The organism is Reticulibacter mediterranei (assembly GCF_016587455.1).
Window position 1 is genome coordinate 572733 of record NZ_BNJK01000001.1, and the last position, 57671, is coordinate 630403.

The 57671-nt window shown below is 52.6% G+C and carries 51 protein-coding genes (1 of these 51 only partly in view); 25 read left to right on the plus strand and 26 right to left on the minus strand.

What is annotated here, in order from left to right:
- Window positions 1–67, plus strand: the 3' portion of a protein-coding gene (locus K3T83_RS02765; RefSeq protein WP_220201453.1) for a hypothetical protein. 497 nt of this gene lie to the left of the window's left edge; the window shows 67 of its 564 coding nt (coding positions 498–564); its start codon lies off the left edge, out of view; the stop codon is at window positions 65–67.
- Here the strand turns inward: K3T83_RS02765 and K3T83_RS02770 are convergent.
- Both K3T83_RS02770 and K3T83_RS02775 read right to left on the minus strand, forming a co-directional pair.
- The gene (locus K3T83_RS02770) at window positions 27–638 is read right to left on the minus strand and encodes a hypothetical protein (protein WP_220201454.1); all 612 of its coding nucleotides are present in this window, start codon (window positions 636–638) and stop codon (window positions 27–29) included. The genes K3T83_RS02765 and K3T83_RS02770 overlap by 41 nt on opposite strands.
- A gap of 377 nt (window positions 639–1015) precedes the next feature.
- Window positions 1016–1981 carry an LLM class flavin-dependent oxidoreductase gene (locus K3T83_RS02775; protein WP_220201455.1) on the minus strand — a complete coding sequence of 322 codons (966 nt, stop codon included), beginning with the start codon at window positions 1979–1981 and terminating at the stop codon, window positions 1016–1018.
- Window positions 1982–2356: 375 nt separating this feature from the next.
- Between K3T83_RS02775 and K3T83_RS02780 the strand changes: the two genes are divergently transcribed.
- Window positions 2357–2527 (plus strand): winged helix-turn-helix transcriptional regulator, encoded by a 171-nt coding sequence (locus K3T83_RS02780; protein WP_220201456.1) that lies wholly within the window; start codon window positions 2357–2359, stop codon window positions 2525–2527.
- 376 nt (window positions 2528–2903) lie between these two features.
- On the plus strand, window positions 2904–3728 hold the full coding sequence (locus K3T83_RS02785; protein WP_220208151.1) for an alpha/beta fold hydrolase: 825 nt from the start codon (window positions 2904–2906) through the stop codon (window positions 3726–3728).
- Between the two features lie 239 nt (window positions 3729–3967).
- Here the strand turns inward: K3T83_RS02785 and K3T83_RS02790 are convergent, their stop codons facing one another.
- The 8 genes from K3T83_RS02790 to K3T83_RS02830 all read right to left on the minus strand — a co-directional run bounded on the left by K3T83_RS02790 (window position 3968) and on the right by K3T83_RS02830 (window position 11250).
- A complete protein-coding gene (locus tag K3T83_RS02790; RefSeq protein WP_220201457.1) occupies window positions 3968–4453 on the minus strand; it encodes a DinB family protein in 486 nt (161 codons plus the stop codon).
- Window positions 4440–5018 (minus strand): hypothetical protein, encoded by a 579-nt coding sequence (locus tag K3T83_RS02795; protein WP_220201458.1) that lies wholly within the window; start codon window positions 5016–5018, stop codon window positions 4440–4442. The genes K3T83_RS02790 and K3T83_RS02795 overlap by 14 nt, the downstream gene beginning before the upstream one ends.
- Before the next feature lie 212 nt (window positions 5019–5230).
- Window positions 5231–5590, minus strand: a complete 360-nt coding sequence (locus K3T83_RS58610) for a hypothetical protein (RefSeq protein ID WP_236064798.1) — start codon at window positions 5588–5590, stop codon at window positions 5231–5233.
- A gap of 152 nt (window positions 5591–5742) precedes the next feature.
- Entirely contained in the window at window positions 5743–7077 is a 1335-nt protein-coding gene (locus K3T83_RS02805; RefSeq protein ID WP_220201459.1) for an amidohydrolase family protein, read from the minus strand.
- Between the two features lie 452 nt (window positions 7078–7529).
- Entirely contained in the window at window positions 7530–7751 is a 222-nt protein-coding gene (locus K3T83_RS02810) for a CocE/NonD family hydrolase C-terminal non-catalytic domain-containing protein (protein WP_236064799.1), read from the minus strand.
- 269 nt (window positions 7752–8020) lie between these two features.
- Window positions 8021–9514 (minus strand): IMP dehydrogenase, encoded by a 1494-nt coding sequence (guaB, locus tag K3T83_RS02820; RefSeq protein ID WP_220201460.1) that lies wholly within the window; start codon window positions 9512–9514, stop codon window positions 8021–8023.
- 322 nt (window positions 9515–9836) lie between these two features.
- Entirely contained in the window at window positions 9837–10019 is a 183-nt protein-coding gene (locus K3T83_RS02825) for a hypothetical protein (RefSeq protein ID WP_220201461.1), read from the minus strand.
- Window positions 10020–10110: 91 nt separating this feature from the next.
- Window positions 10111–11250, minus strand: a complete 1140-nt coding sequence (locus K3T83_RS02830) for an NAD(P)/FAD-dependent oxidoreductase (RefSeq protein WP_220201462.1) — start codon at window positions 11248–11250, stop codon at window positions 10111–10113.
- Window positions 11251–11995: 745 nt separating this feature from the next.
- On the opposite strand from K3T83_RS02830, the gene K3T83_RS02835 reads away from it, so the two are divergent.
- From K3T83_RS02835 to K3T83_RS02855, 5 genes are all read left to right on the plus strand, one after another.
- Entirely contained in the window at window positions 11996–12436 is a 441-nt protein-coding gene (locus K3T83_RS02835) for a Crp/Fnr family transcriptional regulator (RefSeq protein ID WP_220201463.1), read from the plus strand.
- 148 nt (window positions 12437–12584) lie between these two features.
- Window positions 12585–12770, plus strand: coding sequence for a zinc-binding dehydrogenase (locus tag K3T83_RS02840; protein ID WP_220201464.1), 186 nt, complete (start codon window positions 12585–12587; stop codon window positions 12768–12770).
- A gap of 534 nt (window positions 12771–13304) precedes the next feature.
- Window positions 13305–13946, plus strand: coding sequence for a class I SAM-dependent DNA methyltransferase (locus K3T83_RS02845; RefSeq protein WP_220201465.1), 642 nt, complete (start codon window positions 13305–13307; stop codon window positions 13944–13946).
- A 389-nt stretch (window positions 13947–14335) separates the two neighbouring features.
- Window positions 14336–15346 carry an aminoglycoside phosphotransferase/kinase family protein gene (locus K3T83_RS02850; RefSeq protein ID WP_220201466.1) on the plus strand — a complete coding sequence of 337 codons (1011 nt, stop codon included), beginning with the start codon at window positions 14336–14338 and terminating at the stop codon, window positions 15344–15346.
- 206 nt (window positions 15347–15552) lie between these two features.
- Window positions 15553–16986, plus strand: a complete 1434-nt coding sequence (locus K3T83_RS02855; RefSeq protein WP_220201467.1) for a dihydrolipoyl dehydrogenase family protein — start codon at window positions 15553–15555, stop codon at window positions 16984–16986.
- Window positions 16987–17043: 57 nt separating this feature from the next.
- Here K3T83_RS02855 and K3T83_RS02860 read toward each other — a convergent pair whose 3' ends face one another.
- On the minus strand, window positions 17044–17808 hold the full coding sequence (locus K3T83_RS02860; RefSeq protein ID WP_220201468.1) for an anti-sigma factor family protein: 765 nt from the start codon (window positions 17806–17808) through the stop codon (window positions 17044–17046).
- A 1-nt stretch (window position 17809) separates the two neighbouring features.
- Window positions 17810–18337: a sigma-70 family RNA polymerase sigma factor gene (locus K3T83_RS02865; protein WP_220201469.1), complete on the minus strand. Its 528-nt coding sequence runs from the start codon at window positions 18335–18337 to the stop codon at window positions 17810–17812.
- A gap of 324 nt (window positions 18338–18661) precedes the next feature.
- On the opposite strand from K3T83_RS02865, the gene K3T83_RS02870 reads away from it, so the two are divergent.
- From K3T83_RS02870 to K3T83_RS02920, 11 genes are all read left to right on the plus strand, one after another.
- Window positions 18662–19795 carry a hypothetical protein gene (locus K3T83_RS02870; RefSeq protein ID WP_220201470.1) on the plus strand — a complete coding sequence of 378 codons (1134 nt, stop codon included), beginning with the start codon at window positions 18662–18664 and terminating at the stop codon, window positions 19793–19795.
- 245 nt (window positions 19796–20040) lie between these two features.
- Complete coding sequence (locus K3T83_RS02875; protein ID WP_236064800.1) at window positions 20041–21639, plus strand: radical SAM protein; 1599 nt, start codon at window positions 20041–20043, stop codon at window positions 21637–21639.
- Between the two features lie 3 nt (window positions 21640–21642).
- On the plus strand, window positions 21643–22473 hold the full coding sequence (locus K3T83_RS02880; RefSeq protein ID WP_220201471.1) for a class I SAM-dependent methyltransferase: 831 nt from the start codon (window positions 21643–21645) through the stop codon (window positions 22471–22473).
- A 40-nt stretch (window positions 22474–22513) separates the two neighbouring features.
- The gene (locus K3T83_RS02885; RefSeq protein ID WP_220201472.1) at window positions 22514–22816 is read left to right on the plus strand and encodes a hypothetical protein; all 303 of its coding nucleotides are present in this window, start codon (window positions 22514–22516) and stop codon (window positions 22814–22816) included.
- 546 nt (window positions 22817–23362) lie between these two features.
- Window positions 23363–25114 (plus strand): beta propeller lectin, encoded by a 1752-nt coding sequence (locus tag K3T83_RS02890; RefSeq protein WP_220201473.1) that lies wholly within the window; start codon window positions 23363–23365, stop codon window positions 25112–25114.
- Window positions 25115–25737: 623 nt separating this feature from the next.
- Window positions 25738–28959 (plus strand): winged helix-turn-helix domain-containing protein, encoded by a 3222-nt coding sequence (locus K3T83_RS02895; protein ID WP_220201474.1) that lies wholly within the window; start codon window positions 25738–25740, stop codon window positions 28957–28959.
- 197 nt (window positions 28960–29156) lie between these two features.
- Entirely contained in the window at window positions 29157–29312 is a 156-nt protein-coding gene (locus K3T83_RS02900; protein ID WP_308441655.1) for a DUF8691 family protein, read from the plus strand.
- A gap of 92 nt (window positions 29313–29404) precedes the next feature.
- Window positions 29405–29848 (plus strand): YybH family protein, encoded by a 444-nt coding sequence (locus tag K3T83_RS02905; protein ID WP_220201475.1) that lies wholly within the window; start codon window positions 29405–29407, stop codon window positions 29846–29848.
- Window positions 29849–29874: 26 nt separating this feature from the next.
- Complete coding sequence (locus K3T83_RS02910; RefSeq protein WP_220201476.1) at window positions 29875–30321, plus strand: YybH family protein; 447 nt, start codon at window positions 29875–29877, stop codon at window positions 30319–30321.
- 435 nt (window positions 30322–30756) lie between these two features.
- Window positions 30757–32682: a multicopper oxidase family protein gene (locus K3T83_RS02915; protein ID WP_220201477.1), complete on the plus strand. Its 1926-nt coding sequence runs from the start codon at window positions 30757–30759 to the stop codon at window positions 32680–32682.
- A gap of 99 nt (window positions 32683–32781) precedes the next feature.
- Window positions 32782–33339 (plus strand): FAD-dependent oxidoreductase, encoded by a 558-nt coding sequence (locus K3T83_RS02920; protein WP_220201478.1) that lies wholly within the window; start codon window positions 32782–32784, stop codon window positions 33337–33339.
- On the opposite strand, the gene K3T83_RS02925 is transcribed toward K3T83_RS02920, so the two are convergent.
- The 5 genes from K3T83_RS02925 to K3T83_RS02945 all read right to left on the minus strand — a co-directional run bounded on the left by K3T83_RS02925 (window position 33241) and on the right by K3T83_RS02945 (window position 36162).
- On the minus strand, window positions 33241–34254 hold the full coding sequence (locus K3T83_RS02925; RefSeq protein WP_220201479.1) for a cation diffusion facilitator family transporter: 1014 nt from the start codon (window positions 34252–34254) through the stop codon (window positions 33241–33243). The genes K3T83_RS02920 and K3T83_RS02925 overlap by 99 nt on opposite strands.
- 18 nt (window positions 34255–34272) lie before the next feature.
- A complete protein-coding gene (locus K3T83_RS02930) occupies window positions 34273–34587 on the minus strand; it encodes a hypothetical protein (RefSeq protein ID WP_220201480.1) in 315 nt (104 codons plus the stop codon).
- Complete coding sequence (locus tag K3T83_RS02935; RefSeq protein WP_220201481.1) at window positions 34559–34726, minus strand: hypothetical protein; 168 nt, start codon at window positions 34724–34726, stop codon at window positions 34559–34561. Before K3T83_RS02935 ends, K3T83_RS02930 begins: the two co-directional genes overlap by 29 nt.
- A 130-nt stretch (window positions 34727–34856) precedes the next feature.
- On the minus strand, window positions 34857–35678 hold the full coding sequence (locus K3T83_RS02940; protein WP_236064801.1) for a sensor histidine kinase: 822 nt from the start codon (window positions 35676–35678) through the stop codon (window positions 34857–34859).
- A 109-nt stretch (window positions 35679–35787) separates the two neighbouring features.
- Complete coding sequence (locus K3T83_RS02945) at window positions 35788–36162, minus strand: VOC family protein (protein WP_220201482.1); 375 nt, start codon at window positions 36160–36162, stop codon at window positions 35788–35790.
- Between the two features lie 651 nt (window positions 36163–36813).
- Here K3T83_RS02945 and K3T83_RS02950 point away from each other — a divergent pair.
- Entirely contained in the window at window positions 36814–37689 is an 876-nt protein-coding gene (locus K3T83_RS02950) for an alpha/beta fold hydrolase (RefSeq protein WP_220201483.1), read from the plus strand.
- Here K3T83_RS02950 and K3T83_RS02955 read toward each other — a convergent pair.
- The gene (locus tag K3T83_RS02955; RefSeq protein ID WP_220201484.1) at window positions 37632–39110 is read right to left on the minus strand and encodes a carbohydrate-binding protein; all 1479 of its coding nucleotides are present in this window, start codon (window positions 39108–39110) and stop codon (window positions 37632–37634) included. The two genes, K3T83_RS02950 and K3T83_RS02955, sit on opposite strands and share 58 nt — an antisense overlap.
- A gap of 602 nt (window positions 39111–39712) precedes the next feature.
- On the opposite strand from K3T83_RS02955, the gene K3T83_RS02960 reads away from it, so the two are divergent.
- Window positions 39713–40306 carry a DinB family protein gene (locus K3T83_RS02960; RefSeq protein WP_220201485.1) on the plus strand — a complete coding sequence of 198 codons (594 nt, stop codon included), beginning with the start codon at window positions 39713–39715 and terminating at the stop codon, window positions 40304–40306.
- A 174-nt stretch (window positions 40307–40480) separates the two neighbouring features.
- Here K3T83_RS02960 and K3T83_RS02965 read toward each other — a convergent pair whose 3' ends face one another.
- Window positions 40481–42172, minus strand: coding sequence for a type IV secretory system conjugative DNA transfer family protein (locus K3T83_RS02965; protein ID WP_220201486.1), 1692 nt, complete (start codon window positions 42170–42172; stop codon window positions 40481–40483).
- Between the two features lie 700 nt (window positions 42173–42872).
- On the opposite strand from K3T83_RS02965, the gene K3T83_RS02970 reads away from it, so the two are divergent.
- Entirely contained in the window at window positions 42873–43832 is a 960-nt protein-coding gene (locus K3T83_RS02970) for an AraC family transcriptional regulator (RefSeq protein WP_220201487.1), read from the plus strand.
- 179 nt (window positions 43833–44011) lie between these two features.
- Window positions 44012–45049 carry an alpha/beta fold hydrolase gene (locus tag K3T83_RS02975; RefSeq protein ID WP_220201488.1) on the plus strand — a complete coding sequence of 346 codons (1038 nt, stop codon included), beginning with the start codon at window positions 44012–44014 and terminating at the stop codon, window positions 45047–45049.
- A gap of 175 nt (window positions 45050–45224) precedes the next feature.
- Here the strand turns inward: K3T83_RS02975 and K3T83_RS02980 are convergent, their stop codons facing one another.
- From K3T83_RS02980 to K3T83_RS03010, 7 genes are all read right to left on the minus strand, one after another.
- Window positions 45225–47723: a non-ribosomal peptide synthetase gene (locus K3T83_RS02980; RefSeq protein WP_373324574.1), complete on the minus strand. Its 2499-nt coding sequence runs from the start codon at window positions 47721–47723 to the stop codon at window positions 45225–45227.
- Between the two features lie 20 nt (window positions 47724–47743).
- Complete coding sequence (locus K3T83_RS02985; protein ID WP_220201490.1) at window positions 47744–50698, minus strand: Pls/PosA family non-ribosomal peptide synthetase; 2955 nt, start codon at window positions 50696–50698, stop codon at window positions 47744–47746.
- A 168-nt stretch (window positions 50699–50866) separates the two neighbouring features.
- Entirely contained in the window at window positions 50867–51886 is a 1020-nt protein-coding gene (gene sbnA, locus K3T83_RS02990; protein WP_220201491.1) for a 2,3-diaminopropionate biosynthesis protein SbnA, read from the minus strand.
- Between the two features lie 49 nt (window positions 51887–51935).
- On the minus strand, window positions 51936–52940 hold the full coding sequence (locus K3T83_RS02995; protein ID WP_220201492.1) for a TauD/TfdA family dioxygenase: 1005 nt from the start codon (window positions 52938–52940) through the stop codon (window positions 51936–51938).
- A gap of 1344 nt (window positions 52941–54284) precedes the next feature.
- The gene (locus tag K3T83_RS03000; RefSeq protein ID WP_220201493.1) at window positions 54285–54686 is read right to left on the minus strand and encodes a response regulator; all 402 of its coding nucleotides are present in this window, start codon (window positions 54684–54686) and stop codon (window positions 54285–54287) included.
- 103 nt (window positions 54687–54789) lie between these two features.
- Entirely contained in the window at window positions 54790–55179 is a 390-nt protein-coding gene (locus tag K3T83_RS03005) for a hypothetical protein (RefSeq protein WP_220201494.1), read from the minus strand.
- Window positions 55180–55502: 323 nt separating this feature from the next.
- Window positions 55503–56033 (minus strand): nuclear transport factor 2 family protein, encoded by a 531-nt coding sequence (locus K3T83_RS03010; protein WP_220201495.1) that lies wholly within the window; start codon window positions 56031–56033, stop codon window positions 55503–55505.
- A 113-nt stretch (window positions 56034–56146) separates the two neighbouring features.
- Between K3T83_RS03010 and K3T83_RS03015 the strand changes: the two genes are divergently transcribed.
- On the plus strand, window positions 56147–56692 hold the full coding sequence (locus K3T83_RS03015; protein WP_220201496.1) for a PadR family transcriptional regulator: 546 nt from the start codon (window positions 56147–56149) through the stop codon (window positions 56690–56692).
- A gap of 270 nt (window positions 56693–56962) precedes the next feature.
- Entirely contained in the window at window positions 56963–57526 is a 564-nt protein-coding gene (locus K3T83_RS03020) for a TetR/AcrR family transcriptional regulator (protein WP_220201497.1), read from the plus strand.
- Window positions 57527–57671 lie beyond the last annotated feature (145 nt).

The following is a 57671-nucleotide window of genomic DNA, read 5'->3' on the forward strand; positions in this document are numbered from 1 at the left end:
AAGGAAAAATCTCACCAGATTTGATCTTATTGCGATTTCTGGGGGATTGCCCAGTGGTAGAAATTGAAGGGGCTTCCAGAGAGAGAGTGCCAGAAATCAATTGAGATCGCTTGCTGTCCATTTTGCACATAGGTATAGAACACAAGCCCTTCCATCGTTGCAGCAGGCCGCAAGGTTTCATTATGCAGAAGTTGCCCCTGGGAGGATGGCGGGAGCCTATCGGGGGTCAACGGGAAACCCGGACTATTAGTGATAGGGAACTTTGTATTCACAATCAGAACGTTTTTTCCGTCAGCTTCATTCCCAAAGGCAACCTCGACATCTTCATTTCCCACATTTTGAAGCTTGATACTTACCATGATATCCTCTTGTCCCGCATCCTCCTTATAGAAGGTGATAGAACGCACTTGCATAAAGAGTCCATGATCGGTGGCAGCCTGACCCACCGTGAGATTTCCTGTGAGGCCCAGGATAGGAGAGGCTACAACAATCACCACAATGAGTATTACGGTTGCCACTAGAAATCCTGAGAGGCGCCGCAGGATCTTGACAGGCAATGCCCATTTCTCTTTTCGCCTGTTCTTGGTCGGCGGCCTTTTTACCTCTGGCGGATCCGGTGATGACACAAAATCATGCATATTTCTGTTAGCTATCCTTCTGCTCATGATCGAAGAGATTTCACGTGTCTAAACTATGAACTTTTTTTCTTCCATTGCATTATAGACAACTGTGAGTACCCTTGTCTATTGCAAACGCACGAAAGGTAATCGACAAGGTTGTGTTGCAAAGAAAAAGCTGATCTGGTAGAGTGAGGGAAAAGAGGCCCCTCCATGAGCACGCAAAACCGGTCTCCCTTCAAAATGGCGCCATTTCCAGGCCGACATCATTTTCCTGTGTGTGCGCTGGTATGTATCTGCGTTACGCTTTGAGCTATCGCGACCTGGAAGACGGGACGCGGAGTGTCACAAGTTAAAGACCATGTAGAGGAACAGGTCCGATATTTCATTCCTTTTCCTTACAATCGCCCGACCAACCGTGCCAAGCGAACCCTCTCTTGGGAGATATCAGAGACTGGCACAAGGCTTAACGCCAGCACATCAATGGGTGTTCCAAGCAGTTCCAGCACGCGATCCCGTATCTTGCCCTCAAGGCCCCAGACCACCAAGCTTTCAATGAGTCTCTCTGAAACTGGATGAATATCCTGTTCTGTAAAGCCCGCTGCCATGAACATCTTGCGATAGTGCGGGAGCATTGGATAAATTCCCAGAGCTTGACGCCCTGCCTGTAACGCGATCGCCCGATCTTCTGTAAATGCCACCGGGATATGGGCCACCACTGGCGGACGGAGCCGCGCAGCTGCCGCCGCACCCGCGGAGAGAGCAGGAAGAGCCGTATTGAGCACATAGGGAATCGGAGCGAGAAAGGGGAGGGCACCGTCAGACACTTCGCCCGCGAGACGGAAAGCCGCTGCTCCGAGTGCTGAGATGAACAAAGGAACCTGCGCTGACCCTTGAAGAGAGGCATCAACCGTAAAGTAGCGCCCCTGGTGATGAATCTCTCCCTGCTCCAACAATGGACGAAGCACCTGGATATATTCACGCAGATAGGCCAGAGGCGCATCCATGTCTATACCATACATGCTCTTTGCCATTTGGGGCAATCCCGTTCCTCCTATTCCCAACCTCAGCCTCCCCGGAGCCAGGCTATCCAGGCTCAGAACTTGCTGTGCCATGAGCACAGGATGGCGCGACGTGACCTGCACAATAGAGGTCCCCAATTTCAGATGGCTGGTATGTGCAGCCGCAGCGGCCAGCGTCGTCAGCACGTCTGGATACCCCAACGGACCAAAAGCGACCCACACATGATCAACTCCTGCATCCTCAATCTCGACAATATTTGCAACCAGCGTTGCCGGATCAGCTGGCTGCACACTTATCCCCACTCGTTCCCGCAAAGAACGAACTACTGCTTGTTTTTCCATGGATACTTTTCCTTCTGAATGGACAGAGTTTGGATACCTACTGGAGATCCCGACTCTTTCATCAGCGCTTTGATTGTGGCATCTCTTGATTGAGAGACGGCAACGTATGCCTTTTGGCGTCTCTCAGATTTGAGAGCATCTAACACGGTCATCCTGAGTTCATGCAACACGCATGAGTTGCAAGTAAACCAGTGCTGGTAGTGTTCACCTGCTCCCGCGATCTTTTCTCGCCTTTGCAGGAGCCTGCTTGCGTTTCCGATGGAGCATGTTCTCTCGAATGCGCTGACCAGAGCATATCGCATGGTAGCTTAAGCAGCAAGTAGTGAAAAAAATGTGATATAGTAACAGAAAAGTAACCATGCGGAAGGACCAACGATGCGTAAAGAAGCGTACCAGGACGAGGAACCCTGTTGCCCCACAAAAGTGACCATTGGTGTGATTGGTGGAAGATGGAAGACGCTGATCTTGACCTTCTTATTGTCTGGTTCACGGCGTTTTGGCGAAATCAGCCGCACGAAAAATCACGCGAAGGAATTCTCCTCATGAGAGAGCCATTGAGGCATAGAATAAGAAAAGGCATTTGGAGGGTGGTGAGGTTCACAATGATCACTCGTCAGCAGTTGGGGTATGAAGACGCAAAACCAGCTTATTCATCACTGTAACCTTGTGATTCGCTTTGACGTGTTGCTTCTGTGATAAAGTGTCCCTGTTGTAGCGTTCCTGTAATCACCTGTCATTTGATGCATCATGGAAGGAAAATGAGCGTGGAAGGAGCCTTTCCTTGAGGAATATGTGACTACATTGTTCTTACCCGCACTTGGAGTCCTGTAACAACAATCCATTGTTGGAACGCAAACAGTCCTGCATGCCGGGTAATATTTAGGAAAGGATGATTTGGCTCATGAATTTCACTACGGTGAAAATGACGAACACTATTACGACTCCAGATGGGACGCAGATTTTTTACAAGGATTGGGGGAAGGGACAACCCGTCGTCTTCAGTCATGGTTGGCCGCTCAACGCCGACGCCTGGGATGATCAGATGAACTTGGTCGCCTCCAATGGATTTCGGGGAATCGCCCATGATCGCCGTGGCGGTGGACGCTCCAGCCAGCCCTGGGACGGCAACAACCTGGATACCTACGCTGACGATCTCGCGACACTTCTCGATGCCCTTGATCAGAGGAACGTGATCCTTGTCGGCCATTCTACAGGAGGGGGGGAGGTGACCCGCTACATCGGTCGCCACGGCACTTCACGTGTCTCTAAAGTCGTCCTGGTGGGGGCGATCCCTCCTTTGATGCTCAAAACAGCCAGCAACCCTGACGGCCTTCCCATCGAAGTTTTCGACGAGTTGCGCCGGAATCTCTTAGCAGATCGCTCGCAATTCTACAGAGACCTCAGTGGCCCCTTCTATGGAGCCAACAGGCCGGGCAGCAAGGTGTCGCAGGGAACGCGGGATGAGTTCTGGCTGTGGTCAATGCAGGTCGGGCTCAAGGGTGCCTATGACTGCATCAAGGCATTTTCCGAGACCGACTTGACAGAAGATCTCAAACGCATCGACGTTCCAACCTTGATCATTCATGGCGACGATGACCAGATCGTGCCGATTGTCGCTTCTGCCCTTCGTTCTTCCAAATTGATCAAAAATGCCACATTGAAGGTATACCCAGGTGCACCGCATGGTCTCTTTAGCACACATAAGAACCAGTTTAACACTGATCTTCTGGCATTTCTAAAATCCTAAAAACCCCTCTCGTTTCCGTGGAGAACCCATCTGGGGCTTCCGACAGACCCCTCAGCAGGAGAAGGGGGTTCTGTAGGAAGCTCCAGTTTTCCTTCGGGTGATTTTTCGCTCCAAGCATACGGGAAGGCCTCTTATCTGTCTTTACTCTACCCGGCGGGGAGAGCGAAGAGTGGCTCGTGTGCTGTTGGCAGCCATGCCCGTTTTCGTGCCTCACTCTCGCTGGCACGTATTGTTCACGCTCATTTGTGTTTCGCCTCCCAACTGAGGACATCTCCTTCAATGAGATCGCCCAGTCCTAATCGCTGCAACATGTGTTGGATTTCCCAGCGATGGACGGTGGTATGGGTCAACACATGCAGCAAGGTTCCACCAAAGGTTTTGGGCTGAGGAGGAGTATCCAACACATCCAGATAGGTCTCATCTAAGCGCCCCTCTGCGACCAGCCGACGCCCACAATCAGCGAAGTCTGCCAGCGCATCATCGAAGCGTTGCAGATAGCTCTCAGGAGTTGCTGCCAATGGGGGGAGATGACGTACAGGGCGCTCTCGCATCAAATCGGTCCATGTTTCTACATTGCTGAGAATATGATCCACTGTGGCATGCACCGTTCCATGACCAATATCAAACGGCTGATGCAACTGCGAGGGGGAGAGGTCGCGACATCGGGTGAGGAAGTATCGTAAGGTCCAGGCTTCATAGCCGAGGTAGCGGTCAAGAAGCTCCATCGTTCCTCCTGAGAAAAGACGTGTTTGGCTTGCCGTCGCCCACTGTGTGTGTTGTTGCTGTCGAGATCAACAAGGTTGTCAGTCTGGCCCTGCCAGGAACGCTCTTGCACATCGGGGAGACCGAGAGCCTGATCCCCCTCCTGGGCATTGCACATTCCCGCGAGAAATGGCAAGGTATGCCTGCCCCATAGCCATTGCCTCGACTCATCCGTTTCCTTCCTCCCAGGATAGAGCCTTTGTTCTTTTTTGTCAAGAGCAGACAGACAACGACCCAGGGCTTTCCAATTCTCCCATCTAGCAGGAGTGCAGAGGGCGGCAGCCCTTTGCCGGGGTGCGGGGTGTCCCCGCAAAAAACTTTTTTCTTCTCTTTTGCGCGCCGTCGCAGGCGGCGCGCGAAGGAGGGAAGGAAACTGGGGACACCCCAGACCCCGGCAGGGAGACCCTGCACCCCTTTGAGCGGAGAACTGGAAAGCCCTGGGTCGTTGTCCAGGGCTTTCCAGTTCTCCCATCTAGCAGGAGTGCAGAGGGCGGCAGCCCTTTGCCGGGGTGCGGGGTGTCCCCGCAAAAAACTTTTTTCTTCTCTTTTGCGCGCCGCCGCAGGCGGCGCGCGAAGGAGGGAAGGAAACTGGGGACGCCCCAGGCCCCGGCAGGGAGACCCCTGCACCCCTTTGAGCGGAGAACTGGAAAGCCCTGGACAACGACCGCGTGGGCGACAAAACTGCGTCGTACTCGAACATCGGCGACTTTACCCGGTGGAGAGACCCGCAAGCCTACCTATCAAGATGCATTGAGTTGGGCAAGGGCGTCATCGCTGATAACCGCCTGCTGATTAACCTCATCAATTGCACGGCTAATGAGATTGCTCAGCGGGTCGAGGCCTGTAACAAGGCCATCTGCTCGTCGGTCAACCCCACATTTCTGGCAAACACCTCGTTGGCCTCCCATTCGTACGCACAGTTGGTCAGATACGCGGTACGCAGAATGATGACCTCTCGGAGTTAACGTCCTTCTCTCTATGACGAAAAGCAGCAACGCGATTAGGGGAACGATCAACGCTCCAGTTCCAACGTGACCAGTGGAATGCATCGTCAGAGCAGCAGGTGCAGGACGCCCAACAAGGGTTGAAATATGGTTCAAATCGGTTCCTCTGGTTTCGCTTCATACTCGCGCAGGTTGCAACCTGGTACAACGAGCGGAATATTGTTGATGATATTCTCGACTTTGATCGCAATGGCATGGCAAACGCCGCGCAATACACGGAGAAAAGCGAAGCAAACGAGCCAGTTGCTCTAAATGCTTCCAGGATGGTGCTGCCGTTGCCACTCCCTCTGAACTTGCTCATACTCGAACAGTCTCAGAGCGTTCTCGCGCAACATCTGACGTGCTGCTCGCAAGGCGCTCTCTTCGCTCATCCAGCCTTCGAGCACCAGCTCTGAGAGCGCCTGAGCGATCCCCTGACGCGCAATCCAGGCGTGCCCAACAATGGGTTCGACCAGATAATAGTCACCACCAAAACCAAACAATTTCGCAGAGGGAACGGCCATCAACGCTTCTTTGAGGAAATGGATTGAGGCCAGCGGATTGACCAGCCAGGCCCAGCACATATCCAGATAGATGTTGCTGTAATGTTTGGCAAGCGCGATAAACTCGTGCTGGTAGGGATAGCCGATATGCATCAAAATGAAACTGGCCTCTGGATACGCCTGCAAAAGCGGACATAGATCAGAGGCGATGCGCTTCAGCCTACCCAGTGGCATCTTGTTGTTCTCAGCCAGATAGCCACAATGCAGTTTGATCGGCAGATGGTAATCGATGGCTCTCTGCACGCAGTAATGAAACAGGTGGTCCTGCAAGGCTTTCAACTCCCCCTCACTCAGTGCATGAGCATCGTTGGCAAAGCGAGCAAACAGCGGTGCCCCCTCCTCAAACGTCACGCGATCAAAAGAAAGATCACGCCAGTACGCGGCTTGCGTTTTCACTGCGATAGCCCGTGGTCCATAACGCTCAAAATGCCAATCGATGGTGCGATACCACTCTTCGAGTGTGCGGGATTTAGAGCTGACAACCGCCTGGTGCGAAAGGCCTGTGCAGAGCCAGTTGATCGACATGTCTTGCAGCAGCAAATCGGGATATTCGGTCTCGCACAACATATACTCTAACGAATTGACCTGACACGACTCAATGTTGGCAACATCGCGAACTATAATGTTGTAGAAGCCTTTACACGTCTGAGCACGCATCTTCTCGCTGATACGCTCTACATTCCCCTCGTGAATATCCTCTTCTTCAAAGAGCAGCCGGAGAGTATGCCTGACCGCCAGAAAATAGGCCGTGTTGCCCGTACGCTCATAAAAAGGGGCAAAGATGCGCCACTTATCCTTAGGATCAACCTGTGGATCGAAGAACTGTCTGTCCATCTCCGATGTGAAGCCGGCGCTGTACAGATCTTGCCGCGCATAGTGGTGATAGAGATATGACCAGTCGTTACAGGGATAAAAGGGATCATCCACACGAGGCTCCGCCAGCCGTCGCGCCTCCTCAATCAGATGCTCATGCGTATCCAGTATCGGCGTCCGCTGCACCACATCTTCAATTGTCGTAATGATCTGCCGGTTTTGCATCATGCTGACACTATCCTTTCATACATTCTCCTGTAAATGCGAGGATTCGATGAGATACTTTTTGGGAACTATCCGAGGGCATCTTTCCCTCTCTCATAAGGAGAAACCGCTCCGTAGGCCATACAACTCCTTTTCTCCCTCAGGGATTACCTCAGATAATTGTACCATTTTACCACCATCTCATTCCGTATTTACAATTTGCTAGCTGAGCAAGTAGGAAAATTTCCAGGCGTTACTGCACATATATGCCAGCATCATGTGAGTCGATGTCTTGAGGATCACCCCCGTTACACCGAAAGTAGCGGCCTGGAAAGGAGTTCAGGAGCGGAAAAGAACGGCGAGTGACTCGTCTCCAGAGTGAACACGTTCTGGCAGGGCCATGCGCTAGACTAGAACTTGCCTCTAGAGGACTCGCGTGGTGAGCCGTAGGCAAGCCTACGGCTACTGAATTTAAATTATGCGTTCGTTGTCACAGGCAGAATAATCCGCGAAGGATGCGCAGGGTCGTGATAAATGGTCTGGCTGGCAGCCTGCATTTTGGTGCCAGTCGCTAGCGGCTCGCCCGTGCCCAGATTTCGCGCAAAACGTGGGTGTGCTCCACTGGAAACCTGCACGCGCAAACGCTGACCTTTACGAAAATGATAGGCCGTGGGCCAGAGATCGATGTCGATGCGCAAGCTGCCATCTTTCTGGAGAGCTGGTTTACCAGGCGTCAGACGCAGAACAAATATTGAGCTGGATTTCTAGAGGCAGAAAGAATAAGCAAAGGTTACGAGCGAAAGGTACATACTAGCGAAACACCGATCCAGGTGGTAATGATCCGATTACTACTCACGCGTCTAGGGCGCACGGAGTAATCATTTCACAAATCTGGAATGAGAGCGTATATAGAAAAAGGGAAGAAGCGGCTCAGGAAGAGGCTCCTCCCTGTTTCCCAAATGCTCGGTTAGGACTCTTTCGCAAGGGAATAGTTGGGGGCCTCTTTGACGATGTGCACATCATGTGGATGTGATTCGCGCAAGCCGGCACCTGTAATGCGAACAAAGCACGTTTTCTCTTGCATTTCGGCAATCGTTGCGCAACCTGCGTAGCCCATCGCCTGACGCAGACCACCAACAAGTTGGTAGACCAGGGGAGCGAGCATGCCTTTATAAGCGACACGGCCCTCGATGCCTTCGGCGATCAGGCGCACCTCATCGGTGATATCGCCTTGGAAGTAGCGATCTTTGCTGAAACTCCGCTGCTTCATGGCCCCCACGGAACCCATACCACGATAATCCTTGAAACGCTCTCCTTGCGAAATGATCCACTCCCCAGGGCTCTCATCCACCCCGGCCAGCAGGCTACCCAACATCACCGTATCCGCGCCCGCCGCGATCGCCTTGGCGATGTCACCGGAATACTGGATCCCCCCGTCGCTGACGACGGGCACACCGTACTTACGCGCAACACTTGCGCACTCGAAGACAGCACTAATCTGCGGCACGCCTACTCCCGCAATGACCCGGGTGGTACAAATGGAAGCTGGGCCGACCCCCACTTTGACCGCGTCTACCCCGGCCCGAATCAAGGCTTCGGTTGCCTCAGCGGTAACGACGTTGCCAGCCATGAGCTGCACCTGCTTCCCAAAATGATCCTTCACGCGTGCCACCGTTTCTATGACCATCTGCGAATGCCCATGCGAAGTATCCACAACCAACAGATCCGCACCCTCCTCGATTAAGGCCGCACATCGCTCATCAGTATCGGGTCCCACCCCCACGGCCGCACCCACCCGCAGACGACCGAAATCGTCCTTGGAGGCGTTGGGATAGAGGATTTTCTTCTGGATATCTTTCATGGTAATCAGACCTCGGAGATTACCATGTTCATCAATAACGAGCAGTTTCTCGATCTTATAGCGATGCAAGCTGTCCCGCGCCTCCTCCAGCGTCGTTCCCACCGGCACAGTAATCAGCCGCTCTTTGGTCATCAATTCAGAGATTGGGCGAGTTGTATCCGCCTCGAAACGCATATCGCGATTCGTCAGAATGCCAACCAGTTTGCCTTGCTCAGTGATCGGAATACCAGAGATATGAAAACGTTTCATCACCGCCTGAGCCTCACTCAAAGGCTGGTGTGGCTCCAGTGTGATTGGATCAGTAATCATACCCGACTCTGAGCGTTTGACCTTATCCACTTCTTGGGCTTGATCCTTAATGGAGAGATTGCGATGAATAACGCCCATCCCCCCCTCGCGCGCCAGCGCAATGGCTAGACGGGCCTCTGTCACCGTATCCATAGCTGCGCTAAGAATAGGGATGTTCATGGAAATGCTTCGGGTGAGCCGTGTCACGGTCGAAGCTTCGCGTGGCATCACCGATGAGGCCGCTGGGACAATCAAGACATCGTCAAATGTGAGTCCTTCTCTCGCAAATTTGTGCTCAAAATTGAAAAGCATGTAGGTGTTTCCTCCTTAACAAAAGACCTGGTCGCTTGAGAAGCGAATCCAGGTCTCCCACCTCAAAATAATCTTGCTGAACGTGGTGGCTGATTTCGAATAATTCCGGGTACTATATCACTTGGTTTGTTGGAGTGTCAAATGTTGTGTAGCGAGGGCAGAGCAAACACATCTCATCTTTTGGCGTGGGCTTTGAAAGCTGCATCGTAGCAAGCTTGCTTTTAAAAACCTACATGAGAGAGGTGCTCTTCAAATCGTTTGAAAATGGGTGTGTGGTTGCCCTGAGAGATTTCTTCGGCGCTTCATTTTCCAAAGCATGGTCTTAGATCGCTGAAGTCGTCGCTTGCTCCCCAAGCAACGGAGGAGCAAACAACTCAAAGCCACACGCCTCTGCCTGCAAGACCTGAGCCATCGCCTCTGCATCATCTACCGCATAGTGCAATGGCCCTCGGTCAGGGGCAGATTGCCCATTGACCCCAACCACGACCGCCAGCCGTCTGCCCATCTTGTGACGATCCTGTCACTTCAGCGGCTGAAGCAAGGAATCTCGAAGGCGACAACCGCGAGGGTTGTCGCTACGCGTCAGGTGGGGAGCCTCACCCGCTCACCTGTGGCTGAAAGCGGTCTGGGCGGAACGTGGCAAGCATTTTCTCTGGGGTGCCGTTGATTTCCCTGGCAGCCATCTCTGCAAGTGCGGGAGCAAGGGTCACTCCAGCATGCGTCACCATCACGTACAGTCCCTCAACTCCTGGAGTCCAGCCTACGACAGAAAGTTCATCCTGTGGCAGAGCCCGGATAGCTCGGATAGCTGATTCGACACGTGCCGTCTCCAGATTCCTCACAAATTTTCTTGCGTTACTCAATACCTCTTCAGCAGTTTGAGGAGGGGGAGAGAGCGGGGTTTGGAGCGAAATCTGACGATCAAATTTGCCACTATGCAACAGCAGACGACTGGGACCATCAGGGCGAATATTGACGCCAGGAGCATGCACAACACGTTGAACAGTGGCACAGATTTCCGACGTCAAAACTAACAATCCAATGGCCTCTGATTCTGGCTCTTCTGGCGAAATAAGTGGGAGATACACCCCGACCTGAGAGAGGAGCTTTTCCGTCCAGCGGCCAGCGCAACAGACAACAACATCTGCCTTCAGGTGTGTCCCAGATTCCAGAACAACTCCACTCACCTGATTACCACTCATCTCGAAATCGACGACCTTCGTTCTCGTGTGTAGCTCGACGCCGAGCGATTGCGCTGCTCGCAGCAGATGGGTCAGGAACAGTTTGGGATAAATATGGCTCTCTTCGGGATAGTATGCAATGCCCTCGACCGATGACTCAATCATGAGATCGGGTTCCAAATCCTTGACCACCTGGGCAGGAGTGAGGAGCTTTGCCGGATAGCCTATTCCTTGCAACCTTTCAACCTGCTTAAAGAGGCGCTCCTGTGCCTCTGGTGTCGCTCTCCATTCTAGATTTCCTGTCTGAACATACCAGGGAGCGTCGGGCAACTCAGCAAGTAAACGCCGATGAGCTTCCATTCCTGCGACGTTCAGCTCATAATACTCGCGAAGCCGCTTTGCACCAGCATTCAACCACGCAAATGAAGTCCCTGTGGTTCCATCTCCTGGCAAATTCGCCTCAATGAGAGTCACCTGAACTCCGCTCTGTGCAAGCCGCAGTGCAGTACACGTACCGATGATACCTGCACCAATCACAATAGAACGCATTGCCATTGATCGACCTCCTTCAGGAACTGAGAAAAAGAGAACTGTAGGGAGATGCAAGTAGCGAACCTATCGCGTCTTGGCTCGCATCTAGAAGACAAGAAGGAGATTTTCCTCTTGCAGTTTAACATCACCACAGTTTACAGGTGCCTTCCTATTCCAAATTCGCATGTACAAACATGCTCTAACATTTATACACTATACCGTTGAGAATGTCAGCACAAACTGTTACGAATCTATTTGAACGAAGCGCTGAAAGGCACCATGCTCTATGAGTCGCCCCAGGCTGTTTCTAGACAGGATTTGCACCTTTCAGCGCATTCAGCACTTCGCACATGTGTGAGTCATTCCTCCTTTTTGGGGAACCTGCCAAATGGGAAGAGAGGAAGGGGCGCCAAAAAGCGGGAATTTGCCAGTGCTACGAGAGCTGATGAAGAATTAGACCCGCTCCTGCTCGCTCAGTTGTTGCTCGTCCATGCTGCTGCTGTTCCTCACGTCACGCGCTTTCCGCCAAGTGGCTCCGGGAAGAGAAAACTCCATATTCCACCTCTCAATGCCTCCCTTTCCTCTTTCAAGTCTGTTTGCATGAAGCACTTGGTTTCGATGGAGAACCTGTTCATCGTTGCTGCCTAGTATAACTACACCAATAGAAGATTCGCATCCTGACAAATGACCTCGCTGTGATACAATACATCCAGTAGACTCTTCTTTTCTGATCTCTCAGGGTATGCAACGAAACAGGAGGTTCCAGGTCATGTATGAGGATGCCTTATCACGTGTTGACCTCTTTTCCGGTCTCGGTAAGAAGGAGTTAAAGGAAGTAGCATCGTGTTGTCGAGAGGCCACATATAGACCAGACTCAGTGCTGATCTCTCAAGGCGAAAAAGGGTTAGGGATGTTTATTCTCACCAAAGGGACTGTTCGCATCACCCGGACAAACAACTCTGATGGAGCAGAACAAGTACTGGGAACATTGGAAGCGGGGAATGTATTTGGTGAGATGGCACTCCTGGATGATCTGCCCCGCTCTGCTACGGTCACGGCGATAGATGAGGTCACTGCTCTTCTGGTGCCGTTTTGGGACTTCCGCATTATCCTGCGCCATATACTGAGCAGCGACCCGAATATCGGTCTTGAGCTGATGGCCGTTCTCAGCCGTCGCCTGCGCAAGGCCGAGCAACGAGTTACCGAGTAATGGATGAAGCCTTACGTAAGATCGGTCGAGCTACCCTGTTCAGGGCATTGTCTCGTCGAGTCTGAGCAGGAAGTAGAAGACATGCTGGCAAGAGCACACAACTTCTTGTATCTGAGCGTTCGCGCTCAGATAGTCGCACCCATGAGGTGTGGCTGATGGAGCGCACCTGGCTACCATCAGTGAGTTAATCGACACGGGGCAATTGCGTGTCATGATCGATACTGTTGTGCCTTTGGCAGAAGCGCGCAAGGCACACGAGCGGGGCGAAGCTGGCCACTTGCAAGGAATCATGGTCCTGCGTGTCGCAGAAGAAGGTCGCGCCTGGAATGAATGAGGGCTGCGCATCGACATGGCAGTCATCACTGGTGATAACAACGTGCCAGAGACAGCCTTTTGCACCTCGATCAAGGATGAGAGGTGCAAAAGGTCCTCAATTGAGAGTGCCCTCGTACCTGGATAAGAACCGACGTGAGGCCGGGAAGCGTGTTCTCTCCATCTCACACCACATCTGCATTCCTTTCCCTCAAACATGTACATGAGGTGGCAAACAAGGCAAAGAGCATTTCGAGGCCCAGTATGGTCGGTCGAACCTTGAGTTCTCTCTCCCCAGGGCTTTTCAGTTCTCCGCTCAAAGGGGGGCAGGGGTCTCCCTGCCGGGGTCTGGGGTGTCCCCAGTTTCCTTCCCTCCTTCGCGCGCCGCCTGCGGCGGCGCGCAAAAGAGAAGAAAAAAGGTTTTTGCGGGGACACCCCGCACCCTGGCAAAGGGCTGCCGCCCTCTGCACTCCTGCTAGATGGGAGAATTGGAAAGCCCTGTCTCTCTCCCCAGAAAACTTGCAAGGCAGATGGGCGAACGCTTATACTACAGACTATGACACGTCATCTGTCTAAACAGATCCCTGCAATCTATGAGCGATATGCCCATGAATGGGATGCTGATCGCAACAGCGGAATATGGAATGACAAAAAGTGGCATGATCGTTTTATCACATGCCTGAGAGAAGGCGCGACCGTCCTCGATCTGGGATGTGGATCAGCACTGCCGGTCGCTCGCCATCTCGTGCAGCATGGACTGCGTGTGACTGGCGTCGATACCTCCCCAACGCTCATTGCGCTCTGTCGCAAGCGTTTGCCGGACCAGGAGTGGGTGGTGTCGGCTATGCAAGCCATCACACTTCATCGACGATTTGATGGAATTCTTGGGTGGGATAGCTTTTTCTTCCTGACCCATGACGATCAGCGCAACATGTTCAAGGTGTTCGCCGCCCACGCCGCTCCATCCGCTTTCTTGATGTTCAATACGGGCACAGAGCACGGTGAGGCGATTGGCAAATATCGGGGAGAATCACTCTACCATGCCAGCCTCGATGCAGCGGAATACCAACTCTTGCTTGACCAATTCGGCTTTGAGGTGCTGGAGCATGTTGTCGAAGATCCTACTGCTGGCGGACGGACTATCTGGCTTGCTCGATCTCGAAGGCAAGCAGGCTCCACTACCTCAAAGCCGAATTGACTATTGTCAGCACTGGAGGCCGCCTCTGGAGCTGCGTTCTCAACCAACAAAGCACTTGAGAGTTTGACATCTGTCCTTACTAACATCTCTTGCGTATTTTTCTTCTGGTATCCCACGGGATGCGCAACGAGATTTTTAGCTGAACGGAAAGAGGGGAATGGGCGAAGGATCGAAGCAGGGCGTCTCCAAGCTCTTTCCATATTTGAGGGCTTCAGAAAGTAGCGCCCTTCTTCATTGAGAGATATAATAAGCTGTGGTATTGGGCACTTTTGTAGCCTCAAGCATGCTGTTTTTGCTTCTTAACCACACACTGTCCTTTTGCGTGACATTCCTGTCTCTCACGTGCAATCCTTGTAAAGGACGTAATAGAATGGAGAACAAGAAAAAGCATGACTGCTCAATACGACGTTATTTGTCAGCATATCGCTCAATGGGAGCAGCATTTTGTCGAACCGGACGTTTTTGAGACAACCGATCCGCAGAAAATAGCAGAGCATATCGATAGCTTCTGCCAAGCCGAACTTGGCGCGGCTGTCGAGGAGTATCTTTTCTATGAAGCAAGTATTGGCGCAGTATGTGGCGTGCGCCTGATGGATCAGCGTCGTATCGTCGTGAAGGTCCATCATGCTCGCCCGCTGGCGTTTTTACAGGCGATGGTGCAAGTGCAACACTATCTTCTTGCTCACGGCTATCCCTGCCCCAAACCACTGCTCGCTCCACGCCCGCTTGCGCAGGGCATTGCTACCACTGAAGTGCTGATGGATGAGGGGGTCTATCACGAGGCGTCTGATCCAGCGATTCGACGCTCGATGGCTGAAATGCTGGCGCGGCTGATCCATTTCACCAAAACGCCCGCAGCCATCCCAGGTGTACAACCTGCGGCCCTCGATGTGCGCCTGCCACCTGGGGTAACCTGGGGAGTTCCCCATAGCAAGCTCTTCGACTTTGAGGCAACGGCAGCTGGGGCCGAATGGATTGATGAGATCGCATCCCACGCGCAAACGCTCAAGCTGCAAGGTGCGGGAGATCTGGTGCTGGGTCATAGCGACTGGGGGGTGAAACATTTCCGCTACGTTGGTGACAGGGTGAGCGTCATCTATGATTGGGATAGCCTCTCGCTTGAAAAAGAGCCAATCATCGTTGGGCATGCCTCTGGCTACTTCACCTACACGGAATACTTCGGCGGTTCCAGGGCACCGACTGACGAGGAAGCACAGGCGTTTATCGTGGAATACGAAGCCGCGCGTGGCAAGCCCTTTACCCCAGAGGAGTATCAAACCATGCGGGCCGCGAAGCTCTATGGGCTTGCCTATGGTGCGCGCCTGGAGCACGCATTGAACCCACAGGAAATCTCCTATCCAGAGGGCAGTTGCTGCGCTCGCCTTGCTCAATATACATAGACAGAAGCATCACGGTTTTCCTTCTGCCCTCGTGTTAACCGCCTGAAGTTCCTTTCACAGAAAAGTGCTGCCTTTTGTTCAAATTACCGTGTTTGATCCCTTTCCCAGGTGGGAATACAATCACGAAAAAAACAGTCTCTTTGTGGTAGAAGAGAAACAATCCTTTTTATTGATGTGATCCATCATAGAAAAAAGCAGGGGAGCAGATGTCACGAACACACTATGACTTGACCATTATCGGTGGGGGGTCTGCTGGCCTCACCGCAGCCCATCTCGCCCAGTCTCTCGGTGCCACCGTTTTGCTGATTGACAAACAACGGTTAGGGGGAGATTGTTTGCATTACGGTTGCGTACCAAGCAAGAGCTTGATCCATGTAGCACGCATAGTCCAACAAGCTAAGCATGCAGCATCGTTCGGGGTGCTATCGACGTACCAGAGTGTTGACATGACAAGGGTCAGCGCTTCTATCCAGCGTGTGATTCAACAAGTGGGCGATGCAGAAAAGACATACACTGAGGGCGTGACCGTTGCGTTTGGACAAGCCTCATTTACATCGCCAACAACGCTCCTCTTAAATAATGAGGAAATCACCAGTCGTAGCATACTGATCGCCACCGGATCACGCCCCAGAGTTCCACAGATAGAGGGGCTACAAGTAACAGGTTATTTGACCAATGAAGATGTATTCGACCTGACGGCTCTCCCAGAATCACTTGTGATTGCTGGAGGGGGGCCTATTGGTGTGGAACTGGCACAGGCACTCGGGCGCTTGGGCGCAAAGATCACCATTATTCAGGGACCGGAACGTCTCCTGCCGCGTGAAGATCCTGAAGCTTCGGAGGTGATTGCAAATATCCTCAAGTCTGAAGGCATTGATATCATTACGAACGCACGTGTAGTGAAAACGCACCGCAATGGTACGAAGAAAGTGATTACGGCCCAGCGAGGGAAGCAGCTAATGCAGTTCGAGGCTGACGAACTTCTCCTGGCCCTTGGTCGTCGGCCCAATATAGAAGAACACCTGAACCTGGATGCGACAGGTGTTCAGTATAATGAGAAAGGGATTTTCGTAGATGAACATCTGCAAACATCAGCCCCGCACATCTTTGCTCTCGGTGATGTAATAGGAGGCTACCTTTTTACACATGTCGCTTCCTATCATGCCGGTATAGCCGTGCGTAATGCTCTGATACCACTGGCAAAGAAGAAGGTCGATTATCGTGTTGTACCATGGTGCACCTTTACCGAGCCAGAAGTTGCCAGAGTCGGGCTTACACCTGCCGAGGCAGAGCGACAGTATAAGCACGTGCGCATTACCAAATTCCCCTGGTCGGAGATCGACCGCGCCCAAACGGCGAATGAAACGGCAGGTTTTATCAAACTGGTACTGACTGGAAAAAAAGAGCAAATTGTAGGAGCGCATCTGGTTGGAGCAGGAGCAGGTGAACTGTTAGGGGAAATAGCCCTGGTAATGCAGCATCATCTTTCCATCAATAACATCTTCAACACCATTCACCCCTATCCTACACTGATTACAGGGCTACAGCAGGCCGCTTTTGAGGCATTTCTCACCGGACCCAAAGCCGCCAGCAACCGTAAGCTCATACGTCAATTGAATCGATTTGCTCGTTATGAGTGAAAATAAAGAAGATGAGAAATCTCCACTCAGCCTCGCGCCGCATATTTGGGGACTATGCTATTGCGATGAGGCTTGTACCAGTTGAACAAATTGTTGCAACTCATTCAGATTCAGATCCGAGACGGCCCAGTAGGTCATCCCCGATTTCGTCCAGTGAATCAGATGATAGCCCTGGAGAGTGATGGTATCCCCCTCTCCTCTCATGCTTTGGTTTGACGGCCAGATAAAGAGATTAATAATATGCTCTCGACGCTTATATACTATTGCTGCTACTGGTTGGTTATCCAAATAATCCAGTCGTCCACCAATTAAGGGAAATCCTTGGGGGGCCAGATCGACCACCGAAGGTGAGAAATCAAGCTTTCCATTAAACCAGGGTTTCACAGTATGTTGGTCAGAAGATGGAACATCTACCAGGTGATTTGCCATTAATGAACGCACATGACTGGCGAGCACCTCCTGTGGCAATGAGTTGCTTGCAACAGATGTGGGCCAGAAATGAGTGAACGCCAAGAGCGAAAGAAGCATCGCAAAGATGAGCACCGCCGCGACACTCAGTCCTCGCCAGGACGTGATTCGAGAAATGAATGCAACTTTCTTGGCTTTCCGTACAGATGGTTCAATACGCTTCCGTAGTTTCTCAGGAGCCTGAAAATAGAGAGAGCTTGTTTTTATGGCTGTTCGGAGTGCCTGAGCATTGTCGTAGGTTTGTAAACAATCTGGGCATTTCTGGAGATGCTGTTCGATCTCTAAGGTGTCGGCCATATCCAATTCAGCATCGATATATGCATGGAGCAGACGCTGTGTCTCTGTACAATCCATATTATTCCTCTTCATTCATGTGATCTGCAAGATAGCGCTGAAGCCTTTTACGTGCGCGTGCCAGGCGAGACATCACTGTCCCCAGGGGCACCTGAGCAATAGTGCTAATCTCTCTATAGGACAATTCTTCCAGTTCGCGTAAGATCATTACTTCACGAAACTCTACAGGTAATGCTTCCAGTGCATCTCTGATCTTTTGCTGATTGATACGACGCAGATGCAGCGCTTCTGGATTCAAGTCCTCGCCTCCCACATCATGGAGTTCTTCCTGAAAAGGTATGGTTAATTCATCTCCTCGTTGCTGTTGCAGCCAGGTATAACAGGTATTTCGTACAATGGTCAGCAACCAAACTCGACTATCTCCACCTCGAAAGCCTTTAAAAAACTGAAAGGCTCGCAAGTATGCTTCCTGCACCATATCTTGCGCATCCTGGTCATTGCCTGTCAGCCAGCGAGCAAGGTTGTATGCGGCACCCAGATGCGGTAGGATGAGTTGTTCAAAACGTAGGAGCTTGTCATGCTCTTGCACTTCCCCTCCTTATAAAAAGACTGATTTTTGAGTGATTTTATTCCCCTATACATGTGCATGCTTGCAGGTGGATTAGCAGAGTTTCCCATATCTGTTGATTATAGAATCATACAACAAAATTCTATTTAGTGTATCTATTAATAATGCAGAGGCTTATTTTCACAATTGCTGAGGGAATATTTCTATCGAAAAACAGTCTAGGTTGGTGAAGGAAAAACATACTGGGAGATGTGCCTGGACCATCAGGCTATGAGAACCATTTGTTCCCACTGCATCTCCCGGCCCTATGAACACTTTCTGTCCTATAAGAGAAGGAGATATTCGATGCACAAGTCACTCTCAATTGAGGCAACAGAATATGCCTCTGCTGCTCCCCAACCGAATAGGCTTGTAAGAGGATATAGTCTCGTAAGTGCGTTTGCGTTTATCATTCTCAGCATCACCATGCTAATCCTATCCCTCTTTACTCCGATGAGCATAATCTTCAGGGGGAACGAGGTTGTTTTCAGCCTGAGCATAATCCTCACAGGAGCCGAGATCGCTTTCAGTCTTGGCATGCTTCATGCTGCCATTCTGCTGTTACGCACAATTCTGAGCAAACACCGCATGTCTCATGGTATAGGGATACTTCCCGGTGATGCTGCTATTGCAAATGCCTTTCTCTACTTTGGCATCTCCATGACAGCTTTTCACCTGGGCTACACTTCTCCAACCATCGCGCTTGCTCAGTTTATCACTGCCCTGGTTGGCCTGGCCTTTGGTGCTGGTGGACTGGCTTTATCCGGAGTCTCCCAACCTGCTCGCCCACTAGGGCACATCACGTTTCCTATCATGCTTCGTGATGGTGTCATCCTGGTTGTTGGAACCATTCTCATGGCGATTGCCTTTGGGCAATTAGCAGGAGAGGCCCTCAAAGCACCTCAGTGGAATTGGTTCAGCTTTTTAGGAATTACGACTCCCGGTATGTTTCTTCTCATGGGCCGTGAAGGTATCAAAGCACGGTTAGAGACAAGGCAGGGCCTTGCCAGAATCCCTGGTCTGCTGATAACAGAGACGCTCCTTGTGCTTGGTCTGGCGATCATGTTGTACGGGAGCTATGCCAACTTGACGTTAGGAGTCAATGGCTATCAGGTAGGGCCAAAGGGGAACGAAACCGGGCTTATTCTCTGGATGGTGGCTGCACTCTTGCTCCTGGTGCTACGTGGAGCCTTCAAACTTGCCATTTCGCGAAGAGGCAATCACGTTGGCTATCGGATGATCAGTAAATTCATCTATGTGATGATACTGGTGATCTTCATCTATAGTGAGCGTTCCTTCCTCTCGGGTCACGCTCCGGTTTTCGCTGTTGGAGGAGCCGCTCCTGCGGTTGCTGTGATTCTGTTCGCTGCATTCCTGGTACTTGTTGTAGGAAGGGCTGCCGGTCAAAAGGTGAGTTTGTCCCCTGCCAGGTCCAGATAAAGAGTATTGGGCTTGCCCCGTCAAAGAAAGAAGTGTTTCCTAATGCGTCAAGGATGGGGCGATGGGTTGGAGGGGTTCTGAGGGCAGCGTTGGGCGGTGTCGGAGAAATCAGGTGGGAGCATATTGCAGTCATCCGCTATGGTTTACATGGATGCGAAAGAGGGTCATCTGTGCCCTGGAAGTAAATCTTCTCCCACTTATTCTGCAACCACATTTTTTATGAGCTAAGAAAAAGAGGAGTCCTGATGGATACACAACCGCACATCGCATCGAGTTCCATCGCTTCATCCAATATGGTCACAACGACAGAGGGGACGCAACCTGAGCATCCTACACCGCGCAAGAAAAAAGATGTTGACTACGTCTTTTATGAATTGACACGCAGCATTTGCCCCCAATGCCGCCGTGTGATCGACGCCCAGATTCTCTTGCGTGAAAATAAGGTGTATATGCGCAAGCGTTGCCCTGAGCACGGTACATTTGAAGGACTGGTCTACAGTGATGCCAGGGCGTACATGACCAATGCTCGCTTCAATAAACCCGGCACGATCCCGCTCGCGTTTTCCACCGAGACCCAGCATGGCTGTCCCTACGACTGCGGTCTCTGTCCCGATCACCAACAACACGCGTGTCTTGGTATTATAGAGGTCAACAGTGCGTGTAACATGGACTGTCCGCTGTGTTTTGCCAATGCCGGGGCGGGCTTTAATCTCACGCTGGAGGAGGTGGAGGGGATCCTGGATCACCTGGTAGAAACGGAGGGGAATCCAGAAGTGGTGCAATTTTCTGGAGGCGAACCGTCGATCCATCCGCAGATCATCGAGATGATGAGAGCTGCAAAACAGCGCAATATCAGACATGTGATGCTCAACACCAACGGCAAGCGTATCGCTGATGATGATGCATTCCTGCGGCAATTAACTGAGTTGCACCCGTCGATCTACTTTCAGTTTGACGGTTTTGAGGCTGAGACCTATCGCATTCTCCGTGGCGAGCCAGGTATCCTGCCGCAGAAACTGCGGGCGTTAGATCGTCTGGCAAAGATTGGGGCAAACGTTGTGCTGGTCCCTGCTGTTGATCGTTTTGTAAATCTACACGAAGTGGGTGCCATTGTTTCGTTCGGAATAAAGCATCCTGCCGTACGTGGTATCAACTTTCAGCCCGCATTTCAGTCCGGTCGTCACGGCCCACATGATCCCATGCAGCGTCTGACAATCCCCGACATCCTCAGTGCCCTGGAAGAGCAGATAGGTGGTCTATTGAAAGTCTCGGACTTCGTACCCGTACCATGCTGCTTCCCCACCTGCAACTCGGTGACTTATGCGTTGCTCAATGGAGAAATAGTGCTCCCATTGCCACGCGTGCTCAATGTTGAGGACTATCTGGACTATATCACCAATCGCGCCGTCCCAGATCTCTCCGCTGATATACAAGCCGCGCTAGAAAGCCTATGGTCTTCCTCCGCGGTTGCTGGTTCCGACAAAACAACACAACAGTTCACTATCTCCTGTGCGGCATGTGAACTGCCCAATGGCCTGAATCCGGGAGCCTTCGCCCACAATATCTTTATGATCATGTTGCAGGACTTCATGGACCCCTGGACATTCAACCAGAAAAATCTGATGAAGTGTTGCAAGGAGATTCTCCTTCCCGATGGGAAACAAATCCCATTTTGCGCTTATAACAATGTTGGCTATCGTGAGCAGGCACGCCAGCAATTGCAAGAACGTGAACGCAAACGCAATCAGGCAAAGCGTGCAGGAGTGCCGTATACGCCTGAACCGCTGACCTTCTCTTTTGAGCAGGCATCACGCACAGGTGATACAAGCTACCGAAAGGATTAGTTCATGACGCCAGAGTATGATGCGACAGAGAAGACGGATACGACAGCGATAAAGTTCTGCTGTGCCAAACTCTATCAGAGTGACTGGATACAGTTGATCCTGGGAGATGCTTTTCATCCCGGTGGTGTTGCGTTGACCGAGCACCTGGGCGTAGTGCTCAATCTGCAACCAGGTCTGCGGGTACTGGACGTTGCCTCAGGTCAAGGGACAAGCGCAATACGGCTGGCACAGCGCTTTGGCTGTATGGTTGTGGGCATAGACTATGGCACTGAAGCAGTAAATAAAGCCATGCAGGCGGCATCAACAACAGGAGTTTCCCACCTGGTCTCTTTTCAGCAAGGCGACTCAGAACGCCTGCCAGTACCCAATGAAACCTTTGATGCCGTAATATGCGAGTGTGCTTTCTGCACTTTCCCAGACAAACAAACTGCTGCCTCCGAGTTCAGACGTGTGCTCAAGCCCGGTGGACGTGTGGGGCTGAGCGACCTGACTCGTAGAGGGAACGTGCCAGAAGATCTGCAAGGCTTACTAGCGCGGATCGCCTGTATTGCCGATGCTCAGCCCATTGATGGTTACATACACTACCTCTTGGATGCCGGGTTGACGATGAATAAAGTAGAACAGCATGATGATGTTTTAGCCGACATGGTACAGACGATCCATGGAAGGCTCCTTGGAGCAGAGGTATTGGTGAAACTCAAGAAGATCGAACTTCCAGGGGGCGTCGACTTTGAGCAAGCCAAAGCGTTCATGAGGTCGGCAGCTGCGGCGGTAAAGGCTCACCTGTTTGGTTATGCGGTGATTACAGCAACCAAATCGAAGATGAACACATAGATTGTCCCTTTTCTTTCGCTTCCCTTTGGATAGTACATCTATGACAGGAACATTTCCTATACAAGAGAATGCTGAGCAAAGGTTTGCGGTTGACTTGCTGACCACTCTGCGTGCTGATCGCTTTCGCCTATGCGCCTTGGGAAGCTTCTTCCAGCGCTCCTGGCTTATGTCCCGCCAGACGGCTCACCAGAACCCATCGCTGAGGCGTTCGTGGCAACGGGTCACGGGCCTGATGACGCTGTTTGCCCTGCTCATCCTCGTGAGCAATACCCTATTCGCAGGCCCGACTGATACCTTGCGCCTGTTCCCTATTGCTTGTGCTGCCAGCTCTTGGCGCTCTTGAAGTTGATCTCAAGAGAGTTTAAACGTGATGAAAACCGAAGGATGTTCCCCCTCTGTAGCGGAGAGAGGCATCAGGCGATCCTATGTTCCGTTTGTACCAGGAACGTTTTTGCTGAAGCTGAGGATCGCCTTCACTGCCTTGATCCGTTGGGTGAAGCACATCGTTTGTCTAGTGTCATACTTTCTGCTGAGAAGCTCTTGCCAGAGCGAAAGAACGTTGAGCGAGAAATCCCAGTCTGCACATGTTGTACTTCAGATTCATTTCCTAAAAATGTACTCTTACACGTCTATACATTGTAGTAAGAATGTATGAGCTGCTACACAGGTCAGATCGGTCTTTGGTGGGATACCTGAATATAGTTCACGACCTAGGAGGAAGAACAGATGATCTATGGGCCTGTCCTCTTATGCCCGTTTTGCAGTTCACAGCCAAGTCAACATCTCGCCCACAGCTTCTCAACATTGAGGCCCGGCGACAGAAGTTCGGCTTTTCTCATGCGTCACCGGAAAAGATCATAGAACACAAACCATCTGAAAGGATTTAGCGATGTTCAGCCGTACAAAGAAGCAAAGGGGTACATCTCATGAGGATATCCATACGACCTGTTTCCCTTGCAAATCTTTCTCTCCATGGCGAGGGATCACCAATATCCTCCTCGTCACCCTGGTTGCTCTGCTGGCACTGCTCATTGTCCCGACCCATTCTGCTGCGGCTAAGGACCTCTCGCCCAGCCCAACAAGCTGTGGTCGCACAGTTTCTGAGTTAGAAGCGTGTACATTCCAGTTGATCAACAGTTATCGTGCCGACCGGGGACTTCCGCCCTATCTGCTCGATAATCGCCTGACGCAGGGAGCACGATCCCATAGCGCATTGTGGCTGACCTTTGGCGAGCAAGACTGCCCCCCTAAAGGACACCAATGCCCTGGGGAGCCTGACCCAGCTACGCGCATCAAAAATGCGGTAGGGTCCACCACAGAGTCAGCCGAAAACGTCGGCTATGGATCGGGTTATCCAACGGCTGCCTATTACGACCTCATTCGGCAGGTCCATGAGGGGAGTAGCGGGTTCCTTAGTGAGGGTCCATGTGGCTGCCACAACCACTATGATAATCTCATGAGCACGACTTTGCGGTATGTTGGCATCGGCATTGCCATCGATAGCAATCATGTCCGCTTCACCGAGGATTTTTCGCGCGATGGACAGTCTGCTTCGCCGCCATCCAATCCGCCCACATCTGCATCACCTAAAGCGGGGGTCGCCGCAGCAAAACAGGCCAGCAACCAGCTTGACACATTTGCTATTGACAGTCATGGAGCGCTCAATGTGAGCTGGGTTGTGGGTGGAGGGACATGGCAAGGGCCAGTGCGCATCAGCCCGATCAACACCTTCCCACCAGGAGCGTCGCTCGCTACCGGTCATCAATCCGCCAACCAGCTTGACGTGTTTGCCATCGATAACAGCGGAGCGCTCAATGTGAGCTGGGTTGTAGGTGGAGGGACATGGCAAGGGCCAGTGCGCATCAGCCCGATCAACACCTTCCCACCAGGAGCAGTTCTAACAGTGGAGATGCAATCCGCCAACCAGCTTGATGTGCTGGCGATTGATACTCACGGAACCCTCAATGTGAGTTGGGTCGTGGGTGGAGGGACGTGGCAGGGTCCGGTTGGTATCAGCCCTGCCAACATCTTTCCTCCTGGCGCACCACTCGTCTCCAACCATCAATCTGCCAACCAGCTTGATGTGCTGGCGATTGATACTCACGGGACTCTTAACGTGAGTTGGGTCGTGGGTGGGGGAACGTGGCAAGGCCCGGTTGGCATCAGTCCCGCCAACATCTTTCCTCCTGGCGCACCGCTTGTCTCTGAGCATCAAGGGGCTAACCAGCTTGACGTGCTGGCGATTGATACTCACGGGACTCTTAACGTGAGTTGGGTCGTGGGTGGGGGGACATGGCAAGGCCCGGTTGGCATCAGTCCCGCCAACATCTTTCCTGTGAGAGCAGCGTTGACCGCCAACCATCAATCCGCCAACCAGCTTGACGTGCTTGCCATCGATACTCACGGAACCCTCAATGTGAGTTGGGTCGTGGGTGGGGGAACATGGCAAGGTCCGGTTGGTATCAGCCCTGCCAACACCTTCCCTGCTGGAACCTCGCTCGCCTCCGAGCATCAATCCGCCAACCAGCTTGACGTGTTTGCCATTGATACTCATAAGGCTCTCAATGTAAGTTGGGTCGTGGGTGGGGGTCAGTGGCAAGGCCCCGTCGGCATCAGTCCCGCCAACTACTTTGGGAGTTAGTCTGTCACTTTGAAGCCTTCTGTCCTGGACCTTTGAGCATTGGTGCGAATGGTACTTGCAAAAGTACCATTCGGTGCAGGTTACAGCCGCTAAGTCAAACACACGTCTCTCGCTGTGGAGATAAGTTTGTCGCCCAGGAGGAAAGAAGCTCTCTTCCCTCCTGTCGCCTGCATGCTCTGACACATATGGAAAAGATCATCCTTTTCAGAAAACAAGGGGAGCCTTTCCTTGTGAGCCAGCGGTCCTACCTCGCGCCACAGCATGAAAGAGCTATCCACCTTTCCCAATCGTGCTGTTGGGCCGCGTAAGGTCAAATGGATGATAGACTCCCAATATGATCTCCTGTTCTTGGTCCCTATCGATGCAGGTCTGTTGGCTTTGGGCGAGCAGATCGAGATTGATCCTCCAGCCGTTTCCACTGCGGGCAAGAAAATAGAATGGTGCCTTTTTGTCAGACGATATGCATCAGACACAGTAGGGATGACACTTTTTCCAGATTGACTTCGCTTTCCTCCTTGCCCAGGCTGATAGGCTGGTTTGCGGTTCGACCTTTGGGTGTAGTATACTTCTGCGTGTTGGGGATTGGGGGTGGATGAAATACCCAACGGCAAGGTAAGAAAACGATGCCTAAACCATTAGTCCATGCGCTCATCTGGTCACACGAGCACAAACACTACACCTTCTATAGCCACGGCCAACCCGAGCAGGATTTTCTTCCAGAAGACCTGTCGGCATTTGCTCGCTGGTTGGACGGACACACCGCTTTTGCCTTTGAGGGGCAAGCGGGAAGGATCTCGGTCCTCAAAGAAGCCCGCTCCCGTGGAAGCGGCTATTGGTATGCCTATCGCACGCACCATCGCCGCACCCGCAAACGCTATCTGGGACGGACGCAGACCCTCTCGCTGGCTCGCTTAGAGGAGACTGCCAGGGTGCTCTGGCCCGAACAGCAACCTGCGCGCGCGATTTCCCAGGGAATAGCGCTCCTTTCCAGCAAGCTCTCCCCACCGCGCTTGCCGACTGTGCTGGTGGTGCGCGAGCACTTGCTTGCAGCCCTCAATGCGGCGCTTGCCACCAGGCTCTCCCTGGTCTCCGCGCCGGCAGGCTTTGGCAAAACGACGTTGCTGGCGACCTGGGCGAGTCGGTGTCGTGTCCAGGTTGCCTGGCTCTCGCTGGACGACCTGGACACGACACCGACTCGCTTCTGGGTCGCGCTTATCACAGCCCTGCGCCATTGTCCCAGCTTTCCCCTGAGCTTTGGCGCAAGTCCGATAGCGCTGCTGCAATCCCCCCAGCCACCACCACTGTCCACCGTGCTCACGGCGTTGCTCCAGGAACTGGAAGGCGGCGAGGGGCATGCTGCCCCCATTGTGTTGATTGTGGACGATTACCAGGTAATCGACGATCCAGCCATTCACGATGGCATGTGTTTCTTCCTGGAGCATCTACCTGTGCATGTTCATCTGATCCTCTCTAGCCGTGTAGACCCGGAGTTGCCTCTTGCACGCCTACGGGTGCGCAGGCACCTGACCGAGATCCGTGCGGACGAACTACGCTTTGCAGAGGGGGAGGCGAGCCAATATCTGGGCCAGTTGCTCTCCCCTCCACTCTCGGAAGAAGAGGTGCGCGGACTGGTGAGCCGGACCGAGGGCTGGATCGCTGGCTTGCATCTGGCCGCGCTTACCTTGCAGAAACGCGCAGATCGCGCGGCCTATCTTGAGGCGTTGACCGGCAGCCAGCGCTATCTCCTGGACTACGTGCAAGAGGAGATCCTGGGCCGTCTGCCTGAGAGCGTGCGCGACTTTTTGCTTCACAGCGCCATCCTCTCGCACCTGGATGCTACCGCGTGCCAGGCCGTGACCGCTGCACCCACAGGAGCAACCAGCCAACAGATGCTCATGTTCCTGGAGCGGGCCAACCTCTTTGTCGTGCCTCTGGATGAGGAGCGGCACACCTATCGGCTGCACGATCTCTTCCGCGAAGCCCTGCTCTCCGTTCTCCACACCACGCAACCAGAGCTGGTGCCGATCTTGCACCAGAGGGCCGCTGCCTTTTATGAGGCCCAGGAGCAATGGTACGAGGCCATTCCCCATGCGCTTACCGGAGCTTCCTACTCCATGGCAGCGCGATTGATGGAGCAAACCGTCGAGCAGTTCTGGCTGCGTGGGGAGGCCGAGACGATAGCGCGTTGGGTGCTCACGCTGCCCCAACCGCTCGTGCACGAGCACGCTCGCCTGCTGCTCACGACCGCCCTCTACCTACTCAATACAGTCACACAGACGACCCGCGAGCAGCGGGCCAGGGTCTACCAGCAGGCGCAGCAACTCATGGCGCGGGTCGAGAGTGCCTTGCCGTTCCATGGGGACGAATGCAACCACCTGACCGTAGCCACCCGTACAGGTGCGGGCGCCGTTCTTCCCACCGAAGCTCGGGGGACCTCGCTGCATCGGCGTCTGCACCTGTTACACGCGGAGATGGCTTGGTATGAAGCGATGGCCACCTGGGAGTATGGGCGTTTAAGCGCTCTGTATCAGGAGATCCAGGAGCTTGACCAGGATGAAGAGATCATCTGGCAAATCTTCCCGCTCCTCTGCCGTTTCCTCCACGATTATTGGGACCGGCAAGAGGGAGCGGTGCTTGTGCCGCAACTGCTCTCCGCAAAGCAGCGGGTGAGCCAATCGGCAAGCCTCTATGCAATCACCAGGGTCAGGGAATGGTTGGCGCTCACGCAGGTAGAGGCAGGACGCCTGCGCCTGGCCTATCAGGAGAGCCTGGATACCCTCGACCTAGTCGAACAGATCGCGGGCTATGCCCCGCTGAAAGGATTTCTCCAGATCTGCCTGGCACTTGTGTTCTACCAATGGAACCGTCTGGAGGAAGTACACAGCTTGCTGTCCACAATCGTGCAGGACGCCACAGCCTGGCCGCATCTGAATGTGCTCGGAATGGGATATGCCTGCTTGATACAGGTCGAACTCGCCAGGGGTGAGTGGTCACTCGCCGAGCTGGCGCTGCATGAGCTGGCACAGTTGGTAGAGCGCGAACGCTATTGGACCTACTCAGACTGGCTATTGACGTTGCGAGCGCAGTGGTGGCTGGCACAAGGACAGCTCAAGGAGGCGTCCGACTGGGCGAGTGGTGTCCTTTTTCCAGAGGGGCCATGGGACAGGAACCTGTATGATGCCTTTCCGATCGTGATCCGCGTGTATTTCGCGAAACTTCGCTTTCGGGAGGCATTGAACTTGCTGGAACGCTGGAGCGGACACCTGGATCGGCCGGCCAATGTCAGGATCACCATAACGTATCTGGCTCAGTTGCTGGTAGCGCTGCACCAGGTAGGCCAACACACGCAGGTACGCGTGGTCGCGGAGCGCCTCTTTGCTCTCACAGAGCCAGAAGGCTACCTGCGCGTGTACCTGGATGAAGGCGAACCGATGAAGGAGGCGCTCCAGACGCTGTTCACCCCACATTCCCAGCAACACGAGTGGGCAGTCTCTCCCACAGCTTCCATCGCAAAGTTGCTCGCTGCCTTCGAGCAGGAGCAGTCAGGCACGAGCAGATTGCGAGATGGGACAATCACATCCGAGCCTGCGCTTTCCTCGGCTTGGCAGCCATACCCAAAGGGCACACAGTCGGTCATCTCCTCTGCGCCAGGGATTTCATTCACCCGACGCGAACAGGAAGTCCTGCGCTTGTTGGCAGTCGGAGCCTCCAATCAAGACATTGCTCAGACCCTGGTGATTTCTCTGGACACCGTCAAGAAACATGTCAGTCATCTGCTCGGCAAGCTGGGAGCGAGCAGCCGCACACAGGCAGTGGCCCTGGCGCGTGCCCGCTCGCTGCTCTAGCCCCCCGTTCTCCCCAACAGGTCGTCTTCCAGCCTTTCAAAACTCCTCCTTTTCTTCCTCTTTTGAGGGCTGTGTTGGAGGGCACTCCCTTTTATACTCTCCAAGAGAACAGAGCACTCCACTTAGACAGAGGAGAAGATTGGTGTACTACCGCATTCGTATCCAGGGATGTCTGGACCCATCCTGGCAAGACCAGTTTGGGGGATTTATACATCGAGCAGCAGGAGGCTGGCACCACGCTGCTCTCAGGAGCGCTACCGGATCAATCAGCGCTCTATCGGGTGCTCTTACAGCTCATCCAGCTTGGTCTGGTGCTGCTCTCGCTTGAAACGAGCCAGGCGGAAGGTGCGTGAGCAGGCACGAGATAGCCCATGAAAGACAAAGGATATGCGCGTGACTCCGAGGGGTCATGGCGATTGAAGCACTCAGACGAAGGAGAAAATCAATGAGCAATTTAGAGAGTATTGTTGATCGCTTCGAGATCGAGGCGCTGCGCGGCGAGTTTACTGACGCAGTGATGATGCGTGATCCCGACCGCCTGGCGTCGCTGTTCACCGAGGACGGTGTGTGGCGGATACCCCCCATCGTCGAACTCACTGGCCAGGAGCAGATCCGCGCTGGAAGCAAGCGGTTGCAGGGGCAGTGGGACTACTTCGTACAAACTACGCATCCAGGCACTATCCAAATGGAAGGCTCCACCGCGATCGGCAGAGCCTACATCTGTGAGCTCGCGCGCCTGCGCGACGGCAGGTCCGGGCTGAACTACGCTGTGTACCACGACCGCTATCAGCGCACTGAGAACGGCTGGAAGTTCGCCGAGCGCGTCTACGAGGTCAGATACCTTGATACCACACCGCTTGCAGGCTCGGCACCCCAGGTAGCGATGTAGGATAGGCGTTTTTTCAGGAGGAAACAATGACCGTTGAAGACTACAAGAAAAACGATGAAGCCGAAATTAAAAGGGTCATCGAGAGGGGAGTCGAGGCGATTTGCGCGAAGGACCTCGATAGGGTGATGTCCATGTACGCGCCTGACCTTGTGTCGTTCGACATCGTACCCCCGCTGCAATATGTGGGAGCAGATGCATACAGGAAACATTGGGGAGAGGCGCTCTCGTCGTTCCCAGGTTCGATCAACTATGAAATTGCTGATCTATCCATCACGGTGGGCGATGACGTGGCATTCGCCCACAGCTTCAACCGGCTGAGCGCAGCTATGGATAACGGGCAAAAGATTGGGAACTGGTTACGTTGGACCGCTTGCTTTCAGAAGATCAACGGTAAGTGGCTGATCGCGCATATGCAGGCTTCGGTGCCTGTCGATTTGATGACGGGCAAAGCGGTGCTCGACCTCAAGCCATAGCCATTATTGAAGAGACGTTTTGAGATGAATCTGATCACCTGTGGACCTTTCTTCTGTCGATGAGCGCTTCTCTCAGCAACGAGAAGATCGTCCAGATGAGGTGAGAGGAAATAACTCATCAACAGAGTCATCAGCAACCTTCCATCAGGTTCATCTCAAAATGGACAAAAGGCAAGAAAGGTGTGATAGATATGCAGCACGGAACCTTCTCTTTTGAAGGTCTGCAAGCCTTTGCACAGCAGAAAAATGACTTCAGAGAGAAGATTGAGCGACTTGGAGCTGCACGTGCGGAATACAGCACGTATGGGGGAACGCATGTACGTATCAATTCATTTTTTTGATGATAGCATCCTTTTTTTACTGCTTCTCTTATGGATCATTACTGGATCTCTGGTTTTTCTTCTTCCCAAGCGGGTGTCCTCCAGGAGACGACGGTTGGGGATACGGAGATGTTTCGTCTGGTTGGGATTATCTGAACTGCTTGTTGTGATAAAGTTGGGGACCCTCGTTTCTAAATGGGTCTTCTTTGGCTGGATTTTTGCTCAGGACAGAATGCTTCTTGATTTCCCATTGTTAGCTCTTCCAGCCCTCTCTGTTCTCCTTTTCTCGTTTCCGTTCCTGAGCAGCATGGCACAGAGCCTCCCGAGAGATGGAGAGTCACCTGCCAAGCAGGATGCTACTGCACCGGCGTTGCGGATACCGGCACTGATAACTGTTGTTGGCGTTGCGCTCGACACCTACCTTACCCTTATCTATACCGATCCTGGGTATTTGCCTCTTTTCCTGATTGTATTCGCTCTCTTTTGTTTTGTTCTTTGGTTCTGGCAGACCCGCCGGAAAAAAACCTCGGTTATGCCTGTAGACAACAGTCGCAGGAGAGGCCTGATACGGACCATTCCGGTACTGGCAACGGCTCTGCTAGCTCCAACCGCCTGGTATCTCTGGTCGATGCAGGCAAGTCGTCTGCCTGACCGTATTCCTATGATGGGCGACATGACAGATAGCATGGTAGGCAATATGATGGGTCAACAGAGCCAGCAAAAAATGATCAGCGTCACTGAATTGACGGGTCCCAAGAGCGGTGAGCCAGACCAGCGTTTTACACTGACGGCTCAGGAGACACAGGTACAATTAAGCTCTGGTGCCATAGTCAATGCCTGGACCTTTAATGGACAGGTTCCCGGTCCGCAATTGCAAGTTCATCAGGGGGATATGGTCGAGGTAAAACTGATAAACAAGCTTTCCAGGGAAGGAGTGACGCTCCACTGGCATGGGCTGGATGTCCCCAATGCGGAAGACGGAGTTGCAGGGGTAACTCAAAATGCCGTTCAGCCGGGAGGGAGCTTTACCTATCGTTTTGTCGTAAAGAATCAGCCAGGAACATATTGGTATCATTCACATCAAGCGTCTCAAGAATCAGTAGAGAAGGGGCTTTTTGGAGCGTTGATCGTTCTCCCACAAAACGATTCATTCACTGGAAAGGATATCCCGGTTATTGCTCATAGCTGGCCAACGAAGAAGGGAAGCACTCAGCAAGCATTTGATACGTTCGATACGTTAAAACAGCTGAGCGTGCAACCGGGGACTCCTGTTCGGTTACGCCTGATCAATACGGATAGTCTCCCGATCAATTTTGCCCTCTCTGGAACTCCCTTTAAAGTCATTGCTATCGATGGGGCTGACCTGAATGCTCCTACAGAGCTGACCAAACAACGGCTTCTGGTCGCCGCTGGTGGGCGGTATGATATTCAATTTACGATGCCAGATACGGCAGTATCTCTCGATTGGCTTCAAAAGAGTTCGAAAGTCAGTTTCCTCCTGAGTCAGGATGCAACGGCGAGCGCACCTGCACTGGCAGATGGACCCGTCTTCAATCCAGCCACATATGGAAGTCCACTGAAGACGCCATTGAGTCTGTCAAGTCGCTTTGACAAGGAATTCACGTTAGTCCTTGACGACATGTATGGCTTTTATGATGGCAACATGGCATCTCTCTGGCCCATCAATGGCAAAGTGTTTCCCAATACACCGATGCTGATGGTGCGGGAAGGAGATCTGGTCAAAGTGAGCTTTGTCAACCGAAGCTGGATGGATCATCCAATGCATCTGCATGGACACCATATGTTGGTGCTTAGCTACAATGGGTGGCCTGTCACGGGAAGTCCCTGGTGGGTTGATACGCTCAACATCGCTCCGGGAGAAAGCTATGAAGTCACTTTTCGTGCCGATAACCCGGGGATATGGATGGACCACTGTCATAATCTCAATCATGCAGCGGCTGGGATGATCCTTCACCTGGGGTATGAAGGGGTTTACAGCCCCTTTGAGGTTGGTAGTGGAACTGTAAATCAGCCAGAATGAAGCCTGGCGTGCTGGATCTGCCGCTCTCAATACAGTTTGAATGCGCACAAGTCTCTGGCCGCACGGTCAGACAGAACACAACAAGAAATGGACAGATTGATGACAACATATTCACATACTCAACCTTCGGTGATCATTGTGGGCGGCGGCCTATCGGGCCTTTCCGCCGCCGCCTATCTGGCGCGAGCCGGTCATGGCGTGATGCTTTTTGAGAAGTCCAGTACTCCTGGCGGACGTGCGAGAACCCGCGAGCAGAACGGTTTCTTTTTCAATCAGGGAGCGCATGCGTTTCGTCTGCATGGATCAGGTGACCAGGTGATGAGCGAACTTGGCGTCTCCTATAGTAGCACTCCCCAGTCCAAGCCCTCAGGGGCCTCCATGCTTGCAGATGGGAAGCTCTATCCCATGCCAGTTGGAGCAGGATTTCTCTTGGGGACAGGTTTCTTGACAGACGCCGCCGAAGCAGAATTGACGCGCGTGCTTGGTCTTCTCAAACACCTGCTGCGCCTCCTTTTCACTAGACGCAATTGCCACCGAGGATTCCGATGTATCATGTCGCTAGTGTTCTATTTCGTGCTGATGTGGCATGTGATCGTGTTGTTCATGCTCATGTTCATCGTCGTGATCATGGCAATGTTGTTCAGGACGTGCGTCTAACTGGCAGTAGAGGCCGTTCACTGAGCAATACTCGTCTTGATGGGCATGGTGTTCAAATTGGATGGTGGAGTGGGCAATCTTGTATCTGCTTTTGAGCAACGTTTCAATGTTGCGTAGGATTACCGAACTCTCGCTCGTCAATTGATTATCAATCAAGGTGTGGCATGAGAGAGCATACATGTCGCTGGTGATGCTCCATACGTGTAGATCATGCACATCTTGTACCCCCTCGATACGTCGCATATCCTGAACCAGGGCATGCATATTCAGCGCCTTTGGGGTGGCCTCAAGCAGAATGTCAGTTGTTTCACGGAGAAGACGCCAGGCCCCCCAGGCAATGAGGGCGGCAATCGCCACGGAAAGCAGCGGATCGGCAGGGGTCCACCCTGTGATGAGAATGATAATGCCAGCGAGAATAACAGCGACCGAGGCTCCTACATCTCCAAAGACATGGAGTGCCGCTGCCCGCATATTGAGATTCTCTTTCTCTTTCTGAAGGCCAAAGCCAATATAGAGGTTGACCCCGATACCAATGGCGGCTGAAAGGAACATGACCCCGGGTTGGATGGGTTCGGGATGTTGGAAGCGCTGCACGGCCTCCCAGAGAATGGCGACGGTGATCAGAATCAGCGTGATCGCATTAATCTGGGCGGCGAGAATACCAACACGATGATAGCCAAAGGTTTTGCGGGCATTGGCTGGTCGTTCTGCCTGAGCGGTGGCAAACCAGGCCAGTCCGAGTGCAAACAGATCGGTAACCACATGTCCAGCGTCAGAGAGTAGGGCCAGTGAGTTGGCAAGCAGTCCTCCCACCAGTTCCGCTGCCAGGATAAAGAAGGTCAAAAAGAATGCGAGACGCAATGTGTTCTTTGCCATGCCATGAGTATGATTGTGTTTATGCTGTCCACCACTCATAGAACAGAAATCCCCTTTTCATTTTCTTAAGGAAGCGTACTCATCAAGCAGGGCTTGTTTTCCCAGGTCAACCCGATCCTTATCTGCATCTTTTATCTGACAACAGTCTGTCTGTTGTGCTCCCTGAAATGCTGTGGATTCAGTTTCTTCTTCTGATACGAAGTCCATACCATTCTTTTTCATTGCGACAATGATTAAAAGATTAAGCAATGAATAAATTATAAGGCACGGCAGAGAGATCTTGCAACCGTAGATGAAAGTTTCTCTTTGCCCGACAAGAAACACCGTATCGATGTTTCTTATGTCAGATGCGGAGCGGTTTTCCCAGGACATGCGTCTCAATGCTCATGCCTGGTGCGTGACGCTGCGGATCATCCAGACTTTCGGGTAATTCGCATAGATGGCCAGGATCTGGGAAAACTGCTCCAGATCTGGTATACTGGCTATAAGAGTTGTAAATAATGTGCATCATCGTGGTGATGCTTCTCATGGTGGGGTACGAATAGTTGCACTCCTTCTCCGACAGACATACAGCCAGAGAAGGCAGATCTATTTTCAGGTTCCGGCGCGGGTTCTGAGCATTGGACGAAAGAGGGATCTTCTCACACGGAGCCCGCATCCGAGATCATCGGCAAGGTAAACCAGAACGTCGAGCCTTCTCCTGGTGTGCTCTCCACGCCGACTTCGCCATGATGTTGGGCGATGAGCGTCTGACAGATATAGAGGCCCAAACCTAATCCTTTCCCCACATCACTCGATTGAATGCGGGTGCTTTTCACCTGGTGATAGCGCTGCCAGATATCCCTCTGGGCTTCTGGCGTGAGACCCGGCCCCTGATCGCGCATCCAGACGCGAGCCAGGTTCTTCTGGAGCGTCAGGCCAATGACGACGGGCAGACTCGGGCTCGAATACCGCAGGGCATTGGTCACATAGTTCGTGAGCACCTGGCGAAGACGGTCCGAATCTGCCAGCACGGTGACCGTTATCTGCTCTGGCAAGATGAGCTGCAACATGCGCTCGGGAACCGCCAGGCGCAGATCCTCAACCGTTGTCTTGACCAGGCTGCTCAAGTCACAGCGTTGCACCTCCACTTTCAGCGTGTTCGCCTGAATCCGAGCAAGATCCAGCAGATCATTGATGAAACGGGTTTGGATGTCGACCTGTCGCACTGCATGGGCAAGATGTTCGGAGAGCGTTTCAAGAAAGGAGCGCATCTTGGGATCGAGGTGGGGCCGCGTCGCGAGCAGGCGCTGCTCCTTGCGTTGCAATAATTGAAACGTGCCTTTAAGGGTCGTCACTGGTGTTTTCAACTCATGACCTGTCATGCCCAAAAAGAACTGCATTTGCCGCCCCATCTCCTTCTGGGCAGTCAGATCCAGAGCAAAGGCGAGAATTAACGAAGAGGAGGCATGTTCTGGGTGCATGAGGGTTCCCCCGACCAGGAGGGGAACCTGCTTGCCCGCTTTTGTGCGATAGACCGTTTCGAAGGGCGGATATGTGCCAGTCGCGAGCAGTTCTGCTCTGGCTTGTCTACTACGGCTTGTCGTAGTTCATCAGCCAGGTGACACCGAACTGGTCGGTGCAGTGGGCGATGATGGCACCCCAGCCGCTGTCGGCCGGCGCAAACATCTCTTTGCCGCCGTCTACCAGCTTGGCGTAGAAATTTCGCAGTTGTTCCTCACTGTCACAATTGAGCACCAGACTGTAACCATTACCGCGCTCCAACCCGGCCTGATCGCTTTGGAGGTCGCTACCCATAAAGTGAATACCGCCGGCTTGGAAGTCCAGGTGTATAACGCGCTCGTTCTCAAACTGCACCTCGGCATCACCACCGAACACATCCTTGTAAAACGTGATGGCCTCCTGGCCATTCTTCGCGAAATTGATGTACGGTACAATGTTTGCCATAGTCTTTCCTCCTCTGTTTCAAAGGTATTTCTCATCGAAAAGCCAATGGGTTCTTCAAGAGACATTCTGCCCAGGCACACCAAATCCGGTAAACAATCTTTTATCGTGAGAATCTACATACAACACTTTTCCAAACATAACTTTAGTTTCTCCCTGTTCCTACCGCAGAGAAGAGAGAACATTAGCCCAAGCATAACTTTAGATACTTTCTGTTCCTGCTCCGATACTGTTGTAAAATTGCTCACGCGCATGGGAGGAATGCGTGCTCATGACGTGGGAAGTTCGGTCTCTTTGACGGAGCAATCCCATGTCGTGCCGGCCCATGCAATGTGCAAATTTCCTCCTATGCGCGTGAGCAATTTTACAGAGAGGCATAGTTTCTTCTCTCCCCATTCACCTGAAAAATAAGACATTCCAAAGGGTCGATCTTCGTAACGTTCATCTCACAAACGTTTCTCTTTCAGTGGCTCTGGTTGTTTCTCCATCTCTCCTGGGTCGATATCTTGCACACTGATGGACCCAATTCATGCTCATCGCCTTTGACGGTCTCAAAGCATAATGCATCTTGCCAAACCTCAAGACAATTCACTATACTCATGAGAAGTATGGATGTTCTCAAGGTGAGCCTAGCATATGAGGATTTGGTACGCTATGTCTATTCACCCTATCGATGGCTATACGTCTGGGAATCGGCTCCAACTGCACTATCGTTGTTGGTCTGCCCCTTCTTCCGATCCGCATCTCCCTCCGATTCTATTGTTGCACGGATTGGCCTCGGCAGCCTCTATCTGGAATCTTGTCGCCCCGCTGTTGGCAGAGCAAGGCTATCGTGTGATTGCCCTTGATCAGCGAGGGCATGGCGAAAGCGACAAACCGGGAACTGGCTATGACTTTACCAGTATCGTTGAAGATGATCACATCGCCATGAAAATGCTTGGCCTCGAACGCCCCATTGTGGTTGGACATTCCTGGGGAGCAGCAGTCGCCTTGCAGTATGCTGCTGTTCATGTTGACAACGTGACGGCTCTGGTGCTCGTAGATGGAGCCACCAATCAACTGTCCTTGCGTCCCAACTGGTCGCGGGAGCAAGCGATCCAAGCCCTGGCCCCGCCACGTTTCGCTGGGACGCCACGAGAGACCTTCCTCTCTTATTATCGTCGTGGTCCTCTTGGAAAACAATGGACTACCGAACTCGAAGAGAGTATCTTGCAGATCGTACACCTGCGTGAAGACGATACCGTCGCACCACGCCTGGAGTTTGAGCATCATCTGCAAATTATTGGAGCCATGTGGGATCAACCCCTTTTTGATCTCTACCGCCAAGTGCGCTGCTCACTGAAACTCATCGTCGCTGAACAGCGACCCACCAATGACACACAGACCACGTTTTTGCAGATGCGTCGTGAGGGGATCGAGCAGATTCAAGCGCTTCGGCCAGATATCCATATCGTGTGGATGCCTGATACCATTCATGATATTCCTTTCCACCGTCCTGCCCACCTCGCCCAGGAGATCCTCTCGCCATAAGCTCTTTTGCTCCACCTGCTGGGGATTTGCCTTCTTTCTCGCAGTGAAAGGGCGAGGCATTCCTCGACCGGGAGGTGATAGTCGTTGTGCTGATGGTTGTCCCACCAGGTGCCGTTCGAGTCACAAAAGGCCATGTCCAGGACGGTAGCTTCTGGTGGGACCATGATAGTGGCGTGCCAACTGCCGTCGCGTGAGCGACACATCACCGTATCGGTGGTGCCTCTCCAATCGTTATGGCCCCAATGGATCGTGATGCATTGCGCCGCGGCCAGGGACAGCCCATCATAGATGATGATAGCGGGCTGACCACGAACAAGGAAAGGGGGAAAGCTGGCAACGGTGAAGGGTTCCTGAAGCTCAGCAACGTGAGAAGGAATGGACTGATCCAGGGAGTCAACATACGAAAGCAGCAGGCGAGACGAAAGTCTGTAGCCGCCATCAACATTATGCAGCAAGCCGGACTCTGCTGCCTGCTCCAGTACGGAAAGTAGATCCCAGGGCAACACGCCCGAGAGCAGGAGAAAGAGCCGGAGCAGCAAAGGTTGGGGCAACCATGCCGGGCCAACGCGAAGGCAGGCAGGCAAGCAGATCAGGAGCCCAATAGGTTGCAGCATGACAACCAGCCAGAGGAACAGTGCAAAGAACAACGCTTGGCTGAGTAGTGTTTGAGGCTGGCTGGGGAGGGAGAAGAGGGGAATGCCCACAAACACTCCAGTGTACAGCCCCAAGAGCAACACATTCGCCAGCCAGAGAAGCAAACCATGCCAGACCGATTGAGTATCTTCATCGGAAGAGAGGGGGAAGCCTGAAAACACCTGTTCCCAGCAAGGAAAGAAGAGCGCAATAGGTAGCCCCATAAGTACTACGGAGCAGAGGATGAAGATCCACCCAAGGAGGGGAGAGCCACCATAAGTATAGGCAGTAGCTCCTCCGACGGCTATCCCCAGGCACAGCCCTCCAAATAGGCTCCAGGAGATCACACCCTTCGAGAGACTTCGCTGCCAGGGAATCACCCCCTCTGGCCGCAAGCCCTTGCCTAGCCTGAAAAGAAGAAGCCCGCACAGCGCGCCAAAAAGCAGCCCGCAGATTACCCCGAACGACGGGGAAACAGGTTTTCCTCCCCAGAGAGAGGCAGCGAGCACACAGGCCGGTCCAAAAAGCAAGCCACTGCTCAATCCGACGAGCAGCCGGAGACTCCAGCGATACAGGTGCTGGTAAGGGACGCTGAGCCAGGTGGATTGCAGATCCTCGGCGGAGAACACCAGAGATCGCCGCTTCGCCACAGGGCTTTCCAGTTCTCCGCTCAAAGGGGTGCAGGGTCTCCCTGCCGGGGTCTGGGGTGTCCCCAGTTTCCTTCCCTCCTTCGCGCGCCGCCTGCGGCGGCGCGCAAAAGAGAAGAAAAAAGGTTTTTGCGGGGACACCCCGCACCCCGGCAGAGGGCGGCAGCCCTCTGCACTCCCGCAAGATGGGAGAATTGGAAAGCCCTGCGCTTCGCCAACCCATCCTTGACAGGATCATCTCTCTCCCTGTATAGTAGTTAAGTATTCACTCGTTTAGGAGGTTTTGACATCTATGCCAGTGTGCTGCTAACTCCATCCTGTTTCCTGTCCAAACAGTGAAACGGACGTTCCCATTCTTGCTTCCATATATCGCGTGTCTCTCGTTCCGCGCATGAGCACTCAGCCATTCTGTGCCTGATTTCTGCTCGGCGGCCCCTCTGGCAAAGCCTGCACGAGACGGTGGATAGCGATAACGCAAGCAGCGAGATGGTGCGAGAGAGATATGGAAAAGCACGCGGCAAAGAGGTGTCAGGCCTGGAACTGCGGCGAACGCATCGCCGATGTTCCCCGATAGGCCACACGCACTCACAGATGAATGCCATCTTTTCCCCTGTTGCAGCATCGCATGTTCGATCATCGTGCAAGCGATGACCTGCTCCCTCTTGTCTTTCTCATCGTTTCCTTGCGTGTGTTGATACGATCGTGTTGTTTATTCTCTCAGAAAAAAGCAAGGAATACCTATCATGACAGAACATCAGCTTTCACTCCTCCCCTTCTACGCGGGTTGGGGAAGATACCAGCAGCGTCTTGTTGCGGCCATCGCGCTCCTTACAGAAGAGCAGCTTGCCTTGCGCACCACGCCGCAACACTGGTCGATTGGCATGTACGCGACACATATTGTCGCAGATCGCGCCTGGTGGTTCCACGCACGGATGGGCGCGGGGAGCGACGATCTGACTTCCCTCGAATTATGGGCTCTCGGGATCTGTGAGGCGGACATGGACCCATGCCACCCGGCGGCAGAACTAGTTGCCGGACTTGAGAAGACCTGGCGGCTGATCGAGGAGACGCTTGCCCGCCTGACCCCTGCTGATCTTGAGCAGGTCTTCCCGCCTTTGGATGAGGTGGAACGTGTGCGTCACGCGAAACTGGTTGAGCCTGCGCTCCAGCCATACGCTCAGATGTGGGTGGAGAGGGCGGCTCTTTCTGGAGAAGTAAGACCCGCAGTTTCGCTCCAGTGGATCATCTGGCATGTGCTCGAACATGACATCCATCACGGCAGCGAAATCTCCACCACTCTCGGCATACACGGCCTGCCAGTCGTCGAGTTGGATTAAGAACAGAAACTTCCTCAGTTCCCCTCACAGCCTGAGTGGGTCGGGTCGAGGACTGGATGCGTTAGCCAGGTGTAGATAGAGCTCGTTCATTGGCACAAGTTGAGCTGCGGAAAGAGCTGCTGGTACACCGTTTCCAGCATAGCGAGGATGTCACGAACTTCTTCCAAGGTGTGGCTAGCGATGCGACAGGGATGAGTTCTGAGTAGTCTGCCGCACTTGCATCACTCGATGATGCAGGTGTGCCAGACGCTTCAGGTGCCGATCCCGATAGTAAGGACGCCCTTTGAGCAGCATGGGAGGAGAAGCCTTCCTCAGCATCAGAATCGTATTGTCTCGCATCGTACGCAACTCTTCGGGCGTGAGCAACCGTCGCTGTGTTTCCCCCCGGGTCCAAGTGCGTTGTGTCTCTATACCTAAACCTTCTGAGGTAGAACTGCCTGTTACTACTGTGGTATTCCCGATGCGCTTACTATAATAACGTGTTTCTTGCAAGCCTGCTCCTTGAAGCAGCAGGTGCGTGACAGCATTATTCTTGATCGTCTCAGCGTCCTCTTTCCCGTAGCAAGCTTTTAGTTGAGAAAAACTTTGGGTCGCCATTAAGAGCGCAATCCGCTTGGACCGCGCTGAACTGATAAAATCGACGAAGCTAGGGATATGTCCAATGTTCGTGAATTCGTCCAGGTAACAGGCCATGCCGCGAGGGAGAGCATGTTCACTGCTTCGCTCGGCGCGTCGTTCCCATGAAGTAAACATCTGCATGGTTAAACAGGCCATGATAGGCCGCAATCGTCTGGTGGCATTGCGCGGGATCGAGAGGTAGAAGGCGGTAGGCTCGTCCACCATCTGATCGAAGTCAATTTCATCTATCGCCGTCACCTTGCGAACTTCTTCGCTGATAAGAGCTTGAAAGCGGTTGCCGACGTCGGTCATGATGCTGCTGGTAAGTCGCCCATTGCGGCTCATGTGATCTAAAAAGCCCTGTGCTTCGCGGCGTGCGGTCAGAGAAGGACTCGTGCAGAGCAGTTTCTTGATCTCTTCAAAAGGCATACCCATTATGAGGTCGCTCAGACGGGAAAAGGGAGCATTGGGCTCCACTGTACGCAAATGTATCACCAGGGCGCTGATAAGCAAACGAGCATTGTTGGCCCAATAAGAATCTTCCCCTTCTCCGGTATTGCTCACCCATACATCGGCAAAGTCCTGGGCATCCTCAATCGTGTGGATGTGAGCCAGAGGGTTATATCCATGACTGTTTTCAGAGTGGGTAGGAGCGAACACCCATATTTGATGGTGTTGAGCGACAGCTCCAGCCGTGAGGTCATATAATTCCCCTTTCAGGTCGGCAATGAAGAGGGAGCGGCTCCCGTGTTCCTGCAACAGATTAGGAATGATCACCAGGGAACTTTTCCCTGAGCCCACCGGGGCCGTCAACAACAGATTGGATTCCTGCTGGTGCTCCGAGAGAGAGATGGTCAACCCGCGATATTTGCCAAGCGCGAGACGGGATGCGGGAGGAGTCTGCTGGCCTGTGATGTGATGCAGAACCCGGGTCCAGAGCAAAGGAGTGGGTGTATAGCGTCGTGCTTCAGCTCTAGTGGCGAAGCGCGCTGATCCATGTGTAGTGCGGGTATGTGTGTTTACATCTACCGAGAGTGCGATATAGATTATTCCCATAAGCGTCACCACAAACCAGGTGACAGGATGCGAGATCCCAGTCCAGGGATAATGCGCAACTAAGGTGGCAATGGCTCCTTTCTGCTGAAATGGCAGAGATGTGAGCCAGACCGAGTAGAGTATATAAAAACTGCAAATCAGAACGCAGAGAGCGGCCAGGCCCACAAATCCTTTGACGAACATTCGGTTCATCGTGCAAGGTCTCCTTTATGGTTTTCCTGGGAGAAGTGAGGCTCCTTCTCCTGATCACGCACTACAAAGTCTTGCCTACAATGTTCAGGGGAGCATATGCTTTGAGAAACTCTGAAAGTCGATGTTCCCACTCGGGTTCGCTATGTTCTCGCTCCGTATCCCGTAATTCTGAGCGCAGCGCGTATTGGCTTTCTCTCATCCGGTCTCGCGGTCATCATTCTTCGCTGAAGAGCAAACGACTTAGTAATTGCTCAAGCATTTGAGATTACCATCAATCCAGGCATTTCATTGCCTATCTATCCGTCGAAGAGGTTACTGAGAACTCCATTCACTGGGGTGGTAATAAAGGAGCTTACTCTATTATACCTCATCCGATGGCTTCCTGCCTAGCTTTAGCATCATATATTTCACATATTCAAACAAATTACGAAACAAAACGAACATGCCCATCAGCCTGAGAAGCGGCTGGAGCATATATTACATTGTGAGAAGATAATAGTTTTATATTGGCCCCTAATAGCAAGGATGTGCTTTCTGCTATAATGACATTGGATATGCTCAAGGGACAGATCCGAAAGATTGATGTGATCGCTAACCCGGACAAATTGCAAGGAATCCCAGCGCTCAACTAATACAGAACTTCTAAACGTTGGCGTTTTTAATGCAACACGGCTCCGATGACAGACAAGGAGAGGTTTCTATGTTCATGAAGAGGGATGTCTTATCCTCTCGATCAACACTTACTACTGAAATCTATATTCCTACTCTCCCCATCCTGTCAAGTGTGCCGATGGGTTGGGAGGGCATGATTGCACAGATCTATAACGAGCCTGTGGAGGTTGAGAGCGCAACTATTCCCGCTGTATCAGATCTTTCATTGATAATGGTCACTCATGGAGCTGTTTCTCTCGAAACCAGAGATGGAGGTAGCTATAGTTCATGGAGAGCGTCCCATATCAGCGTGGGAGACTGGTTTTTGTTACCCGGAGGGACGGCCGTTGAATTTCGCTGGCGAGACAAAGATCTCTCTTCTGGACCGCTCCAAACACTTCGCCTGCATCTGAGTACTGACCTTATCCAACGTATTGCTGAACAGCTGACAGATCATGATCCAACTCATATGGAATTAGTAGAGCGTTCAGGTTTTCAAGATCCTTTACTTGCTCAAATTGGTTTTGCTTTACACAAGGAATTGCAATCTCCAATCCCTGGAGGAAAGCTTTATGCGGAAACTGCTACGCAAATGCTCGCAGTTCATCTCTTACGCTCCTATCTGACCACAGACATTTCTATCAAAGAACCACCAGCAAACTTTACTCGCCAGCAAGTGAAGCGAGTCGTTGAGTATATTCAGGACCATTTAGATCAGAATCTCTCGTTGGAGACCCTCGCACAGCAGCAGGGTTTCAGCGCGTACCACTTTGCTCGCCTTTTTCGACAGGCAACTGGAGAAAGTCCGCATCAATTTGTACTGAACAAACGGATTGAGGCCGCGCAGCATCTGCTCAAAAAAAAGGACCTTCCCCTTGCTCAGGTAGCGCTCGCGGTTGGTTTTCCCAATCAGAGTCATTTTACCCAGGTTTTTAAGAACCGCGTTGGCCTCACTCCTCTCCGCTATCGACAGGATCACCAGAGCAAAGCACATTTTGAATACCGATAGCAAGAACGCGAAAGAATACGCATGCTACTTTCACTTATCATTAAGCTATCACGTTGATCATCGACCTCTGACATAAGAAACGACTTGTGAGCTGAAGACGAAGCACGAGAAAGGCCGTTTGCTCCACAGGGAGAGATTACGTCTGAGATAGGAAAAAAGCAAAGAAAGAGAACAGTAGCATGGGCATCAATATATTCACCGCTCTCATCACGCGGAAAAGTAATCAACACAAGCTCGCCAAAAACCTTGTAATTGCGACACCAAATAGCATTATGAAAGAAGGCTTTGTCAGGATTGGCGGAATGGACCAGTGGCTTACAATACGCGGCGAGGATCGCAATAACCCAGTTATCTTGTTTGTGCATGGTGGTCCCGGAACGAGTTATACGATTTTTACTCCATTGTTACGTGTATGGGAAAAATACTTCACGATTATCCAATGGGATCAGCCGGGCTCGGGGAAAACGTTACGCACAACCGATAAAACCACTATTCTCACCTTTGAACGCATCATAAGTGATGGGATAGAAGTTGCCGAGTTCTTGTGCAAAGATCTCGATCAGAAAAAAATTATCCTTGTTGGAAGCTCATTGGGCAGTATAATAAGCACCACTATGATAAAACGGCGTCCTGATCTGTTCTGGGCGTACATTGGCACCGACCATACAACCGGATCAGATACAGACGAGCTTTCATACCAGTTGATCCTGGATTTGCTTCGTGCAGCGGGCAACACCAAAGGAGTGAAAGCTGTTGAGAAAATCGAACCCGCTCCCATCCGTCAAACTCGGAAGGAGCATGACCAACTGCTCCAGTGGAGGATTAAAGCCAACCCAATGAGCCAAAATATGGTGACGGATATTATACTCCCAGCCATGTTGACATCACCCAACCATACCCTTCGTGATCTTATTAACTATTTCCAAGGGATACGCATTTCTACTGATCAACTTTTTAATGAGCTTGTCACGATAAATCTCCGCAAACTCGGAATGCTCTTTGAAGTGCCATTCTTCATCTTCCAAGGAGAGACCGATGTGGTCACGCCGACAACCTCAGCAAAAGCATACTTTGACGAGCTTGAGGCTCCGCACAAGGAATTTGTCCTGATCAAACAAGCGGGTCATCTTGCGGCTTTTGCCCAGCCAGAACAGTTTCTGAATGAACTCCAGCAACGGGTTCGTCCACTAGTGATAAGGCAAATGCAAAAGCGGTAAATGATGAGCTGTGCCACGCTTTGTTTCGACGTGGCACAGTTCATATTTCTGGACAATGATAGTAATGATCTTCACCCGAATTTAACGCCTTCTTCTTTCTTCAAGCTTTGCTCTCTTGCCAGACAATGAGCAGATCATCCTGCTGATGAAGTTGCACTTCTTAATGGTCCCATAGTCACTCTGACACTGTAGACTGCAGCACGGACCTGCCATCGATCAGCCTTGCCAGATCGGCCAGGATCGGGTGGTGGATGACATCCTTGATGCTCACGACCCGCCCCAGGGTAATGATCAGCCTCACAGCCGACAGAGACGTACCTCCCCGATCGAAGAAGTTGTCCTGCTGACCGATGCTCTCTTGCGAGACACCAAGCACCTCCGCCCATGCTGCCGCCATTCGCCTCTCGGTCGGTGTACACAGTGCATCGTAGAAGTCCTCCTCGACCACATCAAGTTCTCTAGCGAGCGCCGAAAGCTGTTTCCTATCGATCTTGCCGTTCGCAGTCAGCGGCAGACTTTCTCGCCAGTGGAAGGCCGCCGGAACCATGTATGTCGGCAGTGACTCACCTAACTGATCCCGCAGGACATTGACCTCCAGCGGTTGCGGCCCACCGTAGAAGGCCTCCAGGCGTTTACCTCGCTCAAGCCGCTCGGCAACTACCACAGCACCATCGCTAACACCCGGGACTCGCAACAGGGCGTTCTCGATCTCGCCGATCTCGATGCGAAAGCCAGCAACCTTGACCTGAGTATCTCGGCGACCAAGAAACTCCAACTTGCCCTCAGGCTGCCAGCATCCGTAGTCGCCACTCAGGTAGAGTCGCTGCCCAGTGTCGTACGGATCGCTCATGTAGCACTGCCCAGTACGCTCCGGGTCGTTAATATATCCGCGACCAACACAGATTCCAGAGAAGGCAATCAAGCCGGGGGCACCAAGTGGAACCGGGGACAGGTGCTCGTCAACGAGGTAGATGCGCACGTTGGGGACGGGGCGCCCGAGTGGAACCCGTTCTCCCTCCGGCATCCGCAGCATGATCTCGTGATTGGTGTCGTCCGATGTCTCGGTCAGCCCATACGCGTTGACCAGCTTGATGGCAGGCTCGGACGCAAACCAGCGCTGCGTGAGTTCCTTCTTCAGCGCCTCGCCAGTCACCGAGACGCATCGCAAGTCCGGCAGCTCACGGTGATGCTGCGCAAGAAAAGACAGCACCACTTCAAGGTATGACGGCACAACCTGCAATACATTGACCCGGCCTGCGATGATCTTGCCGACGAACCGCTGGACATCCAGGATCACCTCCTGCTCAATAATCAGGGTCTGCCCACCAACCAGGAGCGCGGAGATCAGTTGCCACAGCGAGATGTCGAAGCACTGAGGCGCGACCTGGGCCACTACCTGCCCTTCGCTGATCTGGAGGTCATCGATCTTGGCATACAGATGGTTGAGCATGCCTAGGTGCTCACACATGACACCTTTAGGTTCACCGGTAGAACCGGAGGTGAAGTAGATGTAGGCAAGTTGGCACGGCGTGACATCGATGCCAAGGTTACTGTCAGCATGACCCTCTTCATAGGCGGTGTCCACGAAGAGCGTCTGCACATCAGGGAGCGATGCGAGAGCCTGGTCGAGCGTGCCAGTACTGCCGTGTTCAGTCAGCACAATCTGACACTCGGCACGTGAGAGTATCTTCGCGATACGATCTGCCGGGAAATGCGGTTCGATGGGCAGGTACACGCCACCAGCCTTGAAGATCGCGAGGACAGAAGCCATCCAGTCCAGGTTGCGCTCAGTCACGACTGCGACGACCCCTTCGCGGCGCAGCCCTCGCGCCAACAGGGCTCGCCCCAACCAGTTAGCACGGGCATTGAGTTCCTGGTAAGTCCACTCTTGGCTGCCATGCACGGCTGCGATGGCGTTCGGGTAGGCCTCTACCCGCTGCTCGAACAGCTCATGGACCCGGCGATCCGGCAATTCTCGACTCCGACCAGCGAGTCCTTTCAGCTGGAAATGGAGTTCCTCGGCGGAGAGCAGACTCTGCCGCTCATGCTCAGCATCTGAATCGGCGGCGATCAGCGCAAACGCCTTCAGATGATAGCCAGCGATCCTGGCAGCGCTGTTCGCATCAATCACCTCGGTCTGGTAGCACAGCCGCAGCACAAGATCGCCTCCACGATGCGCGATTCCCACCCGCAGTACAATACCCTCGGCGAGATCGTTATCATCACAGACCGGATCGAAGACGGTTTCAAACACTCGTTCTGTCAGGCCCAGTTCACGCCTGAGATCATCGATCGGAAAACCCTGGTGCGACAGCAGCTCTGCCTCGACGCGAGAGGTGTTCAGCAGTAAGGCCTGCCACGAGTCGGGTTCGGTCGTAAGCCGACAAGGCAGAGGTTGGCCGCCCTCTGAGGCAACGTAGCCAGTCGTGACCTCGCGCCCGCCGGATAGTGCAGCAAGTACCCTGGCGTGTGCGGTCAGCAACACCGAGCTGAATGGCACTGCCAGTTCGTCTGCCAAGCGACGCAATACCGCCACAAGATCGCCGGGGATCATCGCCTCGTGCTCGGCAACACCCCTCACGGGAGTGAGCGTCCAGCGCGGAATTGTCGTGAACCCACCTGCGAGGAGGACATGACTCCAGAACTCGCGATCTGGCTCCGCTGATTTTCTCATTGGCTCTTCCTGTAACTTTTTCATCTTGTCTTTCCTCCACTCAGTGTTTTCTCCGGGTCTGCTTCCCACAAATCAGGACGACAAACTGGCATTTTTTCTGTAGGAGCTTCGAGTTCTTCGAGCAAGGCGGCTTGCTCATCGCTATGGTCCTGCTGTCCTGCCCGCTTCTGGGACGGCGTCTGGAAAGCAACTCGCAATGCGGGCATCAGTTCAGTGTGTTCAGTAAGGTGGTGTGGTCGCAGCTCTTCCCGCGCTGGTGACGACTTCAGCGGAGCGGTTGGCTGTTTAGCAAGACGGTCCCGCCGCTCTTCCATGAGGTGAACTGTTGGCTGTTTAGCAAGGTGGTTCCGCCGCTCTTCCTGTGCTGGTGGCAACTTCAGCGGAGCGGTTGGCTGTTTAGCAAGACGGTTCTGCCGCTCTTCCTGTGCTGGCAACACTTTTAGTGGAGCGATTGGTTGTTTAACACCGCAGATCTGTTGGGTCGCGGGCACAGGCTTCTTGACCCGATAGCTCGTCAGTGCCTTAGCGGGATTCCCCACCCAATATGCACGCGCTGGGATCTCCTCTCCTTTCATGAGGAAGGAGTCGGCGGCGAGTATTGCCTCATTGCCCAGCGTGACACCGTAGTGGACGAAAGAACCAACACCCAGGGTGCAACTGACACTAAGTATAGTGTAGTCGGACTTGAAGGCGCCATCCTCCAGTGAGTGGCACTGGATCTTGCTCCCATGATTGAGCGTGCAGTCGTCCCCAATGATGGTCAGCGTCCGCTCCGTCAGGTAGCAACCGTCGTCGAAGACCCTGCGGCCAATTCGCACACCGAGCAATCGCCAGACCACGTTCTTGAATGGAGTGCCGTTGAAGATGTTGAGGTAGGTATCAGGCACCTTCCAGAGACGCTCGTGCCACCAGTAGTACAAATCATAAATGGAACAAAACTGCGGACGCAGTGGCCGGAAACCCGTCATAATCCGCTCGACCAGCACATAGTAGGCCGTGCTCACCACGAGGCTGAGCGTCATGTCCGCAGCGACTCCTACCGGACCAAGCACATTGTCGAGATTGACAGCCACAAAGGCGAACAAGGTGAACAGGAGAATTTGCAGCCACTCGATGAACAGAACCACACCCATCGTGCGGATATTGTAGCGGTTCTTGGCGGCAAGACGTTTGCGCCGCTCATCGCCCTTCCACAGATGGGCGAAGTGGTTATCGCGCTCCACCGAGCGGGGAATCTCGAAAGAAGGCGAACCCAGCAGACCCACGCCCTCACGAATCTTGCCGTCGAGCGGGATCATCGCCTTCGTTGCGATCAAGACGTTGTCGCCCGTGCAGGCACCCACAGGAAAGGCGAGATTGTTTCCCAGGAAGTTATGTGCCCCGATCGACACTCGCGACACGCGAAAGGACGTGCTAGAGAAGTCGGCATTCATCATCGAGAGTCCGTCGCACACCATCGTGCCCTGACCAACAGAACTCAAGAACGGGGTTTCGTGTTGCAACTCCGAGCCGAAGTTCGCCCCGGTCTGCTCGGCATCAGAAAGGGTGTATCCCAGGCCGCGCAGATAGTTGAGGATATAGGAACTGTCACCGAAGAGCCGGTTGAAAAACTTAACATTGGTCATGACTGTGATCGTCCGGTGCAGTGCATAATGGAAGCCATAGAGCGGATAGACCTTGTCCGGCTCGATGAAGCGGTTCAGCAGGCGCGGCACGGTGAACACAAAGACCAGTCTGAGGATGCCAATGCCGAAGAACACCACCAGGGAAAGAATCAGAGCATCGATATAGAACATCGGCCCGGTGATCCTGATCACGCCAGGTATCAGCAAGCGAGACAGGACTGGTCCCAGGGTGAACAGAGCGTATGACCCAATGATGACCAGAGGCATGAACACCAAGCATACCATAAGCAGCGTGACGAGTCCTTCAGTGAAGCAACGCAACGTGCTGAGGTTGGCAGGTGCAACCCTCAAGTAGTTCAGGTGTGTTGGCTGTGCCGGAGAGCCATGCCAGTGCTGCTTGTCTGGAACAACCTGACCGCTTTGGAGAGAGGACGCGTGACCGAGCTGCGTCCCGTTGCCCATCGACGTGTTGATGTCGAGCACGGTCTTCTCGCCGACGTACACGTCCCGGCCCACAGTAACCGGACCGAGCTGAATACGCCCGGCATGTGCCCGGTAGCAGAGGAAGGACGACTCTTTGCAGATGATTGTATTGGCACCGATCGTGAGCAGGTCAGTGCAGACCGGAATAGTGCGGGAAAGGATCGTGACCCCTTTGCCGATGTGTGCACCGAGCGCCCGCAGGTACAGCACGTAGAGAGGGGTGCCGACAAAGAAGACCATCGGATTGGCATGTATCAGCACCTTGACTGTCCAAAAGCGTACATAGGCCAGGCCCCAGACCGGAAACTCACCGGATTTCCACCGACCGATAAGAAGCCACTTGGCCGCGATTGAGAAGCCACATATGCCGACGAAGAGTGCGCTGCCGAAGAAAACCGATCGCAGGTAGATGTCCCCCCAACCAGAACCCTCAGCTATCCAGCCGTAGCCCCAGTCGAGAACAAATCCTACCAGGCAGGCATAGGTGAAGTAGATCAGGAATTGTAGCACTCCTGTACGGACGTACGATAACGTGCTGGCCCGTGTCACCACCTCGGTCCGCTCCACCGAAACTGATTGTTCGGCAGAGGCAGGGGTGGACGTGGTATCTATAAGCGCCTCCACCAGGCTTCTGATCGTTGGGTGCTGGTACACGTCCTTGATCGATACTGAGGGCAAATCCTCCCGCTTTCTGACCCGCGCACAAAACTGGGCCATCACTAGCGAGTTGGCTCCCAGATCATTGAAGAAGTTGCTGTCAATAGACACTTGCTCGACATGTGCAACGCTGGCTAGCACCTCTGCAAAGCCTCTTTCAATATCACTCGTCGTATCGGGTATGAAGCGCTCGATTGATATTTCTCTCATGTTCGTCCCTTGATGTGGAAGCTGGTAATTCGCGATACTTATTCAACATTAAACATTGAGAATTTTTTCTACACTACAATTCATTGATTATAAAATTGAAAATTCTGTATCTGATAGTACCGCAGAGAAAGAAGTCAGCGTCGTGCTCATCATGGGCTGGTCACTACGTCACCGAGCCAGTGGTGCGGTTGGCTGCCGGCCCTGTGACTGAGAACCACTATTCAGTTCGTCGCAGTTGAACATGTTCTTCCCATACACATGCTCCAGCCAGGCAGGTTGATAAATGGTATTGAGGTAACGCTCACCGAGATCCGGGGAGATGGTTACAGCGGTGAGCTCTTTCTGCTCGTCATGCTCGGCCAACCAGTTGATCGCACCACTGACTACAGTACCAGTAGAACCACCGAACAGGAATCCCTTTCTCGCCATGCGATGGCAGGCACGGATAGTATCCTGCTCCTCGACCATAACTACCTCATCTATATAGGACTTGTCGAGCAGCGGTGGATGGACTCCCATGCCCAGACCAGGAATCATGCGGCGACCTGATGAACCCCCGAAGGTCACTGAGCCGACGGTGTCTATGGCAACGATCCGCACCGATGGATGCCGCTCTTTGAAGTAGCGTGCACAGCCCATCAACGTTCCAGTAGTACCAGCTCCAACGAACAACACATCCAGACTTGGAAACTGGCAAGCAATCGCAGGGGCCGTCGTGCGGTAGTGCGCCTTCCAGTTGTTCGGATTGGTGTACTGGTTGAGCCACACATAGCGGTCATCGGAGGCACACAACGCCTGGACGTAGGCGATCCGCGCTCCAAGAAATCCATCTTTGACATCCGGCTCAGCAATGACATGCACCTGGCTCCCCAACGCCTCCATTAACTGCCTGGTCGATCGGTTACAGCGAATATCAGTCACACACAGGAACTGATAGCCCTTGCTTGCCGCGATCATGCTCAGCGCTATACCCAGGTTTCCAGACGAGGACTCGACGAGGATCGACCCCGGCTTCAAGAGTCCGTCCCGCTCGGCAACCTCCACCATCTCGGCTGCTGCCTTCAGCTTGATCGAACCAGCGAAGTTGAAGCCCTCACACTTCAGGAAGAGCGAATACCCGAAGGTCGGCTGAAGATCGATGTAGAGGTCTTCCTCACTGAAAGCCTGGGGAAAGGATATTATAGGCATAATGGTCTCCTTTATCGGGTGGGCTCGTTTGCAGTGAAATGGGTAGTAGTCATCTGGCAGTCCTCAACTGTGGAGGTGACCAATCAGCTGGCCGCACTGCATCCGCCAGTCCGACGAGTATCTCGCGTGGTCCCTCAAAGGCCTCCCTGCTGTGCGCGGTGCGGATATTATCGACGAGCATCAGGTCGCCGATCTGCCATGGCTCACGCCTGGTATTGGCTTCGTAGACCTGGTTGAGCAACTGTACAATATCCTCGCCAATAGGAGCACCGCTGCCAAAGCGGGTATTGAATGGTAGCCCACCTTCGCCGTAGACATCCACCAGATACTCGCGTATCTCAGGGGCCAGCGTCCACTCGTTGAGAAATGCAATCTGGTTGAACCAGCAGAGCTGACCAGTAACTGGGTGACGGATGATGGCTCTGCGGCGCTGTCTGGTGCGCAGTCCACCATCAGGTTGCCACTCGAACTCGATGGCGTTGGCACGACAGTAGCGCTCGACAGCATTGCGGTCCTCGGTGCCGAATGCCTGAGCGTAGGATGCGCCGATCTCGTCATTGTAATTGCGGGTGAGTATCCAGCCCTCCAGCACAAACCGCTTGACCACCTCGTCAGGCAAGGCATTGAGTACAGTTGACGCATCAGCTACCCCTGTCACCCCGCCGCTGGTGGGCGCGCTGAGACACGCGAACAACATCAAGCCAGGAAACTCCATGCTGTAGCTCAGCTCGTGGTGCATACACATCTGCTGGTTCGCAGGCCACGCCGATGAGGAGTACACGCCAGGGGAGTAGATCCGCCGGGATGCGAAAGCCTCCCTCTCGTTCATCAGGCCATTAGCCAGCCGCCTGAAAACAGTACTGGTCTCGTCCGCTTTGCGTAGCCCAAGGCCACGCACCAGAACCGAACCATACTCGATAACGACGGCACGCAACGCCTCTCGGTGCTTGACCACCCAGTTTAGTGGATCGCCTGCGGCCTCGGCTCGTAGTATTGGAGGTTTACCAGGTTGCAAATCTACGTTGAGCGGAAACGCTCGGGATGAAGACAACATTTCAATCTCCTTTCAGCATGCTGAAGAATCTCACCTATACTTCTGTTTACTCATTCAAACTGAACTGGATGGAGACTAAGTACAATGACACAAGTTCTATGGCACAAGAGCCAATCACAGACAAAATAGTACGTGGACACTGATTATGGTGGGGTGAAGGAAATTCTAAGCTGTCATTAATAAAGCTGCATGCTTTCAAAGATCTCACAATGGGTGACATCCCGGCGAAAATGCTGCCATAACATCTCGGCCAGGCAACATATCTCGTAATACTTCTCTTTGATGCTCTAGCGTGCAGCCTCCTGGCTTGATCACAGGCATTTTGTGCCTGTGAATGCGTCAGTAGTATTAAATACACGTTAGTGATCCTTTTTAAAGGCAGAAGAGAATATTCTCTTTTCATATCATATATTGCGTTATTACTCATTATGATTGAAATTTTAGCTATTATTGTTGAGTAAGCCGTCTTATAGATATAACTTCATCCCATTGCTCAAGCACGAAACAATGAATACATCCTCTACATAGCATCCATCTCAAAAATCAGGTCTTTGGCAAACAGAGACCTGAACTGCCTCTCAGGGTTATTGTTGCTACAACATTCTAGCCAACTACTACAACACAGAAAATTATAAAGTATTACGTAGGAAAATACAGTGATAAGTTACACATTCTGTTTGTGATATTTGACAGTCTGCCAGCCTTCCTTTCCTTTGCATATCCTCGCCATTGGACTCCTCTCCCAGGCCTGCGAGCAGTAACACTTCTTGCTCCCAAATACTCTATCCTTGCTCAGCTTGATAATGCTCAGACAAACGATGTTGTCCAGATTCATGCATTTCAGGTGATATACGCTATACTCGCTTCTTAGTGTCGATGGTTATTTTCAGCGTAACAGAAGAAATCTCATGGCCGTTTGTGAAGTAAAAAGAGGAGAGAATGACTGGATTTACTGCATCAGAGAGAGGAACAAGTACTGTGGAGGCAACGACCTCCAATGGCGCGACTGGTGTATATGCACACGCCGAGTCAACAGCTGTCTTTGCTACCGGCGGTAGTGCCTCCCCCGCCGTCAGCGTTATAAATTTTAGTTTTAGTGGGAACATCCAGCGCCGCTTGAGCAGCAAGAGCCTCAGAACGGCACTACACCGCTCAAGCACCACCCCTGAACTGCCAGGTCTTCACGGACATGTGCCTGTGTTTACGCTCAGAGAGATGAGGAATCCAGGAATTCATTCGAGTGTTAATGCTTCATCAAGATTATCCCGCTTTCGGTCAAAGGGGTGCAGTCCATTTCCTATTCACGGGTGTCTGTCCTCTTCAGTATCTCTCTTGCACCATCATTTATGAGGACAACACATCCTCTATCCTTTGAAGTAGGGAATCGATGTCAAAGACGGTTGCGATAGGGAAGGCATGGCAAGAGAGTTCCTGTTTGGATGAGGGATCGGTGTTAATCAGCATGACCGGAAGAGAAGTAAGCTTATCGACGGCATGTAGATGCTCAAAAACCTCTATTCCTGTCATATCGGGGAGACAAAAATCCATAATCAGGAGGTCCGGTTTGAGCTGGGGAACGACCTGTAAGGCACGCTCTCCGGTTGCTACCCGCAAGAGGGCGTAAAGGGGTTCCTGCCTTACTACCTCCGTAAAGAACTCAGCAAAAGCGTCATCAGGCTCCACCAGCACAATTTCTTTGCGCCGCCACATCGGAAACTCCTGAAGAAACGTTTGTTGCATGGTCATAAAATGCTTTCTCCTTTACTGGATCACGAAAATACGTTCGGTAGTCGCAAATATCCTCAAGAGGATATCCGCAAATAGCTTAATGATGAGTTTTACCGGTTCCTCATTGAGCCATGACTGCCATCTCACCCCTGTTTCCTTTTTCTTTCGCGGCGAACATTCTGATGACATTGAAGAGGACCAGACCCGATTCATTCGCCGGAATGTTCATATCAACCTCCATTCCTCTTGCCTGGCTGAAGTATCCATCCTTCGCCCCACATACATATTCAGGCTGACAGTTCGCCTGTTTTGCAGGCTCTTCGTGTTTTGTTTTTTCGTATGCCTGTTGTGAAACACTATGAAGTACTATTGGACAGAAACAAGCATAGCACAGGACTAGGGACCCCCCAATAGATGGAACCGTTTTTAGGAGGAGGGTACTACGCCTGGTGAAGAAAAGAACCGTGTGAAGAGTCGTGGTACTCCACATGGTTCTGGCCGCTGCCTCCAAGCGGGAAGGACTCCCCCTGAACCACGAGGGCACATTCTATCAAGAGCGGCGTAGAGATGAAGAAGAACTTATTTCGCATGGAAGAGGAAGAATATTCAAGGCATCTCCGATGGAGACTTTCATGAAATCGCCCACCAGGTTCTCTTTCGAGGATATGAGCGTGTGGAATTCACCCGTTTTTGTGAAGTCGGAGAAGCAAGAGTCCGAATAGCGATAGGAGAGCGAAACGGCCCTATCGTAGGCTGGGAGGATCAAGTTTATCGAGGATCGATTCAACCATCTCCCAGAAGGTATCTGGGAGATGCCAAAGCGTGGAAAGGGTCTCAGGCGGAGTGTTCGTCGAGCTTCTTGTTCGTCTCATGGCTGCGGTGAAGGCCGATGGCGGATGGCCTGAGTTCGCAAGAACCTTCCAAGGATTCATGAGCTTCTGCCCCCTCCTTTTGACTCAGGCGTTGCTGCAATTCGCGATCAAGTTTGAAGGTATCTTCATAGAGACGATCTTCCACTACCTGCCCCCACCGCAGACGCAAGAATTGCACCGCTTCATTCCCATAGATACTTCCGTCAAGACGAGGAGCCGCAATCGATAGGCGCGTTGCCACCAGCGTATTCCAGGGCCACCCCTGGACAACTACTTGCTTCACTGTGAACTGAATGCCTGGAAAGTAGGAATAGAGACGTTGGAACCATTCTCTGACAGCCCCTACCCCGGCGTGCTCTCCACCCAATGGAGGAGGGCCGGCAAAGGAAAAGATAACCTGCTGGTGGAATTGTCGTAATACCTGTTCATAATCGCCTGTACTGAGCGCACGAAACCCACGGCGGACAATGCGACGCACGATCGCTGAATACATGGATCACCTCTCCTTGCGAGTCGATACTCTTTCCTTCCGACTATGCACTTTGTTGCATAGTTCTCTGAGAGAGTATAATCTATCTATGCAACAAAGTGCAAGAGGTGACAGTGATGACACTATCTCATGCGATTCTCGCTACTTTACTGAGTGGACCGGTCAGTGGGTACAAGCTAGCGAAACGTTTCAATCGGACCATTGGCTATTTCTGGCAAGCGACCCATCAGCAGATCTATCGCGAACTGGCAGCGCTCGAAGAACACGACTATGTGCAACCAGTGGCCTCTTCCTCCTCATCGACAGAAAAACAGTATATGCTTACGCGAGAAGGCCAAGACTTTCTCACGCAGTGGGTCGCACAACCTGCTGAACCGGGAGCGCTTCGTGAAGACTTGCTGGTCAAAGTGCGTGCGGGAATCCTTGTGTCTCCCGACGTTCTTCTGGTAGAGTTACATCGGCGTCGAGCCTTCCATGCTGAGAAATTGGCTGTCTATCAAGCTGTGCAGGAGCGTGATTTTCCTGAGCCGCAGCATTTGACCTATGAGCAACGATTACTCTATTTGCCTTTGTTACGAGGGATAATGTTTGAAACAGACAACATTGCCTGGTGTGACGCTGCTCTTAACTTTCTTCAAGAAGAAGCGCCACTTCCGTCCTGAAGAATATGGTGCAATTTCAGTGGAAACCGATGGGACTTTTTCTATCTCCCTCGTGCAAAGTTTTCTCTTTCTAGCGGTTGCAGAAGTGACGCATTGCTTCCGATGAGCGCCTCGCGCATCCATCAAAGAACATAGAAAACTGAAAGGATTTCTTTAGAATCTGCCACCTCCATCTCGCTCATGATTATCTTGACAAGAGCAAATCTTCCAGGTATACTCTTTTAGATAGTTGGTTAACTATCTACATAAACGACAGATAGGCAAAACACTATGGTAGCACGACAGACCGACAAACGTGACCGCTTGATTCAAACAGCAGCGACATTGGTGTATCAGCAAGGATTTCACCAGACCACCCTGGCGGATATCGCCCAGCAGGCTCAGGTGCCTCTAGGCACAGTCTACTACTTTTTCAAGACAAAGGAGGCCCTTGGCGAAGCTGTGGTCGAATACCGCCTTATTGAATCTAGGGAGCAGTGCCAACAGTCGGAGAACGATCCTGATCCCAGAGTCCGCCTTCAATCCTTCATTCAAATGATGCTTGATAACGATCACACTCTGGCCCAGAACGGTTGCCCAATTGGAACGCTTTGTTCAGAGCTGCACAAGCAGGGTGGACCGTTAGCACAGCATGCGAGCAAGATCTTTGAGGTGTTGCTCGCATGGCTCACAACACAGTTCCATCTCATGGGCAAGCAGGACGAGTCGGAAGACCTGGCCCTGCATCTGCTTTCAGCTATAGAAGGGGCGGTATTACTCGCTCAGAGTTTCCAGGCTCCTGAATACTTCGAGCGTGAAGCTAGTCGGCTCAAGGAGTGGGTTCGCACTCTCTAAACCAGCTTCCTGCTGGTTCATGCGTCTTTTCCTGAAGCAAGGAGCACTTTTCTCAGTATCCATCTGAGTTCGCCTTGCTCATGATACATGTTGCCATGTTTGCCGGATGTCAATACCACTGGACGAGATAGTCAAAGAGCAGAAG

Excerpts from the sequence above, each read along its gene's own strand:
- K3T83_RS02775 (WP_220201455.1), bottom strand. The coding sequence starts at position 1,981 with ATGGAAAAACAAGCAGTAGTTCGTTCTTTGCGGGAACGAGTGGGGATA.
- K3T83_RS02950 (WP_220201483.1), top strand. The coding sequence starts at position 36,814 with ATGTCTATTCACCCTATCGATGGCTATACGTCTGGGAATCGGCTCCAA.
- K3T83_RS02975 (WP_220201488.1), top strand. The coding sequence starts at position 44,012 with ATGGGCATCAATATATTCACCGCTCTCATCACGCGGAAAAGTAATCAA.
- K3T83_RS02985 (WP_220201490.1), bottom strand. The coding sequence starts at position 50,698 with ATGAGAGAAATATCAATCGAGCGCTTCATACCCGATACGACGAGTGAT.
- K3T83_RS02895 (WP_220201474.1), top strand. The coding sequence starts at position 25,738 with ATGCCTAAACCATTAGTCCATGCGCTCATCTGGTCACACGAGCACAAA.
- K3T83_RS03010 (WP_220201495.1), bottom strand. The coding sequence starts at position 56,033 with ATGTATTCAGCGATCGTGCGTCGCATTGTCCGCCGTGGGTTTCGTGCG.
- K3T83_RS02825 (WP_220201461.1), bottom strand. The coding sequence starts at position 10,019 with ATGGGCAGACGGCTGGCGGTCGTGGTTGGGGTCAATGGGCAATCTGCC.
- K3T83_RS02830 (WP_220201462.1), bottom strand. The coding sequence starts at position 11,250 with ATGGCAATGCGTTCTATTGTGATTGGTGCAGGTATCATCGGTACGTGT.
- K3T83_RS03015 (WP_220201496.1), top strand. The coding sequence starts at position 56,147 with ATGACACTATCTCATGCGATTCTCGCTACTTTACTGAGTGGACCGGTC.
- K3T83_RS02845 (WP_220201465.1), top strand. The coding sequence starts at position 13,305 with ATGACACGTCATCTGTCTAAACAGATCCCTGCAATCTATGAGCGATAT.
- K3T83_RS02780 (WP_220201456.1), top strand. The coding sequence starts at position 2,357 with ATGCGTAAAGAAGCGTACCAGGACGAGGAACCCTGTTGCCCCACAAAA.
- K3T83_RS02965 (WP_220201486.1), bottom strand. The coding sequence starts at position 42,172 with ATGAACCGAATGTTCGTCAAAGGATTTGTGGGCCTGGCCGCTCTCTGC.
- K3T83_RS03020 (WP_220201497.1), top strand. The coding sequence starts at position 56,963 with ATGGTAGCACGACAGACCGACAAACGTGACCGCTTGATTCAAACAGCA.
- guaB (WP_220201460.1), bottom strand. The coding sequence starts at position 9,514 with ATGCTTTTCAATTTTGAGCACAAATTTGCGAGAGAAGGACTCACATTT.
- K3T83_RS02790 (WP_220201457.1), bottom strand. The coding sequence starts at position 4,453 with ATGGAGCTTCTTGACCGCTACCTCGGCTATGAAGCCTGGACCTTACGA.
- K3T83_RS02980 (WP_373324574.1), bottom strand. The coding sequence starts at position 47,723 with ATGAGAAAATCAGCGGAGCCAGATCGCGAGTTCTGGAGTCATGTCCTC.
- K3T83_RS02850 (WP_220201466.1), top strand. The coding sequence starts at position 14,336 with ATGACTGCTCAATACGACGTTATTTGTCAGCATATCGCTCAATGGGAG.
- K3T83_RS02885 (WP_220201472.1), top strand. The coding sequence starts at position 22,514 with ATGACAGGAACATTTCCTATACAAGAGAATGCTGAGCAAAGGTTTGCG.
- K3T83_RS02875 (WP_236064800.1), top strand. The coding sequence starts at position 20,041 with ATGGATACACAACCGCACATCGCATCGAGTTCCATCGCTTCATCCAAT.
- K3T83_RS02785 (WP_220208151.1), top strand. The coding sequence starts at position 2,904 with ATGACGAACACTATTACGACTCCAGATGGGACGCAGATTTTTTACAAG.
- K3T83_RS02805 (WP_220201459.1), bottom strand. The coding sequence starts at position 7,077 with ATGATGCAAAACCGGCAGATCATTACGACAATTGAAGATGTGGTGCAG.
- K3T83_RS02880 (WP_220201471.1), top strand. The coding sequence starts at position 21,643 with ATGACGCCAGAGTATGATGCGACAGAGAAGACGGATACGACAGCGATA.
- K3T83_RS02925 (WP_220201479.1), bottom strand. The coding sequence starts at position 34,254 with ATGAGTGGTGGACAGCATAAACACAATCATACTCATGGCATGGCAAAG.
- K3T83_RS02945 (WP_220201482.1), bottom strand. The coding sequence starts at position 36,162 with ATGGCAAACATTGTACCGTACATCAATTTCGCGAAGAATGGCCAGGAG.
- K3T83_RS02835 (WP_220201463.1), top strand. The coding sequence starts at position 11,996 with ATGTATGAGGATGCCTTATCACGTGTTGACCTCTTTTCCGGTCTCGGT.
- K3T83_RS02860 (WP_220201468.1), bottom strand. The coding sequence starts at position 17,808 with ATGGATTGTACAGAGACACAGCGTCTGCTCCATGCATATATCGATGCT.
- K3T83_RS02920 (WP_220201478.1), top strand. The coding sequence starts at position 32,782 with ATGACAACATATTCACATACTCAACCTTCGGTGATCATTGTGGGCGGC.
- K3T83_RS02890 (WP_220201473.1), top strand. The coding sequence starts at position 23,363 with ATGTTCAGCCGTACAAAGAAGCAAAGGGGTACATCTCATGAGGATATC.
- K3T83_RS02935 (WP_220201481.1), bottom strand. The coding sequence starts at position 34,726 with ATGATGCACATTATTTACAACTCTTATAGCCAGTATACCAGATCTGGA.
- K3T83_RS02970 (WP_220201487.1), top strand. The coding sequence starts at position 42,873 with ATGTTCATGAAGAGGGATGTCTTATCCTCTCGATCAACACTTACTACT.
- K3T83_RS03000 (WP_220201493.1), bottom strand. The coding sequence starts at position 54,686 with ATGACCATGCAACAAACGTTTCTTCAGGAGTTTCCGATGTGGCGGCGC.
- K3T83_RS02960 (WP_220201485.1), top strand. The coding sequence starts at position 39,713 with ATGACAGAACATCAGCTTTCACTCCTCCCCTTCTACGCGGGTTGGGGA.
- sbnA (WP_220201491.1), bottom strand. The coding sequence starts at position 51,886 with ATGCCTATAATATCCTTTCCCCAGGCTTTCAGTGAGGAAGACCTCTAC.
- K3T83_RS02855 (WP_220201467.1), top strand. The coding sequence starts at position 15,553 with ATGTCACGAACACACTATGACTTGACCATTATCGGTGGGGGGTCTGCT.
- K3T83_RS02930 (WP_220201480.1), bottom strand. The coding sequence starts at position 34,587 with ATGTCCTGGGAAAACCGCTCCGCATCTGACATAAGAAACATCGATACG.
- K3T83_RS02995 (WP_220201492.1), bottom strand. The coding sequence starts at position 52,940 with ATGTTGTCTTCATCCCGAGCGTTTCCGCTCAACGTAGATTTGCAACCT.
- K3T83_RS02770 (WP_220201454.1), bottom strand. The coding sequence starts at position 638 with ATGCATGATTTTGTGTCATCACCGGATCCGCCAGAGGTAAAAAGGCCG.
- K3T83_RS02910 (WP_220201476.1), top strand. The coding sequence starts at position 29,875 with ATGACCGTTGAAGACTACAAGAAAAACGATGAAGCCGAAATTAAAAGG.
- K3T83_RS02905 (WP_220201475.1), top strand. The coding sequence starts at position 29,405 with ATGAGCAATTTAGAGAGTATTGTTGATCGCTTCGAGATCGAGGCGCTG.
- K3T83_RS02870 (WP_220201470.1), top strand. The coding sequence starts at position 18,662 with ATGCACAAGTCACTCTCAATTGAGGCAACAGAATATGCCTCTGCTGCT.
- K3T83_RS02940 (WP_236064801.1), bottom strand. The coding sequence starts at position 35,678 with ATGCACCCAGAACATGCCTCCTCTTCGTTAATTCTCGCCTTTGCTCTG.